General features: G+C 59.2%; 55 protein-coding genes and 1 pseudogene (1 of these 56 cut by a window edge). 30 read left to right on the top strand and 26 right to left on the bottom strand.

Annotated features, from left to right (window positions below; genetic code table 11):
• The 6 genes from KGB23_RS02830 to yaaA all read right to left on the bottom strand — a co-directional run.
• Window positions 1–1372, bottom strand: partial view of an alginate export family protein gene (locus KGB23_RS02830; RefSeq protein WP_223429797.1) — the 5' portion only. The gene continues 116 nt to the left of window position 1, outside the view; 1372 of the gene's 1488 nt are visible here — the first part of the coding sequence; its start codon is at window positions 1370–1372; the stop codon falls past the left edge of the window.
• Window positions 1369–2775, bottom strand: a complete 1407-nt coding sequence (gene algK, locus KGB23_RS02825) for an alginate biosynthesis TPR repeat lipoprotein AlgK (protein WP_095132971.1) — start codon at window positions 2773–2775, stop codon at window positions 1369–1371. Before algK ends, KGB23_RS02830 begins: the two co-directional genes overlap by 4 nt.
• 12 nt (window positions 2776–2787) lie before the next feature.
• Complete coding sequence (locus KGB23_RS02820) at window positions 2788–3957, bottom strand: alginate biosynthesis protein Alg44 (protein WP_223429796.1); 1170 nt, start codon at window positions 3955–3957, stop codon at window positions 2788–2790.
• A 35-nt stretch (window positions 3958–3992) separates the two neighbouring features.
• Window positions 3993–5474: a mannuronan synthase gene (gene alg8, locus KGB23_RS02815; protein ID WP_411741481.1), complete on the bottom strand. Its 1482-nt coding sequence runs from the start codon at window positions 5472–5474 to the stop codon at window positions 3993–3995.
• Between the two features lie 221 nt (window positions 5475–5695).
• The gene (locus tag KGB23_RS02810; RefSeq protein ID WP_223429795.1) at window positions 5696–7012 is read right to left on the bottom strand and encodes a nucleotide sugar dehydrogenase; all 1317 of its coding nucleotides are present in this window, start codon (window positions 7010–7012) and stop codon (window positions 5696–5698) included.
• A gap of 808 nt (window positions 7013–7820) precedes the next feature.
• Window positions 7821–8600 (bottom strand): peroxide stress protein YaaA, encoded by a 780-nt coding sequence (gene yaaA, locus KGB23_RS02805; RefSeq protein ID WP_223429794.1) that lies wholly within the window; start codon window positions 8598–8600, stop codon window positions 7821–7823.
• A gap of 203 nt (window positions 8601–8803) precedes the next feature.
• On the opposite strand from yaaA, the gene KGB23_RS02800 reads away from it, so the two are divergent.
• The 5 genes from KGB23_RS02800 (at window position 8804) to moaE (ending at window position 13060) form a co-directional block, all read left to right on the top strand.
• Window positions 8804–9928 (top strand): polysaccharide deacetylase family protein, encoded by a 1125-nt coding sequence (locus KGB23_RS02800; protein ID WP_223429793.1) that lies wholly within the window; start codon window positions 8804–8806, stop codon window positions 9926–9928.
• Window positions 9929–10264: 336 nt separating this feature from the next.
• Window positions 10265–11659: a PhoH family protein gene (locus KGB23_RS02795; protein WP_046045946.1), complete on the top strand. Its 1395-nt coding sequence runs from the start codon at window positions 10265–10267 to the stop codon at window positions 11657–11659.
• Between the two features lie 232 nt (window positions 11660–11891).
• Window positions 11892–12365, top strand: a complete 474-nt coding sequence (gene moaC, locus KGB23_RS02790) for a cyclic pyranopterin monophosphate synthase MoaC (RefSeq protein WP_033061025.1) — start codon at window positions 11892–11894, stop codon at window positions 12363–12365.
• Complete coding sequence (gene moaD / locus KGB23_RS02785) at window positions 12362–12604, top strand: molybdopterin converting factor subunit 1 (protein WP_033061027.1); 243 nt, start codon at window positions 12362–12364, stop codon at window positions 12602–12604. Before moaC ends, moaD begins: the two co-directional genes overlap by 4 nt.
• Window positions 12605–12607: 3 nt before the next feature.
• Window positions 12608–13060 (top strand): molybdopterin synthase catalytic subunit MoaE, encoded by a 453-nt coding sequence (moaE, locus tag KGB23_RS02780; protein ID WP_223429792.1) that lies wholly within the window; start codon window positions 12608–12610, stop codon window positions 13058–13060.
• Between the two features lie 142 nt (window positions 13061–13202).
• Here moaE and KGB23_RS02775 read toward each other — a convergent pair whose 3' ends face one another.
• Window positions 13203–13382 carry a hypothetical protein gene (locus tag KGB23_RS02775; RefSeq protein WP_223429791.1) on the bottom strand — a complete coding sequence of 60 codons (180 nt, stop codon included), beginning with the start codon at window positions 13380–13382 and terminating at the stop codon, window positions 13203–13205.
• On the opposite strand from KGB23_RS02775, the gene KGB23_RS02770 reads away from it, so the two are divergent.
• Together KGB23_RS02770 and KGB23_RS02765 are read left to right on the top strand one after the other, a co-directional pair.
• Window positions 13381–14157 carry an ABC transporter substrate-binding protein gene (locus KGB23_RS02770; protein WP_223429790.1) on the top strand — a complete coding sequence of 259 codons (777 nt, stop codon included), beginning with the start codon at window positions 13381–13383 and terminating at the stop codon, window positions 14155–14157. The genes KGB23_RS02775 and KGB23_RS02770 overlap by 2 nt on opposite strands.
• A gap of 234 nt (window positions 14158–14391) precedes the next feature.
• Entirely contained in the window at window positions 14392–14901 is a 510-nt protein-coding gene (locus tag KGB23_RS02765) for a disulfide bond formation protein B (protein ID WP_033061033.1), read from the top strand.
• A 458-nt stretch (window positions 14902–15359) separates the two neighbouring features.
• Here the strand turns inward: KGB23_RS02765 and KGB23_RS02760 are convergent, their stop codons facing one another.
• Window positions 15360–15689, bottom strand: a complete 330-nt coding sequence (locus tag KGB23_RS02760; protein WP_223429789.1) for a hypothetical protein — start codon at window positions 15687–15689, stop codon at window positions 15360–15362.
• Between the two features lie 27 nt (window positions 15690–15716).
• Here KGB23_RS02760 and cyoA point away from each other — a divergent pair, with 27 nt between their 5' ends.
• Genes cyoA through cyoE form a run of 5 tightly spaced genes read left to right on the top strand, consistent with a single transcriptional unit; the run spans window position 15717 to window position 20560 of the window.
• Window positions 15717–16661 (top strand): ubiquinol oxidase subunit II, encoded by a 945-nt coding sequence (cyoA, locus tag KGB23_RS02755; protein WP_150658921.1) that lies wholly within the window; start codon window positions 15717–15719, stop codon window positions 16659–16661.
• A 3-nt stretch (window positions 16662–16664) separates the two neighbouring features.
• Window positions 16665–18695 (top strand): cytochrome o ubiquinol oxidase subunit I, encoded by a 2031-nt coding sequence (cyoB, locus tag KGB23_RS02750; RefSeq protein ID WP_223429788.1) that lies wholly within the window; start codon window positions 16665–16667, stop codon window positions 18693–18695.
• 3 nt (window positions 18696–18698) lie between these two features.
• Window positions 18699–19325, top strand: a complete 627-nt coding sequence (locus KGB23_RS02745) for a cytochrome o ubiquinol oxidase subunit III (RefSeq protein ID WP_008147627.1) — start codon at window positions 18699–18701, stop codon at window positions 19323–19325.
• Window positions 19326–19661: a cytochrome o ubiquinol oxidase subunit IV gene (gene cyoD / locus KGB23_RS02740; protein WP_223429787.1), complete on the top strand. Its 336-nt coding sequence runs from the start codon at window positions 19326–19328 to the stop codon at window positions 19659–19661. It abuts the gene before it with no gap.
• A gap of 11 nt (window positions 19662–19672) precedes the next feature.
• Window positions 19673–20560 carry a heme o synthase gene (cyoE, locus tag KGB23_RS02735; protein ID WP_095132943.1) on the top strand — a complete coding sequence of 296 codons (888 nt, stop codon included), beginning with the start codon at window positions 19673–19675 and terminating at the stop codon, window positions 20558–20560.
• 261 nt (window positions 20561–20821) lie between these two features.
• Here the strand turns inward: cyoE and KGB23_RS02730 are convergent, their stop codons facing one another.
• A complete protein-coding gene (locus KGB23_RS02730; RefSeq protein ID WP_223429786.1) occupies window positions 20822–22240 on the bottom strand; it encodes a PLP-dependent aminotransferase family protein in 1419 nt (472 codons plus the stop codon).
• 148 nt (window positions 22241–22388) lie between these two features.
• Between KGB23_RS02730 and KGB23_RS02725 the strand changes: the two genes are divergently transcribed.
• The 10 genes from KGB23_RS02725 (at window position 22389) to KGB23_RS02680 (ending at window position 31671) form a co-directional block, all read left to right on the top strand.
• Complete coding sequence (locus tag KGB23_RS02725) at window positions 22389–23489, top strand: hypothetical protein (protein ID WP_223429785.1); 1101 nt, start codon at window positions 22389–22391, stop codon at window positions 23487–23489.
• Between the two features lie 43 nt (window positions 23490–23532).
• Window positions 23533–24813: a biotin carboxylase gene (locus KGB23_RS02720; protein WP_223429784.1), complete on the top strand. Its 1281-nt coding sequence runs from the start codon at window positions 23533–23535 to the stop codon at window positions 24811–24813.
• A 49-nt stretch (window positions 24814–24862) separates the two neighbouring features.
• Window positions 24863–25357 carry a RidA family protein gene (locus KGB23_RS02715; RefSeq protein ID WP_223429783.1) on the top strand — a complete coding sequence of 165 codons (495 nt, stop codon included), beginning with the start codon at window positions 24863–24865 and terminating at the stop codon, window positions 25355–25357.
• A gap of 83 nt (window positions 25358–25440) precedes the next feature.
• Window positions 25441–25908, top strand: a complete 468-nt coding sequence (locus KGB23_RS02710) for a cupin domain-containing protein (RefSeq protein ID WP_223429782.1) — start codon at window positions 25441–25443, stop codon at window positions 25906–25908.
• A gap of 227 nt (window positions 25909–26135) precedes the next feature.
• The gene (yfcF, locus tag KGB23_RS02705) at window positions 26136–26780 is read left to right on the top strand and encodes a glutathione transferase (RefSeq protein ID WP_223429781.1); all 645 of its coding nucleotides are present in this window, start codon (window positions 26136–26138) and stop codon (window positions 26778–26780) included.
• A 31-nt stretch (window positions 26781–26811) separates the two neighbouring features.
• Complete coding sequence (locus KGB23_RS02700) at window positions 26812–28152, top strand: KamA family radical SAM protein (protein ID WP_223429780.1); 1341 nt, start codon at window positions 26812–26814, stop codon at window positions 28150–28152.
• 24 nt (window positions 28153–28176) lie between these two features.
• Window positions 28177–29049, top strand: coding sequence for a branched-chain amino acid aminotransferase (locus KGB23_RS02695; RefSeq protein ID WP_223429779.1), 873 nt, complete (start codon window positions 28177–28179; stop codon window positions 29047–29049).
• Between the two features lie 21 nt (window positions 29050–29070).
• Window positions 29071–29829, top strand: a complete 759-nt coding sequence (locus KGB23_RS02690; RefSeq protein ID WP_223429778.1) for a TauD/TfdA family dioxygenase — start codon at window positions 29071–29073, stop codon at window positions 29827–29829.
• A 67-nt stretch (window positions 29830–29896) separates the two neighbouring features.
• A complete protein-coding gene (locus tag KGB23_RS02685) occupies window positions 29897–30856 on the top strand; it encodes a diiron oxygenase (protein ID WP_223429777.1) in 960 nt (319 codons plus the stop codon).
• 14 nt (window positions 30857–30870) lie between these two features.
• Window positions 30871–31671 (top strand): N-acyl homoserine lactonase family protein, encoded by an 801-nt coding sequence (locus KGB23_RS02680; protein WP_223429776.1) that lies wholly within the window; start codon window positions 30871–30873, stop codon window positions 31669–31671.
• A 173-nt stretch (window positions 31672–31844) separates the two neighbouring features.
• On the opposite strand, the gene KGB23_RS02675 is transcribed toward KGB23_RS02680, so the two are convergent.
• The 5 genes from KGB23_RS02675 to KGB23_RS02655 all read right to left on the bottom strand — a co-directional run bounded on the left by KGB23_RS02675 (window position 31845) and on the right by KGB23_RS02655 (window position 37228).
• Complete coding sequence (locus tag KGB23_RS02675; RefSeq protein ID WP_223429775.1) at window positions 31845–33275, bottom strand: PLP-dependent aminotransferase family protein; 1431 nt, start codon at window positions 33273–33275, stop codon at window positions 31845–31847.
• A 301-nt stretch (window positions 33276–33576) separates the two neighbouring features.
• Entirely contained in the window at window positions 33577–34281 is a 705-nt protein-coding gene (locus KGB23_RS02670) for a hypothetical protein (protein WP_223429774.1), read from the bottom strand.
• A gap of 137 nt (window positions 34282–34418) precedes the next feature.
• The gene (locus KGB23_RS02665) at window positions 34419–34934 is read right to left on the bottom strand and encodes a hypothetical protein (protein ID WP_223429773.1); all 516 of its coding nucleotides are present in this window, start codon (window positions 34932–34934) and stop codon (window positions 34419–34421) included.
• Between the two features lie 63 nt (window positions 34935–34997).
• Window positions 34998–36515 carry an ATP-binding protein gene (locus KGB23_RS02660; protein WP_223429772.1) on the bottom strand — a complete coding sequence of 506 codons (1518 nt, stop codon included), beginning with the start codon at window positions 36513–36515 and terminating at the stop codon, window positions 34998–35000.
• Window positions 36512–37228 (bottom strand): response regulator transcription factor, encoded by a 717-nt coding sequence (locus KGB23_RS02655; protein WP_008147661.1) that lies wholly within the window; start codon window positions 37226–37228, stop codon window positions 36512–36514. The genes KGB23_RS02660 and KGB23_RS02655 overlap by 4 nt, the downstream gene beginning before the upstream one ends.
• Before the next feature lie 151 nt (window positions 37229–37379).
• On the opposite strand from KGB23_RS02655, the gene msrB reads away from it, so the two are divergent.
• Genes msrB through msrA form a run of 3 tightly spaced genes read left to right on the top strand, consistent with a single transcriptional unit; the run spans window position 37380 to window position 40455 of the window.
• On the top strand, window positions 37380–37898 hold the full coding sequence (gene msrB, locus KGB23_RS02650) for a peptide-methionine (R)-S-oxide reductase MsrB (protein WP_223429771.1): 519 nt from the start codon (window positions 37380–37382) through the stop codon (window positions 37896–37898).
• Window positions 37899–37940: 42 nt separating this feature from the next.
• The gene (locus KGB23_RS02645) at window positions 37941–39716 is read left to right on the top strand and encodes a cytochrome c biogenesis protein DipZ (RefSeq protein ID WP_223429770.1); all 1776 of its coding nucleotides are present in this window, start codon (window positions 37941–37943) and stop codon (window positions 39714–39716) included.
• Window positions 39717–39747: 31 nt separating this feature from the next.
• Window positions 39748–40455, top strand: coding sequence for a peptide-methionine (S)-S-oxide reductase MsrA (msrA, locus tag KGB23_RS02640; protein ID WP_223429769.1), 708 nt, complete (start codon window positions 39748–39750; stop codon window positions 40453–40455).
• A 19-nt stretch (window positions 40456–40474) separates the two neighbouring features.
• Here msrA and KGB23_RS02635 read toward each other — a convergent pair whose 3' ends face one another.
• Complete coding sequence (locus KGB23_RS02635; protein ID WP_223429768.1) at window positions 40475–41488, bottom strand: sensor domain-containing diguanylate cyclase; 1014 nt, start codon at window positions 41486–41488, stop codon at window positions 40475–40477.
• Between the two features lie 75 nt (window positions 41489–41563).
• The gene (locus tag KGB23_RS02630; RefSeq protein ID WP_223429767.1) at window positions 41564–42469 is read right to left on the bottom strand and encodes a LysR family transcriptional regulator; all 906 of its coding nucleotides are present in this window, start codon (window positions 42467–42469) and stop codon (window positions 41564–41566) included.
• Window positions 42470–42570: 101 nt separating this feature from the next.
• On the opposite strand from KGB23_RS02630, the gene KGB23_RS02625 reads away from it, so the two are divergent.
• Window positions 42571–43746, top strand: coding sequence for an aspartate aminotransferase family protein (locus KGB23_RS02625; protein WP_223429766.1), 1176 nt, complete (start codon window positions 42571–42573; stop codon window positions 43744–43746).
• Between the two features lie 119 nt (window positions 43747–43865).
• Here the strand turns inward: KGB23_RS02625 and KGB23_RS02620 are convergent, their stop codons facing one another.
• From KGB23_RS02620 to KGB23_RS02595, 6 genes are all read right to left on the bottom strand, one after another.
• Window positions 43866–44063 carry a hypothetical protein gene (locus KGB23_RS02620; protein ID WP_223429765.1) on the bottom strand — a complete coding sequence of 66 codons (198 nt, stop codon included), beginning with the start codon at window positions 44061–44063 and terminating at the stop codon, window positions 43866–43868.
• Window positions 44064–44165: 102 nt separating this feature from the next.
• Entirely contained in the window at window positions 44166–44603 is a 438-nt protein-coding gene (locus tag KGB23_RS02615) for a bleomycin resistance protein (protein ID WP_223429764.1), read from the bottom strand.
• Between the two features lie 25 nt (window positions 44604–44628).
• Window positions 44629–45132: an adenylate kinase gene (locus KGB23_RS02610; RefSeq protein WP_223429763.1), complete on the bottom strand. Its 504-nt coding sequence runs from the start codon at window positions 45130–45132 to the stop codon at window positions 44629–44631.
• 67 nt (window positions 45133–45199) lie between these two features.
• Window positions 45200–47116, bottom strand: coding sequence for an alkaline phosphatase D family protein (locus KGB23_RS02605; RefSeq protein WP_223429762.1), 1917 nt, complete (start codon window positions 47114–47116; stop codon window positions 45200–45202).
• Window positions 47117–47200: 84 nt separating this feature from the next.
• A complete protein-coding gene (locus KGB23_RS02600; protein ID WP_223429761.1) occupies window positions 47201–47464 on the bottom strand; it encodes a hypothetical protein in 264 nt (87 codons plus the stop codon).
• Entirely contained in the window at window positions 47454–48245 is a 792-nt protein-coding gene (locus KGB23_RS02595; protein ID WP_223429760.1) for a VacJ family lipoprotein, read from the bottom strand. Before KGB23_RS02595 ends, KGB23_RS02600 begins: the two co-directional genes overlap by 11 nt.
• A gap of 166 nt (window positions 48246–48411) precedes the next feature.
• Between KGB23_RS02595 and KGB23_RS02590 the strand changes: the two genes are divergently transcribed.
• Window positions 48412–49122: a response regulator gene (locus KGB23_RS02590; protein WP_223429759.1), complete on the top strand. Its 711-nt coding sequence runs from the start codon at window positions 48412–48414 to the stop codon at window positions 49120–49122.
• Window positions 49119–50501 (top strand): ATP-binding protein, encoded by a 1383-nt coding sequence (locus KGB23_RS02585; protein ID WP_223429758.1) that lies wholly within the window; start codon window positions 49119–49121, stop codon window positions 50499–50501. Before KGB23_RS02590 ends, KGB23_RS02585 begins: the two co-directional genes overlap by 4 nt.
• A 160-nt stretch (window positions 50502–50661) precedes the next feature.
• On the opposite strand, the gene KGB23_RS02580 is transcribed toward KGB23_RS02585, so the two are convergent.
• Genes KGB23_RS02580 through KGB23_RS02565 form a run of 4 tightly spaced genes read right to left on the bottom strand, consistent with a single transcriptional unit; the run spans window position 50662 to window position 55788 of the window.
• Window positions 50662–50883: a formate dehydrogenase subunit delta gene (locus tag KGB23_RS02580; protein ID WP_046045986.1), complete on the bottom strand. Its 222-nt coding sequence runs from the start codon at window positions 50881–50883 to the stop codon at window positions 50662–50664.
• Window positions 50880–53762 carry a formate dehydrogenase subunit alpha gene (gene fdhF / locus KGB23_RS02575; RefSeq protein WP_223429757.1) on the bottom strand — a complete coding sequence of 961 codons (2883 nt, stop codon included), beginning with the start codon at window positions 53760–53762 and terminating at the stop codon, window positions 50880–50882. The genes KGB23_RS02580 and fdhF overlap by 4 nt, the downstream gene beginning before the upstream one ends.
• Window positions 53759–55315 carry a formate dehydrogenase beta subunit gene (locus KGB23_RS02570; RefSeq protein WP_223429756.1) on the bottom strand — a complete coding sequence of 519 codons (1557 nt, stop codon included), beginning with the start codon at window positions 55313–55315 and terminating at the stop codon, window positions 53759–53761. The genes fdhF and KGB23_RS02570 overlap by 4 nt, the downstream gene beginning before the upstream one ends.
• Entirely contained in the window at window positions 55312–55788 is a 477-nt protein-coding gene (locus KGB23_RS02565; protein WP_223429755.1) for a formate dehydrogenase subunit gamma, read from the bottom strand. The genes KGB23_RS02570 and KGB23_RS02565 overlap by 4 nt, the downstream gene beginning before the upstream one ends.
• A 434-nt stretch (window positions 55789–56222) precedes the next feature.
• Between KGB23_RS02565 and KGB23_RS02560 the strand changes: the two genes are divergently transcribed.
• Both KGB23_RS02560 and KGB23_RS30325 read left to right on the top strand, forming a co-directional pair.
• Window positions 56223–56582 carry a potassium channel family protein gene (locus KGB23_RS02560; protein ID WP_223429754.1) on the top strand — a complete coding sequence of 120 codons (360 nt, stop codon included), beginning with the start codon at window positions 56223–56225 and terminating at the stop codon, window positions 56580–56582.
• Window positions 56583–56613: 31 nt separating this feature from the next.
• A pseudogene (locus KGB23_RS30325) lies at window positions 56614–56706 on the top strand (PH domain-containing protein); the annotation flags it as partial.
• Window positions 56707–56869: the final 163 nt, after the last annotated feature.

The following is a 56869-nucleotide window of genomic DNA, read 5'->3' as shown; positions in this document are numbered from 1 at the left end:
CATCGATCGACTGGCTCAAGGACGCGGGCAGCAGGCCTTGCTTGAAGTACTTGGTGACGACCACGTCCATTTCCTGGCCGAGGTCTTTGCTGCCATCTTCCAGCGGCAGGGACGTGCTGGAAAGAATCGCGCCGGTCGCGTCGTCGGTGTTGTTCTCGACGGCGTTGATGCCATTGCTGCCGACCGGCTTGTTGCCGTCGACGCGCCAGAACTTGTGGTAAATCACGCTGGCGTCGTATTCGTCGTTGAGCATCCACGAACCGAACAGAGTGGCGGACTGCATGTTTTGCATTTCGCCACGGAAGGCTTCGCCGAAACGGTGAACCCGCGAGCGAGTACCGGTGTAGTTCGAGCGGTTGCTTTCCAGGCCGTTCTGTTCGTAATCGGCGCTGGCACGGGCATAGGCTGCACCGACTTGCCATTGCGGATCGAGGCGCAGACGTACGCCCAGGTCAGTGGCCCAGCCATCAACATCGCCACTGGTTTTGGCTTGTGCTGGAGCGGTGCCATCGGCGTTGAGCGGGTTGACCTTGTCGCGGTCGCCGCTCATACCTGTGACGCTTCCCCAGTAGTTGACGGTGTTGGTGTTGCGCCAGTTGTAGGCATCGCTGTCGGCGGTAAGGCCCATCCAGCTGATGTCGCCATTCTGTTTCTTGTCCAGGGAATCGGCGGGAACACCCGGCTGCGCGTAGTCGAGCTTGCCGTCATCGTGGGTGTGATGACCACGAATGCCGACCCAGTTGCCCGGCGTCCACTGGTACGCCGCGTCGGCGTAAGCGTGCAGGCGATCCTTGTCCTTGGGCGCGAGTTCTGTGAGGTCGGTGCGGTACTCGCTGAAGCGTTCGGCAACACCGGCGTTGGCGCGCAACAGGGTGGTGTCGAAGGTCCAGTTCAGGGCTTCGATGTTGGTGTCGCGCCATTGACCGTCGTCGTTGTGCAGGCGCTGGCGACCGAGCTTGAGCATCTCGCCGGGGTAGGGCGTAAGGCCGCTGTAACCGACCCAGAACTCACGCATCGCCAGGTAGTTTTTCTTGCTCTTGCGATCACCGTTGTCGGTGGTCTGGGTGCCGTCGCTGTCGGACTGTTGCAGGGTGTCCGTCTCGATGATGTCGGTGGACGTCACTGCCTGACCCATGGCATAGCCGCTCCACGCGCCGCTCTCGCCATAAATCCATGGACGCAAGTCGAGGCCGACGCCGTTGACGTCGCCGCCGCTCTGCGTACCCAGGTCGGTGTCGTCTTCGGACTGGGCGGTGACTTTCACGTCAAGGCCGTAGTTCTTGCTTTCAGTCAGGGCCGCCAGGGTCGGGCACGACCACAGCAGGGCGAATGACAGGCCAATACCGGCCTTAACGAATGGATTCAACTTCATAGGGATTCCTCGCCGTCTTCTTCTTCCAGGGCATGCAGTTCCAGCGTGTTCTGACTCAAGGCACCACGAACAGCCTGTTCTTGTTTCAACAGACGTTGGGCCTCGGCGAGCTGGGCAGGCGGCAGTTGGGCTTCGAGTGTTTGCGCAAGCTCGGTGGCTTGCGGGGTGTTCTGGGCCTTGGCCAATTGGCTGAAGACATAAGCGTTAAGCGGGTCGGGCCGGGTGCCCTTGCCTTGGGAGAACAGTTGGGCAATGGCGAAGTCGGCGCTGTTCTGGCCGTTACGCGCAGCCTTGAGCAGGTGGTCCAGCGCTTTCTGCGAATAGACCTTGCCCAGGTAACCGCGACGGTAGATCTGGCCGAGGTAGTAATCGGCGGCCACTTCTCTGTCGACGGCTTTCTTGAAATGTTCTTCGGCGACCTTCGCGTCAGCCGGGACCATTTTGCCTTCGTAGTAGAGCTTGCCCAGCAACAGTTCGGCGCGCGGCTGGTCGGCAGCGCGGCCGTTGTCCAGGTACTTCATCATCGTGTCGACGTCACCCAGTTCCGGGAAGTCGTAGAGCAGTTGCGCCAGGCTGACCCAGGAAGCGGGGTAGCCGGGTGCGATGCCTTCGAGCAGTGACTGAGCGGTTTTCTCGTCGGTCGTGCCCAGGGATGCATCGCCCAGTACGCGAGCCACGCTGTCCACCCGCTGCGCGGAAACCGCGCCGCGAGCCTGAGCGGCTTGCATTTGCTTGATCAGTTCGGCCTGTTTCTCTGGCTGGGCTTTTTTCTGATAGACCGTGGCCAGTTCGACGTAGCAGATGTCGGTGGTGTTCAACGCGGCCTTGCAGATCGTTTCCACTTCGTCCAGGTGCTGGTCGTAAGTGCCCTGGGTGCGATAAAGCAGCACTTGGGCCAGGCCCGCTTCCGGCTTGCCTTCGGCGCGCCATTGGCTGATCTGCTGTTGCGCGTTGACGTTCGGGAAACTGTGCGGGTATTGCAGGTACAGCATCGCCAGCGGGATCAGGGTGTTGCCTTCGCCTGCGGCGGTGGCTTTCTTCAACAGGCCTTCGGCTTCGTGCTGTTCGGCTTCGGTGGAGCCGGGTTTGGCCACCAGCAGACGACCCAGGCGAGCCTGAGCTCGCGGCGAGACGCTGGCCGCAGCGCGATAAGTCGCCTCGGCTTTCTTGATCTGCGCCGGGTCACGGCTGTCGACCTGGATATCGGCGAGGCCAACCTGTGCTTCGCTGTAGCCCAGGTCTGCCAGTTGCTGGTAATTCTGCGCCGCCAGCGTGGTATCACCGCGCTTGAGGGCTTCGTTGGCCAGACGCTGGTCGGGCAGGCCGGCGCATCCGGCCAGGGCAATTGCCATGGCCAGAGTCAGCGGGACTGGCAGGATTCTGAGTGGGCTAGTCACGGGCATGTCCTCTTGTTTTTAACGACCGGCGGCCATGGCTTTGTCGATCAGCCAGTTCAGGTTCGGACCACGGGTGGCGTTGACTTCAACCGGGCGACCGGCGAATTTGCTGTCCAGCGGCTCGTCAGGTTTGATCTGCACGCGGATGTCGGACGACAGGTCGGCGCTTTTCAGGCTGGTGCTGCTGATGATCGTGCCGGAGCGGGTTTTGTCTTCGCCGGCGATCTGGAAGCTGACCGAGCTGCCTGGCAGCACGTCGCCGAACTGGCGATAGGAGAAGCGCGCTTCAACGTTGGCTTCGCTGTTACGCGGCACCAGTTGGAAGATCACGTCGCCCTTGTTGGCGTACTGACCGTCGGCGACCATTTGCTGCGCTACGGTGCAATCGCATGGCGACGTCAGGGTGCCGGTCATTTGCTTGCCGAACAGTTCTTCAACCTTGGCCGGTTGTAATTGATTGTCGTCAAGATGGCCCTTGAGCACATCGAGCATGCTGGTGCTGAACGTCGCCAGCGGCGCGCCTTTGGCGGCAACGCCGTCGGCCTTGATCAGGCTCTGCACCGTGCCGTCGCGCGGCATGGTGATGCTCATGCCCGCCACGCTGACCAGACCGGCCTGGGCGTGGCTGACGAAGTACATGCCGTACACCGACTTGAAGATGAAGCCGAATGCCGTCAGGCCGACGAGGAAAATCGCGAGGCTGAAGGTCACTGCACGCAGGCGACCGAACGGGGTCATGCCGTGGCCGCCATCCTTGTTCTTGCGCGCCTTGGTGAAGTTGTCGCGTTGCAGGGTGGCCAACACTTCACCCATGGTGACGATGTCGCCGGCCAAGTGAGAAGTGATCAGGTGGCGCAGGGTGGAAATATCCTGGGATTCGAGGTTCTGGAACTGGCAACCGGTACGACCGGTTTCGCGGTCGTGGGAGCGCACCAGTAACTCGACGTCCATGGCCAGGCCGAGGTTATCGATGACGAACTGCAGGCGAGCCTTGTACACGTCGCCGACCTTCAGTGGCAGCTGACCGGCGTTGAAAGCCAGGCCGCCAGCGGAGAGGTCGATGACCCGAGCTTCTACCGGGGTCCGGTCAGGACCGTAGAAACGCAGCTTGGCCGGGATTTTTACCCGGGCGTGCTGGCGCTGGGCTTCTGATTCATGCACTACGTTGGCGTTGACGGCGGTATTCATATGGACGTTTTCCTAGTTAATTCAGGCGAGTTCGGTCAGACCATCATCAGCAGCACAGCAACAAAAATGCTGCCGGCGGAGAAGGTCATGGTCCGAGACGACCAAGTGTTGAACCAACCTTGAAAGCTGGCGAGATCACGGGTCAGGGAAGTGGGCTGGCGACTCCAGGACTGTCGGTCGAGGCGGAAGAACACGTAGATCTTCACCAGCGCGCCGACGATCTGGTTGTAATAGAGAATCGCCGGGTAGGCCGGGCCGATCGTGTGACCGGACAAAGACAGCAGCACGGTCAGGATCAGGCGGGTAATGCCGATCCACAGCAGGTAAACCAGGATGAACGCTGCGCCGTATTTGACGGTGGCGATGAGCGCGACGGTCAGGCCCAGCAGCGACGTCCACATCGACACACGCTGGTCGAACAGCACCACCGAAGTGAACAGGCCGAGACGTTTCATCCCCAGGCCCAAGGCGCGGGAGTTCTGCCGCAGGTTGTTGCCGTACCAGCGGAACATCAGTTTGCGACTGGCCTTGATGAAGCTTTTTTCCGGCGGGTGTTCCACGGTGTGAATGGCGGCGTCCGGCACATAAAACGTGTCGTAGCCCAGGCGCATCAAGCTGAACCAGCTCGACTTGTCATCACCGGTGAGGAACTTGAAGCGACCCAGGCGCCAGTGTTGCAGCGAGTCGCTTTCCACGTCGGCGATGAAGTCCGGGTTGGTCACCACAGTGGCGCGGAATACCGACATCCGCCCGGTCATGGTCAGCACGCGCTTGGACAGGGCCATCGAGCACATGTTGATGTGGCGCTGGGCGAAGCGCAGTTTGTGCCACTCGCTCATGATGTAGCCGCCGCGCACTTCGCAGAACTCGTTGGTGGTCAGGCCGCCGACATTGCCGAACAGCTGGAACCACGGCACGGTCTTGAGCACGACGCCTTCGGCGAGCACGGTGTCGCCATCGATCACTGCAACCACGGCGCGGTCGTCCGGCAGGTGGCGGGAGATGGCGCGGAAACCGTAAGCCAGGCCATCACGCTTGCCGGTGCCGGGAATGCGCACGAAGTCGAGCTTGACGCGAGCCGGTGGATTCATTTTGGCCCAAAGGCTTTTCACCAGCTTCTCATCGGACATTTCCACGATGGAGCAGACCATGGTGGTCGGCAGGCCGCAGTCGATCGCTTCGCGAATCACCGAGGCGTAGACCTGGGCGGTGGTCAGCGCGTCGATACGAAAACTGGTGACCATCAGAAATACATGGGACGGGTCTGCCGCTTTACCCAGCTTGCGCACTTTGCGCCGCAGGTGCGGGTAGACCACGTACAGAAACAGCATGCCGCGCAAAAAGTGCGTGGCACCCATCGAGTAGCGCCAGATACCGACGATCCCGATCAGGAAGATGAAGTCCTTCGACTCGGAGTCGAACGTGGACGCAGGCAACGCCATGGCGATGCCCATCAATAAACTTAGGTAAAACAGCCAACCGGCGACCTGAAGTAGGCCGTGCTTTAGCCTGTGCATAATCTGCATCCGTCTCTATCTCGGGCGAGCCTGTGGGGTGGCCCGATGGGGTTAAGGCAGGCTTACGAAAACTGGCGACATCCGTTCTGGATGACGCCAGAAATCCTGTAGGAGCTGGCGAAGCCTGCGATCTTTTGATCTTTCGCTTGAAACTCAAGTGGATCTGGAAAGATCGCAGCCTCGTTTCACTCGACAGCTCCTACGCAGCTCCTACGACCGCATTACCAGCAGATGCCTTCGGTGCGACCGCTAACGCTGGTGGCCTGGGACATGAAGCCGACCAGGTCGATCACTTGCTTGCCGTGTGGAGCGTTCTGCGCCAGGGCGCGGAATTTCTCGTCACGGTTGCCGAGGATGATCACGTCGGAGTTGTTGATCACTTCGTCGAAATTGGCGTTGAGCAAGGACGAGACGTGAGGGATCTTCGACTCGATGTAATCCTTGTTCGCACCGTGGACACGGGCGTATTCGACGTTGGTGTCGTAGATGCTCAGGTCGTAGCCCTTGCCGATCAGCATTTCTGCCAGATCCACCAGCGGGCTTTCGCGCAGGTCGTCAGTACCGGCCTTGAAGCTCAGACCCAGCAGGGCGACTTTGCGTTTGCCGTGGCTGGTGACGATGTCGAAGGCGTTCTGCACCTGGGACTCGTTACTGCGCATCAGCGAGTTGAGCAGCGGTGCTTGCACGTCCAGGGAACCGGCGCGGTAGGTCAGGGCGCGAACGTCCTTCGGCAGGCAGGAACCGCCGAACGCGAAGCCAGGGCGCATGTAGTACTGGGACAGGTTCAGCGTCTTGTCCTGGCAGACCACTTCCATCACTTCGCGGCCATCGACGCCGACAGCCTTGGCGATGTTGCCGATCTCGTTGGCGAAGGTCACCTTGGTGGCGTGCCACACGTTGCAGGTGTACTTGATCATCTCGGCCACTGCGATGTCCTTGCGGATGATCGGAGCGTCGAGTTCTTCGTACAGCGATTGCAGAACGTCGCCCGACGCCTTGTCGAACTCGCCGATAACGGTCATTGGCGGCAGGTCGTAGTCGGCGATCGCGGTGCTTTCACGCAGGAACTCAGGGTTCACTGCAACACCGAAGTCGACACCGGCTTTCTTGCCGGAGCAGTCTTCGAGGATCGGGATCACTACGTTTGCCACAGTGCCTGGCAGTACGGTGCTGCGAACCACGATGGTGTGACGGGTGGTCTTGTCACGCAGGACAAAACCGATCTCGCGGCACACGGCTTCGATGTAGTTCAGTTCCAGGTCGCCGTTCTTCTTGCTCGGCGTGCCGACGCAGATCATCGACAGGTCGGTGTCGCGAATCGCCTCGGCGAAGTTGGTCGTGCCGCGCAATTTGCCCGTCTCGATACCCTTCTGCAGAAGCTCGCCCAGACCCGGTTCAACGATCGGCGATTTGCCGGCGTTGATCATATCGATTTTGTCTTTGGCAACATCGACGCCAACGACGTCATGGCCCCGTGCAGACAGGCAACCGGCACATACTGCGCCGACGTAACCCAAACCAAATATGCTGATGCGCATCGCAATTACCTCTGTGTTTATCAAGCCATTACATGGCCGGAGTTAATGGTGTTCAGCGGTCGTAGTGCACTCGGAAGTGCGCCTTAAAGGCGTCACAATGCCGCGTGCAGGCATATAAGTTCCGAGTGTCTAAATAAGTGCACTCAAGATGTGCGCAACTAGGCTTTTATTGTTATGGCGTGCCCTGTTATGCAGCAGATCTTCTAATCAGAAGACATTCGTGCAAAGGTCTTGCGCGCTCAATGCCAGGCCAGAAGCCCGTAAATCAAGCGGTTGGGTGCTCAGGTGAGCACGTTTATAGGGGCGCAGCCTTGGCCTTGTAGGGGATATTTATGATGCTTAATCTCCTGTCCTTCATGTGTTGCCCAAATCAGGGATCAGTCAGCAGAAGTTAATGTGACAACTCTGCTACGTGAATCTCTTCTCTGCGTAAGTTATCTCGTACAAGCTCAGAGAGAATGGTTACCGGTGGTATGAGCGACGCATTTGGACATAGTTCCGGTCCGCCCATCGCGAATTCTGAAATTTCTTGAAATATTGAAAAAGATGGCACTGCTTTCATATTGATAGCAACGCCTGTCTCACCCTTGATACATAGGGGGATTGTCGGGTTAGATAGTTATTTGCCACTACCGATAAAAAAATTCAGTGCCACTACTGAAAAAAATCAGCAAAGTCGAGTGAAACTAAAGTTAGAAAATCGAGTGATTGATTTTTGACGTCAGTAAAGTGACGAGTGGGGCGGGGAATTGTTGGACGATTGGACGTGGCGCACGACCCCTTAATGAGGCGTGCGCCAACCGGGTGTTTACTCAGGTGCGTGATCGCGCAGGAACACCAGATTGTCCGGTTTAGACTGCTCGGCGCTGTAGCGATAACCTTGTACGTCGAACTGCTTGAGGGCTTGCGGGTCGTTGATGCGCTCTTCAATGACGAAGCGACTCATCATGCCGCGCGCCTTTTTCGCGTAGAAGCTGATGATCTTGTACTGGCCGTTCTTCAGATCCTTGAAGTCGGTATTGATGATGCGCGCGTTCAGGGCGCTGCGTTTGACCGCCGAGAAGTACTCGTTGGAGGCCAGGTTCAGCAGCACGTCATCGCCTTGATCGGCCAGGGCTTCGTTCAACCATTCGCTGATCCGTGTGCCCCAGAAGGCATACAAATCCTTGCCACGGGCATTCGCCAGTTTGGTGCCCATCTCCAGTCGATACGGCTGCATCAGGTCCAGCGGGCGCAGCAGGCCGTACAGGCCGGACAACATGCGCAAGTGCTGCTGGGCGTAATCGAAATCGGCTTCGCTGAAGGTTTGAGCATTCAACCCGGTGTAGACGTCACCCTTGAAGGCGAGCAGTGCCTGCTTGGCGTTTTCCGGAGTGAATGCGGGGGTCCAACTGCCGAAACGCGCGGCGTTGAGCCCGCCGATCTTGTCGGAGACGTGCATCAGCTCGCTGATTTGTGCAGGGGCCAGCTCGCGCAATTGCAGGATCAGCTCCTGGGAATGGTCGAGGTATTGTGGCTGAGTGAAGCGTTGGGTCGCCGGCGGTGTTTCGTAATCGAGGGTCTTGGCGGGGGAAATCACCATCAGCATGAAGTCGTCTCCTTTAATCGTGGGGGCGATTCTAGGGGGTTGTCCTGGTTGACTCCAGCTATGGGTGTCATAGGTGATCGGTGGTGTCATGGAACAAGATCGCAGCGCGTACATCTGTAGGAGCTGTCGAGCGAAGCGAGGCTGCGATCTTTTGATCTTCCCGCGATATAGTGCCGCGCGGGTTTTGTTATGGAGACATCCCATTGCGTATCGTTTTTCTATTCTCGGCCTTGCTGTTGAGCTTTGGCGCCATGGCGGCGCCGGGCGATGTGGCGACGCTTGATCGCAGCACCTGGCCTGAACAGCTCAACAGCCCGACCCTGTTCGATGTGGCGTCACGGGCCGAAATCCTCATGTTCGCTCGCGTCCTGTTGGCCAGCGAATCCCTGGATGAAGAGAGCCTGGCCCAGCGCCTGGGGTTGCGCACGGTCAATCTGGAATCGATCAACAACCTGCGCCAGCGCATGTGGCAGCGACTGCTGACCAACTACAACTACGCCCAACAGAGCTGCGATCAGGATGCCTCCTTCTGTTTCCTGGTCGAGGACATGGACACCCTGCGCCAGCAAGCCGCCAAGTTTCAGGTCAGCAATGAGAGCTACTACATAAAGTGGGCCGAGCCGAGCCGACTGTTCCACGCCCAGTACCTGGACGAGCAATTGCGCAAGGCAGCGCTGTTTCCGCAAACCAGCAGCGAAATCGATCGTTTTGGCGACTATGAGCGCAATGGCGATCAGATGCATGACCGGCTGTTTTTGCTGACGTTCGACAGTGCCGCCAATACCGCGCCGGATAACACCGCCTGGGCCACGGAATACCTGCGCAAGTCGAACATGAGTGGCACGTTCTTCGTCCTCGGCAAGGACATCCAGGCCCGTCTGGCCGATCGTTCGGTAGCCAGCCTGCAAGCGACGTACTCGAAGCAGTGCATTGGCGTGCAAGGCTGGGAATTTCGCTCACACAGCCATTGGCAGGACTGGCAGGACTCGGTACGACGCAGCGTCGAACTGGTCAAAAGCAAACTGCCCGAGAACTACGTGCCATTGTTTCGGCCGCCCGATGGCCAACGTCGGTCTGACGCTGAAGGATTTTTCAGATCCCAGGGCTTGCAGGTGGCGCTGTGGGATATCGATGCCCAGGACGGTGCGGGCAAGCTAAAAGCCAATCAGAGCGCGCAACGGGTGTTGAGCCTGATGTTGTTGTGGCGACACGGGGTGATCAACTTCAACGTGAAGCAGGATGCGCTGAAAACGGCGATGCCCTGGCTCATCACGCAAACGGCGCAAAGCGGAATCGGCTGGGAAGACTGTCAGGACGCGTTTCGCTGAAAACGACGAAAGGCCGTAAACATTGGGGGAGGGGTGGTTTTGGGCGAAAATTCGATGCAGGCGGACTTCCGACTTTAACGGGGTGATGGCAATCCGCCTAGTGCTATTGGTCACTCTGAAAAATAAACTTCAAAAAAACGTCAAAGTACTTTTTTCTGTCACAGGTTTTGGAGTATTACGAAGACAGACCGCCGAAACCTGCAGACAGGTGGCGTCTTCCAAGACCCCCATTTGTGTGCAGTTCACTTGAATCCTCGCAGGTGAATTCGGTGGCCACTTCGAGGCGCAGCACTGTAACGGTATTGCGTCGACTGGCTCCCACAAAGGTGACCGAGTATGGATGATCACGGACGTAGTTCTTCCTCCAACCAGCCAATCCTTTATGTACTCGATACCAACGTATTGATTCACGATCCAAACGCCCTGCTTAACTTCGAAGAACACCACGTCGCCATCCCGATGACCGTGCTTGAGGAACTCGACAAGCTCAAGAGCGGGCATCACAGCGTGGCTGCAGAATGCCGTCAGGCGATTCGCCTGATCGACAAGACTCTGGGCGATGCCAGTCCTGAAGACGTCGAGCTCGGCGTACCGATCCAGCGTGGCAAAAGTGGTCCCAAGGGTTTGCTGTCAATTCTGATGAGCAAACGTGCCGAACCGAACATCATTCTGCCCGAGCACCTGAACGACAACATCATCATCAACCAGTTGATCGACCTGCACGCACGCGAACCAAAGCTGCCCGTGGTGCTGGTCACCAAAGACATCAACATGCGCCTCAAGGCCCGGGCTTGCGGGATTGCGGCCGAGGACTACAGCACCGACCAACTGGTTGACGACGTGTCGCTGCTGCCCAACGGTTATCACAACATGACCGGCTCCTTCTGGGACCGTGTGAGGAATGTCGACACCCGTCAGGACCATGGCCGCACCTGGCACCAGGTTCAGCTGATCGACAACCTGCCGGCGGTGCACGTCAACGAGTTCATCATCGATGAACAGGGCTTTGTCGGCTGGATCAAGGAGATCGAGGAAGACAAACTGCTGATTCTCGACCTGCATCAGGAACCCCTGTTGCACCAGGAAGCCTGGGGCCTGAAACCGCGTGACATCTATCAAAGCCTGGCGCTGTACGCCTTGCTCGATCCGGATATCCACCTGGTCAACCTGACCGGGGCAGCAGGTTCCGGTAAAACCATCCTCGCACTGGCGGCGGCGATCGAGCAGACCATGGTCAGCAAACGCTATCGCCGGATCATCGCGACCCGTAGCGTGCAGGGCCTGGATCAGGAGATCGGTTTCCTGCCCGGCACCGAAGCGGAAAAGATGGAGCCTTGGCTGGGCGCCATCACCGACAACCTCGAAGCCTTGCACATGGATGACGAAAACACCCATGGCAGCGTCGATTACATCCTCAGCAAAGTGCCGTTGCAGTTCAAATCCCTCAACTACATTCGAGGCCGCAGCTTCCAGCAGAGTCTGATCCTGATCGATGAATGCCAGAACCTCACGCCGCACCAGATGAAAACCATCATCACCCGTGCCGGCGCCGGTTCCAAAGTGGTGTGCCTGGGTAACCTGGCACAGATCGACACCCCTTACCTGTCCGCGACCAGTTCCGGGCTGACGTACCTGACAGAGCGCTTCAAGGATTTCCCCAACGGTGTGCACATCACCCTGCAAGGGGTGCCACGTTCGATTCTGGCCGAATACGCCGAATCGCATTTGTAACCCTCACCAAAACCGGGCGGCCTCAGAACTGCCCGGTTTCTTATCCCAACAAATAACCCTGTGGGAGCGGGCTTGCTCGCGAAGACGGCGGCACATCCGACATCGATGCGACTGACACACCGCATTCGCGAGCAAGCCCGCTCCCACAGGGGATTGTGGTGATCGGATAATCAAACGTGCGGAATTTTGACCCACAGGTTTACAATCGGGGCTCCTGATCAGGAGTATCCCTGTGCTGACTCATCTCGATTCCCAAGGTCGCGCCAATATGGTCGACGTCACTGAAAAAGCCGTGACGTTCCGTGAAGCAACGGCCCAAGCCCTCGTGCGCATGCTGCCCGAAACCCTGCAGATGATCGTCAGCGGCGGTCACCCCAAGGGTGATGTGTTCGCCGTGGCGCGTATCGCCGGTATTCAGGCCGCGAAGAAAACCAGCGATCTGATCCCTCTGTGCCATCCGCTGCTGCTCACCGGCGTCAAGGTCGAGCTCAGTGCCGAAGGCGACGACACCGTGCGCATCGTCGCGCGTTGCAAGTTGTCCGGACAAACCGGCGTGGAGATGGAAGCCCTGACCGCCGCCAGCGTCGCCGCGCTGACTATCTACGACATGTGCAAAGCCGTGGATCGCGGCATGACCATTGAAAGCGTGCGGCTGCTGGAGAAACTCGGCGGCAAGAGCGGCCATTTTCAGGCGGACCAGCCATGAACGTCACCGTAAAGTTTTTTGCCCGTTACCGTGAAGCGCTCGGCGTTGATTCGGTGAAGGTTGAAGGCAGCTTCGCCACCGTCGACGATGTGCGTGCACTGTTGGCCCAGCGAGACGGTGCCGAAGTGTTGAGCGAGCAAAACTTGATGTGCGCTCGCAACGAAGACCTGTGCCAGCTCGATGAGCCGGTGAGCGATGGCGATGAAGTGGCCTTTTTTCCGACCGTGACCGGAGGCTGAGCCATGGCGATTCGCGTGCAATCCACGGCGTTCGATCCGGGTGCTGAAGTCAATGCCATGCATGCCGCCAATGTGGGCGTCGGTGCGGTGGTGAGTTTTGTCGGCTATGTTCGCGACTTCAATGACGGACTCGACGTCGCCGGGATGTTCCTTGAGCACTACCCGGGCATGACCGAAAAAGCCCTCGCCAAGATCGCCGCAGAGGCCGAGCAGCGCTGGCCTCTGCTCAAGCTTGAAGTGCTGCATCGCATCGGTGCCCTGGAGCCGGGGGAGCCGATCGTCTTCGTCGGTGCCGCCAGCGCCCACCGCCAGGCGGCGTTCGACGCCTGCGCCTTTGTCATGGACTACCTGAAAACCCGCGCACCGTTCTGGAAGAAAGAAAACACCCCTGACGGGTCGCGTTGGGTTGAAGGGCGCGACAGCGATCATGCGGCGGCGGATCGCTGGAAGCGGTAAACAGTCTGCTGTTACTCGGTTGACTGTTCTGGCGCCTTCGCGAGCAAGCCCGCTCCCACATTGGTTCTGAGTCGAACACAAAATTGGTGTTTGAAGGAGATCTAATGTGGGAGCGGGCTTGCTCGCGAAGAGGCCATCCGCATCACCCCATTTCCCACTGATTGACCCCCCGACCATCGGCGGCCACATCTTCAAGAACCCCGATTGACGACCAATACATAAAAGTCCAGTATGGAATTACAAGTACAAAAAAGGCCTTCCCCCGTTTCTGCTCTTTCTTCTGTCTTGCCAAACCAACAACAACCCGCGAGAGAACGAACATGAAGAAATTCCCCCTCATCACCGGTCTGGCCCTGAGCCTGTTGGCGTGCAGCAGCCTGTTCGCCGCCGATAAAACCCTGCGCATCGGTATCGAAGCGGCTTATCCGCCGTTTGCGTCCAAAACCGATAAAGGTGAGATTGTCGGGTTCGACTACGATATCGGCAATGCCCTGTGCGCGCAGATGAAGGTCAAGTGCGTTTGGGTCGAAGGTGAGTTCGACGGTCTGATTCCTTCGCTTAAAGTGAAGAAAATCGACATGGCGCTGTCGTCCATGACCATCAACGAAGACCGCAAGAAGTCGGTGGATTTCACCCACAAGTACTACTTCACCTCATCGCGTCTGGTGATGAAGGACGGCGCGGTCGTGGATGATCAGTACGCCAGCCTCAAGGGCAAGACGGTTGGCGTGCAGCGCGCAACCACCACCGACCGTTACGCCACTGAGGTTTTCGAGCCGAAGGGTATCAACGTCAAGCGTTACGGCAACAACGAAGAGATCTACATGGATCTGGCTGCCGGTCGCCTCGATGCCATTTTTGCCGATACCATCCCGCTGAATGACTTCCTGACGATGCCGCGTGGCAAGGGTTATGCCTTTGTCGGACCGGAGCTCAAGGATCCGAAATACGTGGGCGAGGGCGCCGGGATTGCGGTGCGCAAGGGCAACACCGAGTTGGTCTCCGAGCTGAACACCGCCATCGACGGTATTCGCGCCAACGGCGAATACCAGAAGATTTCAGAGAAGTACTTCAAGTCTGATATCTACGGCGATTGATCAACGGCATCGCCAGCAGGCTGGCTCCCACTTTGGAATGCATTCAACTGTGGGAGCCAGCCTGCTGGCGATGCGGTCGTGGGATCATGCAAATCTCTGGTAATAGCCCGAATTTAATCCCTTCTTAACCGGCTCGTCGTCTATTCCCCGATACCCAGCTGCGCGCGCCGGACTCTCAAAGGTCAGGGCCAGCGTGTAGACTTCTGGGCAATCGATATTCAGAAGGGAAACGCAATGAGCGAGGAAACGATGCGGTTAGGCCGTGAACGGCGCTATTTGGTGTTGCTGGGCATCATCTGCCTGGCGCTGATCGGTGGCGCGCTGTACATGCAAATTGTTCTGGGCGAGGCGCCATGCCCGCTGTGCATCCTGCAGCGTTATGCGTTGCTGCTGATCGCGCTCTTCGCGTTCATCGGCGCGGCCATGCGCACCCGTCGCAGCATCACGGTATTTGAAACCCTGGTGGTGATCTGCGCCTTGGCGGGCGTCGGCGTGGCCGGGCATCACGTCTATACCCAGTTCTATCCGGCGGTCAGTTGCGGCATCGACGTTCTGCAACCGATTGTCGACGGTTTGCCACTGGCGAAGATCTTCCCGCTGGGCTTCCAGGTCGACGGCTTCTGCTCCACGCCATACCCGCCGATCCTCGGTCTGTCGCTTGCACAGTGGGCGCTGCTGGCCTTTGTGCTGATCGTGGTGCTGGTGCCGCTGCTCACTTCGCGTAACCGCAAAGCCCTGCGCTGAAGTCATCCGCCGCAATCGCTGGCACACAAAAAAACGCCCCGGCCCTCGTTGAGGGAACCGGGGCGTTTTGCATTTCAGGGCGCAGGTTAAATGACCTTGATGCGCGACAAGTATGGGTGCGGCACGTGTGCGACATGTTGTCACAGCGTGAGTGTCGCAAGGCATTTCAGGGCGCCGAATTGGTACATGACTACGCAACAAAATTGGCCTGCTTTAGCGTCCGGCAACTTCAACCCCAAAAATCCGGAACAGGCAGTTTTAACAGGCCTTGGCGAATTGCCGAAACCCTTGGCACATGGGGGCTTTGGCTGGGTCGAAGGAGGGCGCAGAGCCTTCGATACTGTCTGAACTGCCTGAGGTAGACCTACAATTTTTGGTGTTTTTGTTGAGAATTAATTTCGATACCATGGCGCACTTTTGCAAATACCGTGAATGATTGTTGCTGGAATGGATAAAAATTATTTCGGGATGAGACATGGTTTATAAAACGTTACATATCTACAATCGCCCGCACTGAATTCCCGGCACTGCTCATCCCTGAGCAGGAATAGGGCGTCGAGAGGCCGGTTGGCTTCATGCGACTCCCAGGTGTCGGTGCCTCCAACTATCCGCACCAAATGGAATTGGTCTGTAACAAGGCCTTTGACCACGAATTCGAATAAGAACTCAACGCTGGCCCAGGATTTGTCGAACAGCGTCTGACGCGCGACGGGCAGCCACTTATTCAATCCAAGAAAAATGCCAACCCTTGGCAGGGTGAAGTGTTGGCGATCAAAACCCAACTGCATTGCGCAAGCTGCTTTAGAGGTCGTGAGATGAGTAAAAACAGGTACCCCAGACTACTAGGCTTATTGCCGCTGATCGGCACGTTGTTGCTGTCAGGCTGCAACATGACCTTGCTCGATCCCAAGGGCCAGGTTGGCCTGGACGAGCGAAACCTGATCATCACCGCAACGCTGCTGATGCTGTTGGTCGTGGTTCCGGTCATCGTCATGACCTTCCTGTTCGCCTGGAAATACCGCGCGTCCAACACCGACGCCGTCTACACGCCGAAATGGTCGCACTCCACCAAAATTGAAATCGCGGTGTGGGCTGTTCCAGTGCTGATCATCATTGCCCTGGGTTATGTCACCTACAAGTCGACCCACGCCTTGGATCCTTACAAGCCGCTGGAATCCGACGTCAAGCCGATCACCATTGAAGTGGTCGCGCTGGACTGGAAATGGATGTTCATCTATCCAGAGCAAGGCATCGCCACCGTCAACAAGATCGTGTTCCCGGCGCACACGCCGATCAACTTCAAGGTGACTTCGGACTCCGTGATGAACTCGTTCTTCATCCCGGCGCTGGGCGGCCAGATCTACGCGATGGCCGGCATGCAGACCAAACTGCACCTGATCGCCAACCAGAACGCTGAAATGGACGGTATCTCCGCCAACTACAGCGGCGCTGGTTTCACCGGCATGAAATTCAAAGCTATCGCCACCTCTCAGGAAGATTTCGACGCCTGGGTAAGCGAAGTCAAAAAGGCACCTAAACAGCTTGAAAAAGCTGAATACGAAGCCCTTTCCAAGCAAAGCCAGAACAACCCAGTCGAGCTCTACTCCTCGGTCACGCCGAACCTGTTCCAGATCATCGTCGACAAGTACGAAGGTATGAATCCGGGCAAGCCGATGCACCACGAGAAGAAAGAACACGAAATGGCCGCCATGGAAGGGATGGACATGAGTTCGCATTCAGCTGCCGGGGCAGAGGAGTAAACGATGTTTGGTAAATTAAGTTGGGAAGCGGTCCCGTTCCACGAACCGATCGTGATGATAACCATCGCCATGATCGCGCTCGGTGGTCTGGCGCTGTTCGCTGCAATCACCTATTTCAAGAAGTGGACCTACCTGTGGTCCGAGTGGCTGACCTCGGTCGACCACAAGAAAATCGGCGTGATGTACATCATCGTTGCCATGGTCATGCTGCTGCGCGGTTTTGCCGACGCCATCATGATGCGTACCCAGTTGGCCATGGCCACCGAGGGTTCGCCTGGCTACCTGCCGCCTGAACACTATGACCAGATCTTCACCGCTCACGGTGTGATCATGATCATCTTCATGGCGATGCCATTCTTCACCGGCCTGATGAACCTTGCAGTGCCGCTGCAGATCGGCGCGCGTGACGTTGCCTTCCCGTTCCTGAACTCCTTGAGCTTCTGGCTGCTGGTGTCTGGTGTGGTGCTGATCAACCTGTCCCTGGGCGTCGGCGAATTCGCCAAGACCGGTTGGGTTGCCTATCCGCCGCTGTCGGGCCTGCAATACAGCCCGGGCGTGGGGATGGATTACTACATCTGGGCGCTACAGCTATCCGGGTTGGGTACGACGCTGACGGGGGTCAACTTCCTGGCCACCGTGCTGAAAATGCGTACCCCGGGCATGAAGCTGATGGACATGCCGATCTTCACCTGGACCTGCACCTGGGCCAACGTTCTGATCGTGGCCTCGTTCCCGATCCTGACCGCTACCCTGGCACTGCTGACGCTTGACCGTTACATGGATTTCCACATTTTCACCAATGAACTTGGTGGCAATCCGATGATGTACGTCAACCTGTTCTGGGCCTGGGGTCACCCCGAGGTTTACATCCTGATTCTGCCGGCGTTCGGGATCTTCTCCGAAGTCATCTCGACCTTCACCGGCAAGCGTCTGTTCGGCCACCACTCGATGGTCTACGCATCGGGCGCGATCTCGATCCTGGGCTTCATGGTCTGGCTGCACCACTTCTTCACCATGGGTTCGGGTGCCAGCGTCAACGCCTTCTTCGGTCTGGCGACGATGCTGATTTCGATCCCGACGGGTGTGAAGCTATTCAACTGGCTGTTCACCATTTACCAAGGTCGTCTGCGTTTCACCAGCCAGGTTCTGTGGACCCTGGGCTTCATGGTGACCTTTGCTATCGGCGGCATGACCGGCGTACTGCTGGCCATCCCGGGTGCGGACTTCGTCCTGCACAACAGCCTGTTCGTGATCGCTCACTTCCACAACGTGATCATCGGCGGCGCGGTATTCGGCTACATCGCTGGCTTCGGCTTCTACTTCCCTAAAGCGTTCGGCTTCAAGCTGCACGAAGGTTGGGGCAAGGCAGCGTTCTGGTTCTGGATCTCGGGCTTCTTCGTCGCGTTCATGCCGCTCTATGCACTGGGCTTCATGGGCATGACCCGTCGTCTGAATGCCACCACCAACCCTGAGTGGGTGCCGTACCTGTACGTCGCCATGTTCGGTGCGGTGATGATCGCGGTCGGTATCGCCTGCCAGCTGATCCAGCTGTATGTCAGCGTGCGTGATCGCAACAAGCCGGAAAACATGTGCGAACACGGTGACCCGTGGAATGCCCACACGCTGGAATGGTCGACCTCGTCGCCACCACCGTTCTACAACTTTGCCGTGCTGCCAAAAGCGGACACCATCGATCCGTTCACTGAAGCCAAGGAAAACGGTACCGCGTACAAGGCTCCGGCCAAGTACGAACCGATCCACATGCCAAACAACACCGCGACCGGTGTGGTCATGGGTGCTCTGTTGACCGTGTTCGGTTTCGCGATGATCTGGCACATCTGGTGGTTGGCCATCGTTGGCCTGGTTGGCACCGTGGGCTACTTCGTGATCCATGCTGCCCGCGATGATCAGGGCTATATGGTGCCGGTCGACGTGATCGAGCGCATCGAAGCCGAGCAGCACAAGCGTCTGGTAGCGGCCGGGAAAGTTCCAGCCACCGCCACCCGTGTTGAAACCTCGTTGGAACAGGCTTAAACCATGTCGAACTTAGTGACCACTGCTGGACACGCCCATGGCACGGACCATGGGCACGACGACCATCACCACGACTCGGGCGAGATGACCGTATTCGGTTTCTGGCTCTACCTGATGACCGACTGCATTCTGTTTGCGTCGATCTTCGCAGCGTACGCGGTACTGGTTAACAACGTAGCGGGTGGCCCGTCGGGCCACGACATCTTCGAACTGCCATACGTACTGGGCGAAACCGCTCTGCTGCTGTTCAGTTCGATCACCTACGGCTTCGCCATGCTGGCGTTGTTCAAGGGCAAGAAGAACCAGGTCCTGGGCTGGCTGGGCATGACCTTCCTGTTCGGTGCCGGCTTCATCGGCATGGAGATCAACGAGTTCCACATGCTGATCTCCGAAGGCTTCGGTCCTAGCCGCAGTGGCTTCCTGTCCGGGTTCTTCACCCTGGTTGGCACCCACGGTCTGCACGTGACCAGCGGTCTGATCTGGATGGCGATCATGATGTATCAGGTGCAGAAAAACGGCCTGACGGCGACCAACAAGACCCGTCTGAGCTGCCTGAGCCTGTTCTGGCACTTCCTGGACGTGGTGTGGATCTGCGTATTCACCGTTGTTTATCTGATGGGGACTATGTAAATGGCTAACGCACACGCCCATGACAACCACGACGCCGGCCACGGCAGCGTCAAGTCCTACGCGATCGGCTTCATTCTGTCGGTAATCCTGACGGTCATTCCTTTCGGCCTGGTGATGTACCCATCGCTGCCGAAAGCCCTGACCCTGTGGATCGTACTGGCCTTCGCAGTGATCCAGGTGCTCGTGCACCTGGTGTACTTCCTCCACCTGGACCGCTCCGCTGCCCAGCGTAACAACGTGATCGCGTTTGTCTTCGCTGCACTGGTCATCGTCCTGTTGGTAGGCCTGTCGCTGTGGATCATGTTCAGCATCCACTCCAACATGATGGCGCACTGAGGAAAGTCCGGATGTCCTTTAAGCACTTTATCCAAATCACCAAACCGGGGATCATTTTCGGTAACGTGCTTTCTGTGGCGGGCGGATTTTTCCTGGCCTCGAAAGGGCATGTCGATCTGGCCATTTTCCTGGCCGCCATGATCGGCACGTCGCTGGTGGTGGCTTCCGGTTGCGTGTTCAATAACTGCATCGACCGCGACATCGACCTGAAGATGGAACGCACCAAAAACCGGGCGCTGGTCCAGGGCTTGATCTCCCTGAAACTGGCCCTGGCGTTTGCGACCGTCCTGGGTGTTTTCGGCGTTGCACTGTTGTACAAAGTGGCCAACCCGTTGGCCGCGTTGTTCGCGGTGATCGGCTTTGTCATCTACGTCGGTTTCTACAGCCTGTACCTCAAGCGCAAGTCGGTTCACGGCACGCTGGTGGGCAGTCTGTCGGGCGCCATGCCGCCGGTGATTGGCTACGTCGCTGTGACAAACAGCTTCGACATGGCCGCACTGACGTTGCTGGTGATGTTCAGCCTGTGGCAGATGCCGCATTCCTACGCCATCGCGATCTTCCGCTTCAACGATTACCTGGCCGCATCGATTCCGGTGTTGCCAGTGAAGCGCGGGATTCAAGTGGCGAAGAAGCACATCCTGCTCTACATCCTGGCGTTCCTCGTGGCGACCTTGATGCTGACCTTCAGCGGCTACGCCGGCATGAGCTACCTCGCCGTCGCCGCGGCCATGGGCATGTACTGGTTGTACATGGCCTGGACCGGTTACAAGGCAGTGGATGACACGGTCTGGGCACGCAAGCTGTTCGTGTTCTCGATCTTCACCATTACCGCGTTGAGCGTGATGATGTCGCTGGACTTTAAAGTGCCGAGTGAGCTGTTGCTGACGTACGCGCCTTAAGATTCAGAGGCTGCACAAAAAGCCCCGCCTTCGAGAGAAGCGCGGGGTTTTTTGTTGGGTTTCTTTTGGTAGACCACGTCGCCCCTATCGCGAGCAGGCTCGCTCCCACATTGGATCGGTGGCACCGCTAATTTTGAGTTCGACGCTGAACCCCTGTGGGAGCGAGCCTGCTCGCGAAGGCGGTGTGTCAGGCGCCATCAATGCTGGCTGATACGGCCTCTTCGCGAGCAAGCCCGCTCCCACAAGGTTAGTGGCAGTCAGTTATTGACTTGGTGTGTCGAGCAACCGGAAAAACCGTTCCCGCACCTGGCTGCTATCGCTATGCGCCACGTTGAAACGCAGGAAGTGGCTAGCGTCCGGCGCTTTGCTGAGCAGGGTGCCGGGCGCCAGTACAAGGTCGATTTCCAGGCCTTTCCTTGCCAGCGTTTCGGCATCCAGCCCTTCGGGCAATCGCGTCCAGATAAACAACCCTTCCCCCGGCAGCGAAGACACCGAGCAACCTGCCTCCTCCAGCCAACTCGTCACCCGACTGCTCGACTCGTAAAGCCGATCCACCGTGCGCCGGGTATGTTTGGCATAGCTGCCATCACTGAGCATTGTGCAGATAATCTGCTCCGCCAGTTCCGAGGTCATGCCCCCGGCGGCCATTTTGAGCGTCACCAGCCGCGCAGCCAGTTGCGGTGAAAGCACCGCGTAGCTGACGCGGCTGTTAGCCGTCAGGGTCTTGGAGAAACCGGACACGTAACTGACGTTGTCCAGTCCGCCCGCTGCCAGACGCGGAGTGCTTCGTTGCTGCAAGTCGCAATACAAGTCGTCTTCGACGATGTGGAAACCATAGCGGTGGCTCAACTCCAGCAAGCGATAAACCTGCGCCGGGGAGAACGAATGCCCGGTCGGGTTGTGCAGGGTGCTGTTGGTCATGTAGAGCACGGGACGATGGGCAATCAGCAGTTGCTCGAAGACCTCAAGGTCCATGCCGTCACTCCCGCGGGGGATGGTGATGACCTTGGCACCATGCAAGGCCAGATTGGTGTGCATGGTGAAGTAACACGGATCGTCGAGCAGCACCGTGTCGCCAGGTTTGACCAGCAGGCGCATCAGCATGTCGATGGCCTGCACGGTGTTGGCCGTGGTGATGATCTGGTCCACCGGCACTTCGATGCCCAAGGCCGACAGCTTGACCCGCAACGCCTCGCGCAGCGGCAGGTAACCGCTGGCGACGCCGTATTCACCCATGCGCAGGGAAGTTGCGCGCAGGGTGCCGCGCACGGCTTTCAGTAACTCGTCAGCCGGCAGCCACGAAGACGGCAGGAAACCGGCCCCAGGGCGCAGCGCGCCATTGTCCAGCAGCACCGCGCGGCGGACCACGCTGAGCGTGTCTTGAGGTTGCAGGTCCGGGCCGGCATCGGTCTTGATCGTGGTGCTGGAACGGTGCACGTAATGCCCCGAGCCCTGGCGTGAAACCACCAAACCCTTGGCCCGCAAGCGGTCCAGAGCATCCACCACCGTGGATTTGCCCACGTTCATCAACTCGGAGAGTTCGCGAATCGGCGGCAGCCGTGAGCCGTGAGGCAAGCCTCCGTGGCTGATTGCCTCCGATAACTGATCGACGATCTGCTGAACCAGCGGTACACCCTGCTGGAACTCGATGGCGGCGATCACTGCACGCTGAACCTGCATTTTACTGGTCTCTCCGGCAGTAAAGTTCGTTGAATTCTATACGAACTTGCTCTGATGAAAACAAGCGTCTCTCTCTACCATACCTTACAGACTTTCCTGATTGTCGGCGCTTGTGGCCTTGGCAGTCGCTTGGTTCCAGAGGTGTTGCATGAGTGTAGAAACAACGGTCGCCATCGCCAAACCGGTGATTAACATTCGCCTGTTCACAATCCGAATCATCACGGCCGTGTCGCTGTTTGCCGTGTTGGGCAAGGCCAACGTCTGGCTCGACACCGCCACCAACAGCATCCTCGCCCTCGGTTATCGGGCCTTGCTGTTGCTGTTGCCGTTGACCTTGTTGGTGCTGGGCCGGCGTTCGCTGAGCGTCACGTTGCTGTGCGCCGCCCTCGGATTGGTCTTGCTCGCGGTCACCAGCAACCAGGGCATGGTGATGTTCGCCGCCGCGTTGTTTGCCTACGGCATCGCCATCGCGGGTTACCTGATCAAGAGCGAAGCGGCCCAAACCAAAGAGGGCGCGGCCTACAACCGGGTGGCGATGAACATGGGCAGCCTGTTGGCGGGTCTGATCCTGCTCTCGCCACTCTTGACCCCAACCATGTTTTTCCTTGGCGCCGCCGCTTTCGTGCTGCTCTGCTTGCCCATCGCCATGGGCGCAACGTTCACCACTCAACCGGTCGTTGCCCACCCGGTGACCCAGGACGGCAGCGGCTGGCGCAACAAGCTGCCGTGGGTGATCGTCGGCATCATCATGGGGATCAAGCTGTTTGGCGTGTTCTCGATCCTGCCGCAAGCCATCCTGCTTGAAACCGGTGAACTACCCGCCTGGTATGGCCTGATGCTGATCCTCAACAGCGCGGTGGTGGTGTTCGCTCAGGTGCCGATGATGAAACTGATCGAGCGCACCGGGCGTTTCAAGGTGGTCGCGGTGATCGGGATCATCGTCGGCGGTTTTGCGGTGCTTTCGTCTCCCGCCGCTTTTCACGTCGAAACCCTCGTCGGCGCGCTGATCTGGGTGGCGCTGCTGTCCCTCGCCGAATGTGCGTTCAGCTACCTCGATTACTTCTCCGTCAAACAAAACAACATGTTCGTCAAGGAAGTGTCCCTCGGTGTCGGCGCCGGGCTGACGGTGCTGATCATGCGGGTCGTGCCGCCGCCGTACAACGCGCTGGTGCTGGCTGCCATTGGCGCGTGCGGGATCCTGGCCTGGTACTACCTCAACCGTAAATCCAATGCGTCGTTGCACGACTGACTCATCGCGGTTGCGCTATTCACTTTCACAGGTCGGAGGTTTCATGAATACGACATCATGCGTAGTCGTGGTTGGGTACAACGGCAATCGGGTTCACGACATTCAGAAACTGCGCGAGCTCTGCAAGACGCTCTATGACGCCCGGCTCATCCTGCTGGTCGATCAGATTCAGCCCGATGACGAGCAAGTGGCGGATCACGTCTGCAGCACTTCACTGGCGCCCGAAGCGGTAGCGGCCTCCCTTGAACTGGTGGTGGGCTGCCTGAACGCCGATCGATGGAAGCTGATCGGCGTTCTGCCTTTCTCCGACCGTGGCGTGTTGCTCGGCGCCGCGCTGGCTTCGCATTTCGGCCTGCCCGGCATCATCCCGGGCGAGGCGCGGGCGGGGCTGGACAAGCAGATCTTTCGCAAACTGGAAGCGGCTGCCAGCACTTCACCGCAGGATTACCGTCCGGTGTTTTCCGCACGCATCGAGAGCTTGCCCGAACTGCGCCAGAGGGTCATCGAACTGGGCGGCAAAGCCTTTATCAAACCGGCTTGTGAAGGGGCGAGCAGAGGTTGTCGGGTCATCCATCATCCGTCCGAATGCGACGAGGCCTGGCAGGCACTCAAGCCGTATCGCGAAGGCGGCATCGTCCTCGAAGAGCTAATCCAGAACGCCCGGGAATACAGCTGGGATTACGTGGCCGGCAGCACCTGGGTGACCGAAAAAACCACCACTGAAGGCGCCTATCGCGCGGAAATCCAGCAGGTGGTGCCCGCGCCGTTGGCGGCCGACGTGCAGGCTCGATTGTCGGCAGCGGGTCGGCACATGTCGGCGTTGGTCTCGCTGGATAACGGCGCTTACCACAACGAAGTTTTCCTGCGCGCCGACGGCCTGACCTCGGCCGTGGAAACCAACATGCGCCCCGGCGGCATGCATATCTGGGACCTGGCCCGTCTGGCGTTCGTGGATTTCGATCCGTGGGAAAGCTGGGTCAGATGGGCGGTGGAAGGCAAGACCGAACACCGCGATCCCGTCGCCCGGGGTTATTGCGGCATCCGTCTGCTCAGAGCGCCGGCTGACGGTCTTTTGCGCGCCACCCCAGACATCGAATCGCTGGCCCGGAAACTGAACATCGAACTGGTGGAAGCGGTGTATGCCAAGCGCGTCGGTGATTCGGTCACGGCATTGGTGAAAGACAACACCTCATTCATCGGCCACGTCGTGTTGTTCGGCAAGGACTACGGACAACTCAGCGACAACCTGTTGCGGCTGGCAGAAGCGATCGAGTCACGCGTCGAGGTCACCTGCCTGGCCCCGGCGACGAGGGCCTGTGGCTGAGCCGTGGGACCTGCGTTTTTTTGCATTATTGATTCAGAGGGTTTGGTAAATGATTGAGCAAAAGAGCTGTGATGAGCGTTTCATCGACCTGGCAAAAGAGCTCGGCTATGACATCTACGGCGAGAACACCGCGGGCGGGCATTATGCCCCGCTGGTTCGGCATCATGACGAGTTGTACATAAGTGGTCTGGTGCCGCGCATGAACGGCAAAATCCAGTACCCCGGCAGAGTCGGCCTGGAATTGAACATGGCGGATGCTCAAACGGCAGCCAGCATCAGCGCGATGCGCGGGCTGGCGCTGATCGTTGATGCCATTGGTTCGCTGGATAAAATAAAGTCGTTGATACGGATAACGGTTTATGTGAAATCCACGGCAGACTTTGTTGATCTCAGCGAAGTGGCCAACGGCGCGTCGGATGTATTCAGTCATGTGTTGGGAGACGCCGGTAAACATACTCGAACGACCGTGGGTGTTTATCAATTGCCGAAAAATGCCGCGATAGAAGTCGACATAATTGCAGCGCTGAAACCGTCAGCGTTATAAGTGTTAGTTGTTCGGCTTTACACCACTGAATGGTTGGCCTAAGGTTCGGTCATTAAAGTCGACAACATAAGTTGGAACTCGCGATGAATAACGTTCAAGGTGCGTTTTTTTCATATAAGGACTTTCGCCAGAGTTTGCATCAGCCGTCGGTCAGTGCACAGGTGTGGAAGAAGGGTGAACTGACAGACATGCGTCAGAGCCTCGAGGCCAGCGAAGTCGATATTGTCGCGCTGGCCCACGACAACAGCATCGAAGGTTGCAAGTTGACGCCAGGGATGGCGGTGTCCATGCAATGGTTGAAACCGGGTGCGGTGTTGAACGGGCATGCTCATTCGTGGTGGCATCTGTTTATCATTCAGTCCGGCCGCGGCGCGTTGACCTTGGGCGATGCCGATGAAGTGAGCGTCAGCATGGGCGATGTGCTGCTGGTGCCGGCATGGACCCGGCACGGCTTCGTCAACACCAGCGACGATGAGCCGCTGGCGATGCTGAACATGAGCAACATGCCGCAAATGGCATCGCTCTCCAATCTGGGCGATCGCCAGGCCTGATCACTGTCCAACCGTCATGTTCCCTTCGTTGCACACCAGGGAGTCAGCGTTCGCTGACTCCCTTTTTCTTTTCTGTGACTCCTGCAAAATCCTCCCGACGATCTGCGTTTTTGAACTTTCTGTATCGATGGAAACAGATAATTTCTGTATCTGTTCAGCGCTTGATCAACTAACTACGATCACTTCCAAGGCAACGGATTAATGTGGTTAATGCAAGGGAGCGTTCTATGGAAAGTACAAAGCTTAAACTATATGTCGGCGCAGATTTTGTCAGTGCTTTTGCGATGTCGGCTTTTGTGGCGCTCAAGGAAAAGCAACTTTCGTTTGAACTGGTCACGCTGGATTTAAAGGCGCGGGATAACTATCAAGCGAGTTATCGTGATCTGTCTCTCACCTGCAAGATCCCCACGCTCATTCACCAGGGTTTCGCATTGTCGGAATCTTCGGCCATTGCCGAATACCTGGAAGAAGTAGCGCCGGGGCATAACAGACTATTGCCGCTGGACATCAAGCAGCGCGCACGCGCCCGTCAACTCCAGGCCTGGTTGCGCAGTGATTTGTTGGTCATTCGCAAAGAACGTCCGGCGGATCTTATTTATTTCGGCAAAAAAGATACTCCGCTGTCCGACGATGCCCTGGCCGCTGTCGACCGGTTGTTTTTTGTCGCCGATCGATTGCTGGAGGGGGGCGCCGAGCATCTGTTCGGTGACTGGAGCATTGCCGACACCGACCTGGCAATCATGCTCAACCGACTGGTCGCCAATGGTGATCAGGTTCCCTCCCGACTTGCCGCGTATGTCCGCCGTCAGTGGGATCGCGACAGTGTTCGGGCATGGATGGACATAGAGCGCAAAGCGCCGGCCATCCAGTAAGAACTGCCAGACAATCACCAGGAGCGCTGCCATGCAGGGAATGTCGGAGCAGGAACGCTACAAGCCCTATAACTCACGCACCATTCGAGACACGCCGTACTGGCAGAAACTGACGCCAGCGTTGCAGGAAGCCATGACCGTCGTGGCCCGGGTCATGCCGTTTCGCACCAATGAATACGTACTGGGCACGTTGATCGACTGGAACAACATCCCGGACGATCCGATTTTCCGCATGACCTTTCCCCACAAGGACATGCTGCTGCCGGACGAGTACGCGTCGCTCAAGCAACTGATCGAACGGGATGACAGTGTCGCCATCAAGCGGCGGATCGAGGCGATCTGGTTGCGGATGAACCCGCATCCGGCCGGACAACTGACCCACAACGGCGCGACTCTCGACGGAAAAGTCCTGCCGGGCATTCAGCACAAGTACCGCGAAACCGTGCTGTTTTTCCCCGGTGCCGGTCAGACTTGTCACGCCTACTGCACGTTCTGTTTCCGCTGGGCGCAGTTCATCGGTGAAGAAGAACTCAAGTTCAATGCGCGCGAATCCCAGGAGTTGGTGAGTTACCTGCGGGTGCACACCGAAGTCACCGACGTGCTGATCACCGGGGGCGACCCGATGATCATGAACACCCGTTCGCTGGCGGGGTACATCGAGCCGTTGCTGGAGTTGCCTCACCTGAAAAGCATCCGCATCGGCACCAAATCCGTGGCGTATTGGCCGCAACGGTTTGTCAGCGACAAGGATGCGCCCGAACTGCTGGAGCTGTTTAAGCGGATCGTTGCGGCGGGGAAAAACCTCTCGATCATGGGTCACTACAACCACCCGGTGGAGATCCGTCAGGACATCGCCCGCCAAGCCATCGAACGCATTCGCTCCAGCGGCGCGACGTTGCGCATGCAGGCACCGGTGATTCGGCACATCAACGAGAACCCCGCTGATTGGGCGGCGCTCTGGACCGAAGGCGTGCGGCTCGGCGCAGTGCCTTATTACATGTTTGTCGAGCGCGATACCGGCCCCAGCCATTACTTCGCGATGCCGCTGGCCCGGGCATTCGAGATCTTTCAGGCGGCGTATCGCACGGTTTCCGGATTGGCGCGCACGGTTCGTGGTCCGTCCATGAGCACCTTCTACGGCAAGGTGTTGATCAACGGCATCGAAACCGTGGCCGGGGAAAAAGTCTTCGTGCTGCAGTTCCTCCAGGCTCGCGATCCGCAATGGGTGTTGCGCACGTTCTATGCGCGATTCGATCCGCAAGCGACCTGGTTCGATGAGTTGCGGCCGGCGTTCGGTGAGCGCTTGTTCTTCTTTCAGCCCGAGCCTGTGGCAGCGCCCGAATTGATACCGGTTCTGCTCGAAACGGCGTAGGACGATTCATCAGGAGATATGGAAATGAGCGGTATTTCGTTTGATCAGCGAGAAGGTTTCATCTGGCTCGACGGCGAGTTCGTCGAGTGGTCCCAGGCGCGGCTGCATGTGCTGACCCATGGTCTGCACTACGCGAGCACGGTGTATGAGGGAGAGCGTGTCTACAACGGCAAGATCTTCAAACTGCGCGAACACAGCGAGCGTTTGTATCGCTCGGCTCAGTTGATGGATTTCGTCATTCCCTATGAGCTTGCCGAACTGGAAGCGGCCAGCCATGAACTGCTGCAACGCAACAATGTGGTCGACGGTTATCTGCGGCCAGTGGCCTGGCGCGGCAGTGAAATGATTTCCACCTCGGCCCGCTTCAACAGCGTCCATATGGCGATCGCCTGCTGGCAATGGCCGAGCTATTTCGACCCGGCCGGGCACATGGCCGGCATTCGTTTGAAAACCGCCGAGTGGCGTCGTCCGCCACCAAGCTGCAGTCCGTTTGAAGCCAAGGCATCCGGGCATTATCAGATCGCCACGCTGAGCAAGCACGATGCTGAAAACAACGGTTACCACGACGCCTTGATGCTCGACTGGCGCGGCAACGTTGCCGAAGCCACCAGCGCCAACGTGTTCTTCGTCAAAGGTCGGACGTTGCACACCCCGGTGCCGGATTGTTTCCTCAACGGCATTACCCGTCAGACCGTCATCGAACTGGCCAAGGCGCTGGATTACCAGGTGGTCGAGCGAACCATTGTTCCTACGGAGCTTGGCGACTTCGACGAGTGTTTTCTCACCGGTACCGCTGCCGAAATCACACCCGTGCAGCGCATCGATGAACATCGCTATCGACCGGGCAACGCCTGCCGCGAATTCATTGCCGCCTACACCTCAACCGTCAACGCCTGATAAACAGCCAGGAATCTCACCATGTCAGATCAAGGGATTGTCGCGTCTAAACCTTACGTTTCACTGGGCCACCGCCATGAAGAATTGTCGGCGCGAGGCTGGACGGTGCTGACGCCGGACGAGTTCGCCGACGACGTGCTCGGCACGCTGCAGGAGTTCGGCCCGGTCATTCCGCAATTCAACGGGCAGACCGCGTTCGCCATCACCCGCAAGCCGGGGTACGAAGACTTGCCGTATTCCCAGAGCATGAACGGCATCGGCCCGCACACCGAAGCGCCGGTTTACGGGCCGCCGCCGCGCTACCTGGCGTTGCATTGTCATCAACAGGCCACGTGCGGTGGCGGGCATACAGGGCTGGTGGACGGTTATGAATTGCTGGCGTTCCTCGAGCGCACCGACCCTGAGTTGCGTGAATGGATCGACGACACGCCTGTGGAGTTCGTCGCCACCGCCAAACCCGGTGAAGCAGCGCAACGCCGGGTCAAGGAATACATCCTGACGCCTACAGAAGATGGGGATATTTTCCGCTTCAGCTACAACCAGTTTCACTACGGCGATGTGAATCCTTCCAAGGAAGCTCTGCAGCACTCGCAGGTCGCCAACAGCTCGTCGCCACTGGCCAGGTTTGCCGTCCTGGGCGAAGCGTATTTCGTTGAGCACAACACACCGGTGTTGATTCCCGACGGATGCCTGCTGATTTGGGACAACTGGCGAATGATCCACGCCCGCAGTCGATACACTGACCCGGCGCGAAACCTGACCCGCTACTGGCTGGCCTGATTCATCCGTCGCCCTTAATTCTATTGGCGTACCCGTCATCGGGTACGCGTCCTACAGGTATCGCGTCATGCAAACAGCAATCGAGATCGCCAAGGTCGATCATCAACTGGTCGTGCGGCTCAATCAGGCCTGGACCAAACGGGCCACGGTCTGCTCCCCGGACAAGGCCGAGGCCAGCGAAGCGTTCGATCCGGCGCGCCCGGATTACCCGGAGTGCATGGTGCCGTTTTTCCATCATCCGAAATTCCAGGCCTTGAGTGATGAACTCAAAAGCACCGTGGTGACCTGGGGCTGGATCGGCTACAACCTGCGCACGGTGACCGCCGAAGAACACGTGGTGAACCCGGCGCTGAGCGTCATTGCCAATCAATACCTGGGCAAGGACGACTGGCATTTTCGCGAGGCCATGCAACAGACGTTGATCGATGAGCACTACCACACGCTCATGCACCTGCGGGCGATTGAACGGACCAAGCTGGAGCGAGCGCTGGATCAGGATCTGGATTTGCCGCCGTCGGTCACCTATCTGCGGCTGATCGCCCTGCGCGAAGAACTGCTGGAGCAGTGGCAGCGCGACCTGGCAGCGATCACCTTTGCGGTGGTGGCCGAGATCAGCGTCAACGCCTATCTGGATTTGCTGGCCGACGATCAGAGCATTCAACCGCAAAATCGCCGCGTAGCCGAACTGCACAACCGCGACGAGTATGCCCACAGCAAGATTCTCGCCGAAGTGGCGAAAGTCATGTACGCGAACATGCAGCCGCCCCAACGGGTGTTTTTCGCTCGCACATTGTCGGTGGCGCTGAGTGCCTTTGTCGCCCAGGACTACTCGATGTGGGAGGCGATTCTGACGCAGCTCGGGGTCGAGGATGCCGCGCTGATCATCGCCGACACCCGGGAGAGCAACAAGAACGCCACGATCATGCGCGACTACAGTGGCCTGCATCGTCTGGCCCAGGATCTGGGCATCAGCGACGAGATCGATTTCGACTTCCGTCCGACTCTCAAAGCCACCGCAGCGGCCTGAACCAGGAGGTGCATATGTCCGTTCCTGTGTATGAAGTGTTCGCCATCCGTGTCGGCGCCAATGCCCAGCGCACCGCCCGGGAAAACTTTCTCTACGACGCCTGCTGTGGTGATCCGAATGCGTCGATGCCGTTGGATTACTACTTCTGGGTCATTCGTAACGAGCAGCAGGTGATCGTGGTCGACACTTGTTTTCAACCGGCCACGGCAGACCGGCGCAACCGTCAGATGTATCGCCTGCCGGAAGAATCCCTACGCCAACTGGATATTGATCCGGCGCAGGTCGACAACCTGATCCTCACTCATTTGCACTGGGATCACGCCGGCAACCTGGGGCTTTTCCCCAAGGCCACGGTGCATCTGCAAGAAGCGGAACTGCGCTTCTGCACCGGGCCGAAAATGGCCCATCGCACGGTGAACAAAACCTACGAGGTCGACGACGTGATGTCGGCGCTTCCACCGCTGTTCGAGGGCCGGATGCGTTTGCACACCGGCACGGTGGAGGTGGTTCCCGGTGTGACGTTGCACCCGGTGGGTGGGCATACACCGGGTAGCCAAGTCGTACGGGTGAACACCGCGCGCGGGTGGATTGTTCTGGCCTCGGATGCTGCGCACTTGTGGGCCAACATCCGTCAGCGCAGTCCGTTTCCGATTCTGGATGATCTGGCGCAGACGCTTGAGGCGTTCAGTTTGATCGACAGCCTGGCCGACGGTGAAGAGCATGTCATTCCTGGGCATGATCCGCTGATTGCCGAGCGTTTTCCCCATTGGAATGACGATCCGCACATCATTTGCCTGCACCAAAACCCTTTCTGAACCCAACACTGAACCCTTGTAGCAGCTGCCGAGCCTGCGAGGCTGCGTTCGGCTGCGAAGCAGTCGTAAAACCATCCATCGCGGTGTTTCAGGTGGACCGAAGTGGCAGGATTGACGACTGCTCCGCAGCCGAACGCAGCCTCGCAGGCTCGACAGCTGCTACAAGGGGGTGTTTAACCCTGGTTCTTGAGGAGTTGGCCGAGGGTCGCCAGCGCTTCATCTATCCGCGGTGAATAAGGCGCGCCGCAGCCAATGCGCACAAAGTGATTGAAACGCTTAGCGTTGGAAAAGATATCCCCAGGCGAAATCTGGATGCCGGCCTTCAATGCCTCGTGGAAAAACGCCATGGACGAATGCTGGCGCGGCAGTTCCACCCATAACAACGTACCGCCCCGAGGGGAGGTCACGCAGGTGCCGGCGGGAAAGTAGCGAATGATCGCTGCGCTCATTTGCTGGCGTTGGTGAGTCAGGATTTTCCTCAAACGGCGCAGGTAACGTTCGTAGGACGGTGTCTTCATGAACGCACTGACCGCCAATTGCGACAATGCCTCACATCCCCGGGACTGAGTGTGTTTGAGCATTTCCACGCGGTCGTGCCATTTTCCCGCGCTGATCCAGCCCAGGCGTATGCCCGGTGCCAGGGTTTTGTTCAGGGATGCGCAATAGATCACGTTGTCGGTGCGGTCCCAGTGTTTGAGCGTGGACAGCGGCTGCTCGGTATCCATCAGATCGCCATAGGTGTCGTCTTCGATCAGCACCGTGGCGTGTTCGGCACACAGTTGCACCAGCCGCGCCTTGTTGGCGTCGGGCATGATGCTGCCCAGCGGATTTTGCAGGTTGGGAATGACGATCAGCGCCTGAATCCGTTCGGGGCCTTTTAGCAATTGTTCTAGGGCGAACAGATTGATTCCGGCGTGCGAAGTCGCCGGGACCTCCAGCACCCGCAGGTTCAGGCTCTCGAGAATTTGCAGCAAGCCGTAAAAGGTCGGTGATTCCACAGCCACGGTGTCACCCGGTTGGGTGACCGCGCGCAAGGCCAGGTTGATCGCTTCGGTCGCGCCGTTGGTGATCACAATCTTCTCCGCTGGCAGGTTGGCCTTCGCGGTCAGCGCCCGTCGGGCAAGAATACTGCGCAATGTGCCGTTGCCGCAGGTGGAACCCGCCGTGCCGAGCAAGTGCGGATCGTGACGCAGCGCCTTGATCATATGGTCTTGCAGGATCTTCAGCGGATAGAGTTCCGGCGCGCAGAAGGCACTGGCGAAATTGACCTTGATCGTCGCGCGCTGACTGGCCTTGAGGACCGATGACACCTGCTCGTGAATGCCGACGTAGACGCCGGTGTCCAGCGGCGGGGGAGGCGCGATCGGGACGGTTTTGCGCAACGTATCGGGCTGGCGAATGTAGTTGCCGGAGCGCGGCCGGGCTTCCAGCACGCCACAGTCCTCGAGTTCACGGCAAACCTGCACTGCGGTCGACAGGCTGACGGCGTGTTTTTCCATCATCAGCCGAATGGAGGGGAATCGTTCACCGGTTTTCAAGGTGCCGCTGCGGATTGCGTCGAGGTAGTGGTTGGCCAACTGACGGTAAAGGGGGGTTGTGTTCATGATGACCTCAGCAATCGCACCACTGAAGTCTTGGGCTGGAAAGTGAGTTGACGCTCCCTGCAGGCGGACCCGTGGTGCTGAAGGGTTAAGGAAAAGTGTTTTTCTGGCGCCGAATCACCGTGGCATGAGTGCCTTTGGGCATTGATTGCCGAACGGGGTGGCACTTTGCAACTGTCTCGGTATGGGCGACGACGACAGGAAGGGAAATTGTGGGTTTTATAAAATCGCGGGCAATAAAAAGCCCCGCTCTAGGGCGGGGCTCTTGGGTCAGTGGCGCCCGAAGCGCTGCTGATGGATCGTATTACTGCGCGGCGATGCTGTAGCCATCGAACGCGGTTTGCTGCTGAAGCGCGGTGATGATGTTCTTGCGGTTAACCGCTTGTTCGGCCCCGGCATTGTCCAGGAACGTCTCGCTTTCCAGTTCGGCTTCTTCGCCTTCGCCGGCAAAGGTAAAGCCCAGGAACTCCAGTGCTTCACGGTCAACGTTCAGTCGCGAACGCGGAGTACGCAGCGGCAACGTCACGCTGATACCGTCTTTGCTGATGGTGAACACTTCGACATCTTTCTTGGCGCGAGCCGTTTTGCTTTTGCTACTGCTTGGGTTGCTGATGGCCTGGTGGGTCTGGTTCAGCACCTTCAGTGCGAGGCCATAGACCAATTCCTGAAATGCCGGATCGTCCTTGAAGCTGGAGAGAATCCGGCTGATCGGGAATTTGCTGCTCAAGTCTTCCAGGGCTGCAATGTCGGCAGCCTCGGCGTCCTTGAGTTGCTTGAGTTCGCCCATCAATTCGTAGGCTTTATCGTCGTCGAAGCTGTCGTGAGCCTGGCGAATCGCGGCGCGCAGCTCGCGGATCTGGTCGCTTTCCCGGGTGGACTGGAAAGCGTCCAGGACCATCTCGCTGATGGTCTTGGCCTGGGGCACGTGCTGTGAAAGATTGATGGAGTTTTCGTATTCCGCTTTGGACGACAAGGTGACTACGGATTCAGCGGTATTGGAATCGGACATTGAAATTTCACTACTTCTTTTAACTTGGGTTGAGGCGAGAAAGCTCTGGGCCTTTTCAGGCCGCCTAATCTATTGGACCGAGGCGGCGTTGTCACGGATGAACAGGCGGCTGGTCATCATTTTTGGCACGGCGGCTTTTAACCGGCGGCTATCTGGGGGCGTTTTGCCTGAAGTGTCAGCAGCAGCCGATAAAACGTCAACGCCCGACCGCTGATCAGTCCACAGACAAAACCGGACGCCGATGCCTTGAGCAGCAACATCTCAAGGGTCGCGGCCAGCTCCGGGTGAACGTCATCCTGGTAGCCGAAGTAATAGTTCACCGCAAAAAACAGCAGGTAGAGCACCAGGGTTTTTAACGTGCCCGGCACGATCAGGCCGGTTTGTGGATCATCCAGCTCAATGCCCTTGCGTGGGAAAATCAGCAGCGCTGCGAGGCTGCCCAGGATGACGGCGGCCAACCAGCAACTGACCGATAGCTGCGGATTCAGCGTCAGATTCAGCGAATACAGTGACCAGCCCAGCAGTATCGGCGCTGTGACGAGCAATGAAGTTTTGCTTTCACGGGTCGGGGACAGGGCTTTGACGCCGTAGTAGCACAGCAGCAGAAATATCGCGTAAACCCACAATGGGGTGTTTTGCAGGGTGTTGAGCATCGCGTAGCGTCCTTGCCGAAATGGGTGACAGATATTAGCCGTTGCTGTGGCCCAGGCAGTCGACTATTTCCCCAGCGAATTCAGATTCATCGACCGCACCGCCAACTGCTCGGCCGTTTGCTGATCCACCGCCAACGAAAAGCGGAAGGTCGCGCCACGTCCGGGAACGTCAATCAGCTGGATCTCGCGGCCATGCAATTGCAGGATCCTGTGCACGATCCGCAACCCCAGTCCGCCATCACGTCGTGCCCCGCCAATGTTGAACGGGCGCAGGAACAGACCCTCGCGCAATTCGGCAGCAATGCCGGGGCCGGTGTCGCTGACGGTAACTTCGGTAAAAGGCCCTTGAGGGCGCAGGCTGAGCTCGATTTCTCCCCCTTGCGGGGTGTGGCGCAGGGCGTTGTCGAACAGGTTGGTGAGCACCCGCTCGATCAATCCAAGGTCGGCGCAGGCCGCCGAAACATTGGGTGCGAAGGTGGCCTTGAGTTCGACCTGGCGCGCCTCGGCCGTCAGTTCGAACTTCTGGAAAATGTCCTGCACCAGATCGGTCAGCGAGAACCGCTCCAGCACCGGTTGCACGAAACCATGTTCCAGGCGCACCAGTTCCAGCAGCGATTGCGCCAGACCACCGACCTTGCGGCTTTGATCCAGCGCGATGCCCAGGTAACGGCGGCGGTCGGCGGGTGACAGCGTGGCGTCCTTCAACGACAAGGTTTCCAGGTAACCGTGCAGCGAGGCGAGAGGCGTGCGCAGGTCGTGGGAGATGTTGGCCACCAGTTCGCGGCGTTCCTGATCCTGGCGGGTCAACGAACGCCATTGCTCGCCGAGGCGCGCCTGCATCTGCCGGAAGGTGGCGTCGAGAATGGCAATTTCATCGTGGCTGGCGGCTTTTTCCACCGGGATGGATGCAGGCGGCGTTACCGGAGCACCATCAATGTCGAACTGGCTGACAGTTTCGGTCAAACGGCGCAAAGGTCGGGTGATGAGGGCGAATGCGGTGAGACCGGCAATCAGGCACAGCAACGCCACCAGCCCAATGGACAACAGTGCGGTATTCAGGGCGGCGCTGGTGGCGCCGCGTTCAGCGAAGCGGTCGTGCTCTTCGCTCAGCAGCACCACATAGAGATAACCCACCGGTTTGCCATTGACCTGCAATGGCGCGGCGCTGAACACTTTGCGGCCATCGACGCTGCGCGGATCGTCGCCGAGAACCGGCAGGGCATCGCCCTTGAGCAGGCGCTGGATCGGCGCCAGATCGACCCGCTCCCGGCGTATCCGACCCTCGGGCGCAGCACTGCCGACAATCCGGCCCTCGGGGTCGAGCAGATAGACCTCGACACTGGGATTGACCAGCATCAGTTGGCTGAACAGGTCGCGCACGGCGTCGGGCATCAGGCCTTTGGTGTCCATCAGCACGGTGTCATGGGCGATGTGCTGGGCCAGATCCCGCGATAACCCTTGCACCACTTCCAGCTCATGCATTTTGTTGGACTGCACCTGCATCCAGGCCGACGTGCCGCAGCACACCAGCAGCAACACGGCGAACACCAGAGACAGGCGCTGAGTCAGGGTCAGTCTCACGGCTGCTCCTCCCTGGCCGCGAATTTGTAGCCTCGTCCCCACACCGTGAGGATGCGCGCCGGTTGTGCTGGATCCGCTTCGATCTTTGCCCGCAGGCGGTTGATGTGAGTGTTGACCGTGTGCTCGTAGCCTTCGTGGCTGTAGCCCCACACGGCGTTGAGCAGGTCCATGCGCGAGAACACTTTGCCGGGCTGACGGGCGAAGAAATACAACAGGTCGAACTCCCGTGGCGTTAGGTCGAGGCGGCGACCGTCAAGGGACACATCGCGCGTGATCGGGTCGATGGCGAGGCCGTCCGTGATCAGGCTGCCGGCGTCCATCTTCAGGTTGCGGGCCATGGCGTCGACCCGTCGCAACAGCGCTTTGACCCGGGCCACCAGTTCGAGCATCGAAAAGGGTTTGGCCAGGTAATCGTCGGCGCCAAGTTCGAGCCCGAGAATCCGGTGCACTTCGCTGGAGCGCGCACTGGTAATGATGATCGGTGTGTAGCGGGCCATGGCGCGGGCGCGGCGGCAGATTTCCAGGCCGTCGACGCCGGGCAGCATCAGGTCGAGGATCAGTGCGTCCCAGCTTCCTTGCTGCAGCAGGCGCATGCCTTCATCGCCGTCGGCGCAGTGCACCACCTCGAACTGCTCATCGCGTAGATGCAGGCAGATAAGGTCGGCGATATGCAGGTCGTCCTCGACCACGAGGACGCGTTTGGTCTGTTCCATCAAGCTCAATCCTTCGGCGCAATGAGCGCATTGTGCGGGTTTTCCGGGGCCTGAGTTATCACGAATTGTTTAACTTCTCGTGAGGATTTGGCGATCAACCCAAGCCTAGGCTGTGTTCCATGACAGGCACCTGGAATTTTCGGAGACGACCATGTTTTCACGGCGACAGTTTCTCTTAGCAAGCGGCGGGCTAGGCGCTGCAGCCCTGGTCATCGGTGTATTGCCAAAATTTGCCGCCAGTTCTGCACTGGCCAGTGATGCCGGCGCGGCGGAGGTGTTCGAGGTGACTCACAACGACAGCGAATGGCGCGCCATGCTCAGCGCCGAGCAGTACGAAATATTGCGCGAAGAGGGCACTGAACGTGCCTACAGCAGCCCACTGAACAACGAGCACCGTGACGGTACCTTTGCCTGTGCCGGCTGCGATCTGCCGCTGTTTTCTTCCGCGACCAAATTCGACAGCCGCACCGGTTGGCCGAGCTTCTGGGCACCGCTGGACAAAGCTGTGGCCACTCGTCAGGACCGTTCCTTCGGAGTGCTGCGTGAAGAAGTCCACTGCCGGCGTTGTGGCGGTCATTTGGGCCACGTCTTTGACGATGGGCCAAAACCCACCGGTCTGCGTTACTGCATGAACGGCCTGGCGATGACTTTTGTGCCGAAGACGGCTTGATCCGCGGGTACTCCCGTTCACTCATTTTTGCAGGTCGACGTTATGTGGCTTCTGGTCCTCGCTTATCTCGGTGGTGTGCTGACGATTGTCAGCCCGTGCATCCTGCCGGTACTGCCCTTTGTCTTCGCTCGCACCGGGCAGCCGTTCATGAAGAGCGGGTTGCCGCTATTGGCGGGCATGGCGCTGACTTTCGCGCTCGTCGCCTCACTGGCAGCGGTGGGCGGCGGTTGGGTGGTGCAAGTCAATCAGTACGGTCGCTGGCTCGCGTTGCTGTTCGTTGCACTGTTCGGGCTGACGCTGTTGCTGCCGCGATTGGCCGAGCGTCTGACGCGGCCACTGGTGGCGGTTGGCAGCCGGTTGTCGGAAGCCGCGGGCGTCGATGCCCGGCCGCGTCCCGGCGCTTCGTTCCTGATCGGCGTCGCCACGGGCCTGCTCTGGGCACCGTGTGCGGGGCCGATTCTGGGTCTGTTGCTGACCGGAGCAGCGTTGCAAGGGGCAAGCATCGCAACCACCTTGTTGTTGCTGGCCTACGCCGCGGGTGCCGCAACTTCCCTCGCGGTGGCGCTGCTGCTGGGCGGTAAAGTCTTTGCGGCGATGAAACGTTCCATCGGCGCTGGCGAGTGGCTGCGTCGAGGTCTGGGGGCTGCGATGCTGGCCGGTGTCGCGGCGATCGCCCTGGGGCTCGACACCGGGATTCTGGCGCGGGTTTCGACGGCGTCCACCGGCGGTATCGAGCAGGCGTTGGTGGGACGGCTGGCCGGCCAATCACCGAACGTTAGCGGGGCGATGATGGCGCAGGTTCCGGCCTCGGGAAGTGCAATGAAAGCGGCTGACAAAACGCCGGGCGCACTGCCAATTGAAGGCAACCTTCCAGCGCTGGATGGCGCAGTGCAATGGCTCAACTCGCCACCCCTCACAGCGCAGGCCTTGAAAGGCAAAGTCGTGCTGGTGGATTTCTGGACTTACTCCTGCATCAACTGCCTGCGCTCGCTGCCATATGTGAAAGCTTGGGCCGAGAAGTACCGCGATCAGGGATTGGTGGTGATTGGCGTCCATGCACCCGAGTTCGCTTTCGAACGAGACGTAGGCAATGTCACCAAAGCCATGAAGGACCTGGGCATCAACTACCCGGTGGCCATCGATAATGACTTCAAGGTCTGGCGAGCTTTCAACAACCAATACTGGCCGGCCCACTATTTTGCCGACGCTCAGGGTCGTATTCGTTATCACCACTTTGGTGAGGGCGAGTACGCCGAATCGGAACGGGTGATCCAGCAACTGCTGCGCGAAGCAGGCGCCGCGAAGGTCGCGGACGGTCTGATCAATGCCAGTGCCGAAGGTGTTCAACTGGCCCCGGACATGAATGAAGTGCAATCGTCGGAAACCTATGTCGGCTACCAACGTGCCGAGCATTTCGTGCCTGAAACCAGTCTGGTGCCGGACAAGGTGTCGGTCTATAGCGCTCCATCGCAATTAGCACTCAACGACTGGAGCCTGGACGGTCAATGGAATGTCGGCTCGGAGCGAGCGACTTCAAGCGCGCCGGCCAGTCGCATTGTCTACCGCTTCCATGCCCGCGATCTGCATCTGGTGTTGGGGCCTGGTGCTGACGGTAAACCGGCGCGTTTCAAAGTGTTAATTGACGGAAAAGCCCCCGGCGATGCCCACGGTACCGACGTGGCGCCCGACGGCAGCGGCAGCGTGACTGAACAACGTTTGTACCAATTGGTGCGCCAAACCGGCGGTGTGACGGATCGGACCTTCAGCATCGAGTTTCTCGATCCCGGAGTGTCGGCGTATGCGTTTACGTTCGGTTGATCGTCATTCCATTCATTCAGGAAACAGCCTCATGAAAACCCTATTCACCTGGCGCCGCACCCTGTTGGGCCTGGCCGCTGCCGGCGTCATCGGCCAATGCCTGGCGTTCTCTTTCGGTGCGGCAGAAGACGCGGTCATCATTCCTCCACCCACCCTCGACGAAACCACCCAGGCCAACAGCGAAAGGGCGGTCTTTGCCGGCGGTTGCTTCTGGGGCGTACAAGGCGTGTTCCAGCATGTCAAAGGGGTGAAGAAAGCGGTCTCCGGTTACGCCGGCGGTGCAGCCAATACTGCTCAGTACGAGCGGGTCAGCAGTGGCGATACCGGTCATGCGGAATCCGTCGAAGTCACCTTCGACCCCCGTCAGGTCAGCTACGGCACCTTGCTGCAAATCTACTTCTCGGTGGCTCATAACCCTACCGAACTCAACCGTCAGGGACCTGACAGCGGCACTCAATATCGCTCGGCGCTTTTCCCGGAAAACAGCGATCAGCAACGTATCGCCCAGGCCTACATCGCCCAGCTGGACGCTGCCCGTTCGTTCAACAAACCCATTGTCACCAAGCTGGAGACCTACAACGGTTTCTACCCGGCCGAGGAGGAACATCAGGACTTTCTGACCGAGCACCCGACCTATCCGTACATTGTGATCAACGATCTACCGAAGGTTGCGCAGCTGAAACAGCTGTATCCGGATCGGTATCAGGAGAAACCGGTATTGGTGAAGGCGGGGATGTGAGAAGTGAAGGGCATAACCCTTACCCCGAAATCACATTCTTGCCCGCGATCTTCGACCGATACAGCGCCTGATCGGCCCTGGCCAGCAACCCGGTCTGTTGTTCTTCGTCAAAGCGCTGAACCACGCCAAAACTCATGGTCACTTGAAAGTCCCCCACTGGCAGCAGGCTTGCGAGGCCATGGCGGATACGTTCGGCGAGGGCCCGGGCGTCGGCGAGTGGTGTATTGGGGAGGATCAGGATGAACTCGTCGCCACCCCAACGCGCGAGCAGATCGCCCTCGCGTACGCAGTGCTTCACGCTATCGATCACCTGCACCAATGTCGCATCGCCCAGCGCGTGGCCATAGTGATCGTTGATGTTCTTGAAGTCGTCGATGTCCATCGCAATCAGCGACAGCGGTTGTCGAAAGCGCTGGGCACGTTCGCATTCCTGGGGCAGGGCTTTTTCCAGAAGATAACGATTGGCGATTGAGGTCAGTGTGTCGGTTTCCGCCAGTTTGCGGTTTTCTTCGAGTTGGATTTGCAGTTGCTGATTGACGCGAGACAACTCTCGGGTGCGTTCTTCAACGATCGCTTCAAGGGATTGGTTGCGCCGTTCAAGCGCTTCGTACAGGCGTTTCTTGTCTTCGATGCTGCGGTGCGCGCCGACCATCCGCGCCACCGAGCCGTCGGCATTGCGTGCCAGTACGTAGCCACGGTCTTCGATCCAGGTATAGCTGCCATCCTGCATGCGGCAGCGATACTCGGCCTGATAGCCGGGGGCGCGCTGATTCAGGTAGTCATCGAACAGTGCCATGACCTGCTGGTAATCGTCGGGATGGATCACGTTTTCCCAGGTCAATACGTTGTTATTCAGGGAATGAGGCGGGTAGCCGAGCATCTCGTACCACCCGGGGTTGCGATAGACGAACCCGGTGTTGGCGTTCCAGTCCCAGATGCCGTCGCTGACCAGTTCCAGAATGGTGTGCAGCATGTCTTCGTTCAAATCCGACAGATTGAACTTCAATGGTTCGATATTCGACGCCTCACCCATCTCCGCACTCCCTGCCGCCCTGATATCTAAGTGACACGCCTGTCGAGGAGATTAGTCGATGGCGTATTGAGCCGGCTAGTGCTTGCCCCACATCTGCATGGCGAAGTCGACGAAGCGGCGCAATTTCGGTAAACGGTAACGGTCCTGCGGGTAAACCAGGTTCATCGGCCGGCTAGGCAATTGGTAATCCTGCAGCAACGCCACCAGTTTTCCGTCCGCAAGATCCTGTTCGACCAAGGCATCGGGCACCATCACGATGCCCATGCCCGCACGCGCGGCCTGGTGCAGGCCCGCCGAACTGTTGATCTGCATCGGGCCACTGACCGGCACGACGATTTCACCTTCGGGGCCGGTCAGGCGCCATTGCTTTCCTACCGAATGCCAGTCATCGCCGGCTGGGTAAGCGAAGGACAAACAGTCGTGATGTTGCAGGTCTTCGGGTTTTTCCGGCGTACCCCGGCGATTCAGGTACGCCTTCGATGCGCATACGGTCATCGTGTAGTCGATGAGCGGCCGGGCGATCAGGTTGGACGGGTCGGTCGTGCCAAGGCGAATCGCCACATCGAAGCCGTTGTCGAGCAAATCCATTCGCTGGTTGGTCAGGACCACGTCCAGCTTGACCTGTGGGCACAGCAGGGCGAATTCGCCGAGCGCCGGCGCGAGCCGCTCGGTACCGAACGTCAGCGGTGCGGTGATGCGTAAGGTCCCACTCGGTTCGTCGAGGGTCTGTTCGGCCAACCGTTCGGAATCGGCCACCAGCCCCAGCACTTCGAGGCAACGCTGGTAATAAGCGGTTCCGAATTCCGTCAACCGCTGGCGTCGCGTTGTTCGGTTAAGCAGTCGTACGCCCAGGCGTTGCTCCAGCGCCCGCAGGTGATTGCCGACCATAGTGGTGGACATTTCGCACTGCAAAGCGGCAGCGGTCATGCTGCCGGTTTCCACCACTTTGACGTAAACGGTCATTGCCTGGAACAAATCCATTATCAAGCCCAGCTTTAAAATGATTGAAGTGTTGCAGCGTTTATCCAGCTCAGGTGGCTAACCATACTGCAAAACACCGACCATTGATGGAGCTTGATGTCATGACCGCCGCCTGCCTGATGACCACTTACCAACCTTTGGCCTTGAGTTTCAGCAAGGGCTTGGGCACACGCCTGTGGGATCAGGCCGGTCGTGAATACCTGGACGCGGTGGCGGGCGTGGCAGTGACCAATGTCGGTCACTCCCATCCGAAAATAGTCTCGGCCATCAGTGAACAGGCCGGGCTGCTGTTGCACACGTCCAATCTTTACAGCATCGACTGGCAACAGCGGCTGGCGCAGAAACTGACGCAACTGGCGGGCATGGAGCGAGCGTTCTTCAACAACTCCGGTGCCGAAGCCAACGAGACGGCACTGAAACTCGCTCGGTTGTATGGCTGGCAAAAAGGTATCGAACAACCGCTGGTGGTGGTCATGGAGAACGCCTTTCACGGCCGTACCCTGGGCACCTTGTCCGCCAGTGATGGCCCGGCCGTGCGCCTGGGCTTCAACGAGTTGCCGGGGGACTTTGTCAAAGTGCCATTCGGTGACCTCAAGGCGCTGGACAAGGTGCAGCAAGCCCACGGCCCGCGCATCGTGGCGATCCTGATGGAACCGATTCAGGGTGAAAGCGGTGTCCAAATGGCCCCGCCCGGTTACCTGAAAGCCATTCGCGAACTCTGCACTCGGCGCGCGTGGCTGCTGATGCTCGACGAAATCCAGACCGGCATCGGCCGTACCGGCCAGTGGTTTGCCTTTCAGCACGAAGGCATCGTTCCGGACGTCATGACCCTGGCCAAGGGCCTGGGCAACGGCATTCCCATCGGCGCTTGCCTGGCCCGGGGCAAAGCCGCCGACCTCTTCACCCCCGGCAGTCACGGCAGCACCTTCGGCGGCAATCCACTGGCCTGCCGGGTCGGTTGCACCGTGCTGGAGATCATCGAAGAACAAGGGCTACTGGAAAACGCCAAACTTCAGGGCGAGCGTTTGCTGGCAAGGTTGCGCATTGAATTGGCGGACGACCCGAACGTATTGGCGATCCGCGGCCAGGGTTTAATGATCGGCATCGAACTGAAACAGCCGATTCGCGACCTGACCCTGATCGCAGCGCGGGATCACGGCTTGCTGATCAACGTGACACGGGGCAAAACCATTCGTTTGCTACCGCCGCTGACGATTGATGAGCGGGAAGTGGAGATGATTGTCAGAGGGGTTTGCCGGGCACTGAAAGTGGCCTGACATCCCTAGGACTCACGCAAGCCTCTCGTAGGAGCTGCCGAAGGCTGCGATCTTTTGATCTTCAGCGATTTTAGTTCCGGCCAAAATCAAGATCAAAAGATCGCAGCCTTCGGCAGCTCCTACATGATCGGCGTTTCCGTCGGTGCAATTGGCTTGCCTATACTGGTTGTTCCTGTCCTCAAAGTAGCGATCGACTTGAGCAAACGTTTCGCATTGGCTTTCGAACTCAAAAGGTAAGCGGTTTCATCACTTGCTTTGAAGTTGGCAGCACAGCCTTTTCCAAATTGATTGCTATCTGATTGTTGGGTGGTTTGCATCGTGTTTTCCGCATTTGACAGACGCTCAGTATCCATCGACTTACCAAAAGACGTTTCTGTGATCGATGTAATCCCGATCCGAATAACAAGCCATCTCTTGGCTCAGTGGCTTACGGACGCAAACGGCCGCTCCCCCAAACTCTCCACCAAACGAACCAGATAACCGTCCGGATCCTGCACCAGAAATTCGCGTTGGCCGACTTCCACCGCCTCCGCTCGATACCAGACATCGGCGCAGGGACGAAACAGCGGCCATTCAACGTCGGCCAGGCGCTGGAGTATCGGCTCGACGACATCGACCGTGATTTGAAAGTTTATGCCGCGACCAAACGGCACTTGCAGTGCGCCGGTCATCCACTGGCCTTCGGCCGGGTCGTATTGCTCCAACATGATCTGAACGCCGTTTTGATCGAGGTAGGCAAAGCCGACTTCGGGGCGTTCATAGGCGATATGAAAACCGATCAGGGAGGTCCAGAAGTGAAGGCTTTTCTTGATGTCCGTGACCATCAGTTCGGGGACTAATTTGCTCCGTGCAAACATACGTATCCTTGGTAAACAGTGTGAGTTAGTTGGCTTGTAACACGGTGTTCGCGAATGTTGTGATTTCGGTTCGATCCCTGAGTTTGAGTTTCGAACCGCTAAACCCTTCGAACAGATGCTGATGCGCGGAAAATCCACTGGACTCTTCGCGCGTACGATAGCCGCCGGCCCAGTCGAGCAATGCAATCAACAACTCGTCATTCTTGTCCCGTTGCGACTCTCGCTGACGAATATTGGCAACACATTCCTCATCTTCAACACACAGCCAGATCAGTGTTGTCGCCCGGGGCAAGAGTTCGCTGATGATCCAGCCGTAAACGCCTTCGATCACCCAGCGCTCTTCACTGGCCATCACCCGTGCCATGCCCAGCGCCTCGGCACGGGGGCGGGCGATGCTGTGTTCGTCGGACAACCAGTGAATCGAATCGAGATTGACCCACGGCACTTGCAGGTGCTCGGCCAGTCGTTCGGCCAGCCAGCTTTTGCCAGAACCGGAGTTGCCGATGATCAGGGTTCGGGTGAGGTTCATGAGCGACACCGATCATATAAGGGAGCCGTAATCCGATCGTTCCCAGGCGCGTGGGAACGATCAGCCTTCAGTCGTCATTTTCAGGCGCAACCATCCGCGTCTTCGGCGAACCGTTTGAGTTGTGCTGATAGATCTCCTGCGGCTGTCCTTTTTCATTAAAGAACACTTGCCCGATCCCCGCCGAATTCCACAGCCGTTCACCCGCTTCAGCATGTTCCGGGACATGCGGAACAATGCGCATGCGTCGACGTTTGGTCAGCCAGTTGAGCGGCGAGCGGGGCGAGTAGAGCCAGCGGTTGAGGCGGTCGAACCACTCGAGCAGCGCGGGCGGGAACTCGTTTTTGATGCCGCTGCTGGTGATCTGCCAGATTCGCGGGCCGGCCTTGCGGTGTCGGATCAGTACTTCGTAGACGAAGGAATAATGCACATCGCCCGACAGCACCACGTAATTACCGGGTGTGCGCGAGTGTCGGAAAATGTTCAGGATCACCTGGGCTGCGCCGCGATGGGCCATCCAGTTTTCGGCGTCCACCAGCAGGGGATAACCGCACCAGCTGAAGACCCGCTGCACGGTTTCGATCAGTTTGACGCCGAAGATCGGTGCCGGCGAAACGATGATGGCCGAAGGGTGATCGAGCAGTTCCTGCTGCAGTTCGCTGAGGGCTTCCCAGTCCAGCAGACCTGACGGTTGCTTGAGGTTCATCTCGCTGCGCCAGCGTCGGGTGCGGGTGTCGAGCACGACGATGGCCGGGCGGGTGGGCAGTACGTAATGCCAGTTCTGAAATCTCAGAAGTTCGTCAATCAACTCGTCCTGAATGTCACTGTCGAGGTAGCGGTCATGCCCGGTCGCGCTCAATCCACCGGTCTTCTTCAGCACAGCGCCGAACGCATCCGGGTTGTTGCCCCAGCCCTGGCACAGCATATAAGCAATCAGTGCGTTGCCGATGATGCGCCTGGAGAACGGATGGCCGTAGGCCGTTTCCTCCCATTGCGCGGAAAGATTCCAGTCATCGGTAATATCGTGATCGTCGAAAATCATCAGGCACGGCAGGTGAGCGAGTGCTCGGGCGACGCCTCCAAGCCCGGCCTTGAAGCCATCGATGCGCGTCTGCTCAAGCGCATAACGCTCGCGTCTTGCAGGCGTCAGTGCCGGCGGTTGCGGGGCGATCAATGACCAGGGTGTCGGCGACCAGACCAGCAGGTACATGGCCATGACTTCGGCGAACGTCACCAGATGGTTGTCGGCACTGCTGCTGGTGAAAATCGGCTTACGCGCCCCACCGAAAAATCGCTCGCGCAGGGTTTCGTTGCTCTCCAGCGCCGGTAATAAATCCGCACGATGGTAGTAGCTGGCGGGGTGCTCGTAGAGCTTGGCGCTGTCGCTGACCACCGCGCCTTCGAGGTGCTCTTCAAACAACCCCAGTCGCTTGATCAAGGCATGGATGGCTCGCAGCATCGGCCCTGCGACATCGTCGGCATACACCTGATCGCCACTCATCATCAACAGCGCCGGGCGTTTGTGTGCGTCCGGCTCGGCCTCCAGCAAACGATCGACGCACAGCAAACCGTCCGGGGCCGGATGGTGAGGTTTGCGGCAGGAGCCGTGCAACAGATGATCGGCCCGTTTACGCAGGACGAAGTTTGGGCAACGGGCGTCTCCGTACAGCAAGTGCGGGGCCCAATCGGCGATGCCGGCGCCAGCGTCGTCAATCAGCAGGTCGTATTCGATTAACGTGTCGCAGGGCAGGGCGGCGTCCAGCGATACGTCGATCAAATGAACAAAGGCCTGGGTGCCCACCGCAATGATCGTGCACTGACTTGCGTCGAGGTGGATAGCGTCGCGATCTTGCAAACGCAACCTCAGCGACAACGCCCGCGACCCCACCAGCCACATCACCAGCCGCGAGGGCTCCAGACGCCGCAACAGCGGCCCGACCAGGACGGGTGGCAGGGATTGATGATCGTCAGGCAGCGGCAAAGACATGGATATCCGGGTTTTTGGAACAGAGAAGCGCGCGATGATAACGCAGCTGAGGTCAATGAAATGCAAGTGACTCGAATCCGGCAGTCAAGGCAACAGCTCGCTGTCCGCCTTCATTACATCCGTCTCGCCATTGGCCACGAGCCAGCGAAACAGCTCTGTCACGGATACCGTGTGGCTACGCTCGATCCATCGCACCAGCGCCGGGCCATAGTGTTCGGTGTAGCGGCTGAGCACCAGATGACGACAGTCCGCTGACAGGCGCAGGGTAATTTCCCGACAGTGCAGAGTGGCCGGGTCGTGCTGGATGACCCGTTGCTGCAGAATCAGGCTATTGCCTTCAGAAACCATCGGCCGGTGCTCCTGTGCATTGATGTTTGGTTGTCTGCGCCGAGCCTTGTTTGCCATCGGCCACGTAGGCGGCACGATGCTCGGCGACCACGTTGCGTAACGCGCTGTAGTAGTCCGGCAGTTTTTGCAGGCTGTCGGTCAGCGGTAAGGCTTCTGCGCGGTCATCGACGATGCCGCCGACTGTGCTGATGGTGGACAGCGTGTCCACGGTTTCGCTGTTGCTGCCAAACGGATCGACCACAAAACCGAGCACGCGGCCGGCGGCGTCGCGGCTGTTGGAAGTGCCGAGCAACGGCAACTCGACGATCGGACCGTTGCCGATGCCCCACACGCCGAACGTCTGGCCGAAATCTGCGTCGTGACGCGGGATACCGACCATGCCGGAGACGTCGATCAAACCCACCACGCCCACTGTGGTGTTCAGCACGAAACGCCCCAGTGTATTGGCCGAGCGCATCGGGTTGCCTTGCAGCAGGTCATTGATAAAGACCTTGGGCTCACCGAAGTTCGCCACAAAGTTATGCACACCGGTCTGGAAAAAGTCCGGCGAGTAGCGATAGCCGCGAGCGACCGGCGCCATGGCGTAGTCATCGACCACCCGATTGAACGCGAAAACCCCACGATTGAACGGTTCCGCCGGGTCGTACACCGAATAGGCGATGTCGGCGCAACTCACATCGGTGGTGGAGGGCGGCTGACTGCTGCAACCCGCCAACCCGGCAGCCAGCACGGCAATCGAGGTGTTGCGGGCCAGCCTGGGAGCACATTTGAAAGGCAACATGGACGCGATTCTCGGGAGGAGTTCGCCGAGATGCTGAGCCCCAAGCCTTGCGCGAAGATGTCTGGTTTATTGCGGCGCTGACGCTTTATTGCAGGATTGAAATATATGACGCGCTGCCATGAATGGTTTTAGATGGCGGTTCCATTCGCCCCTTAAGTGACCTTCGGTGAACAGCCTTTTAATTGTGGACGACGACCTTGAGGTCCTCGATCTACTGAAAAAATTCTTCGTGCAGCACGGCTACAGCGTCGAGGTCGCCACCGACGGCCCGTCGCTGTGGGCGGCCATCGAGCACCAGCCGCCAGACCTGATCATTCTTGACGTGATGTTGCCCGGGGACAGCGGGCTGATCCTGTGCCAGCAACTGCGGATCCGACACTCCATTCCGGTGATCATGCTCACGGCCATGGGCGAACTCAGCGACCGGGTGGTCGGCCTCGAACTGGGCGCCGATGATTACCTGACCAAACCCTTCGACGCCCGTGAACTGCTGGCCAGAGTGCGCGCCGTGCTGCGTCGCGTGGACGAGCGCCGTCCGGTATCGCAGGAACGGCCTCGTCCGCTGATCGACTTCGCCGACTGGCACCTGGACGTCACCCGTCGTGAGCTTCGCTCGCCGGACAACGTGATGATCCCGCTGTCGGCCGGCGAATTCGACCTGCTGCTGGTCTTCGTCGAACACCCGCAGCGTATTCTCACCCGCGAGCAATTGCTGGACCTGGCACGCGGGCATTGTCATGAGGCGTTCGATCGCAGCATCGACGTTCAGGTCAGCCGCCTGCGGCGCAAACTCGAGTCCGACACCAAGCGCCCGGCGATGATCCGCACCGTGCGCAATGGCGGTTACCTGTTCACGCCCAGCGTGACGCGGCGATGAGCTGGCTGAAGCGGATTCGCCGGGATACGGTGGCGCGCTGGATCGCGTTGACGATCATTTTGGCCATGCTCATTTCATTGGCACTCAACGGGCTGTTTATCCAACTGGCCGGCGTGTGGGCGCGTCCGCCGCTGACCGAAACCGGCCTGCTGGAAAAAGCCGCTGCCATCAGCCGCGTTATCGAGGCCGCTCCGGCGCCCCTGCGCAACCCATTGGCGCAAGCCGCCAGCGAGAACGGCTTCACCGTCAGTTGGCACCCTGATCGGCACGATCTCAATCTACCGACCGTGGAAGATCCGAAGTCCGACATCGGCTCGACCATCCTGCAGCCAATGCTCAGATCCCCAGACCGGCGCATCGAAGCCTATGAACCGGCCGACTGGACGGAGCACACGGCGGATGCGCATTACGCGCTGCTGATCGAGCTATCGGATTCGACATGGCTGATGTTCACCGCGCCCTCGCGCAGTTGGGGCCTCGACGAAACGCCACGCTACCTGATCGTGATCCTGCTGGTGCTGATCTCCACCGCCCTGGTCGCGCTGATCGCCACCCGGCGCCTCGCCACACCTTTGCAGCACTTTGCCGAAGGTGCCCGACGCTTCGGCGTGGACTTCCGCGCACCGCCCATCGAGCCGCTGGGGCCACAGGAAATTCGCCAGGCAATCCTCGCCTTCAACGCCATGCAAGCTCAGTTGCAGCACTTCATCCGCGACCGCACACAAATGCTCGCCGCCATCTCCCACGACCTGCGCACGCCCCTGACGCGGATGCGTTTGCGTGGGGAGTTCATCGAAGACAGCGAGCAACAGCAGCGGTTGTTTCGTGATGTGGATGAAATGCAGGCGATGATCAACTCGGCGTTGGAGTTCTTCCGCGATGATGCGCGGCTTGAGCCGGCGACCCAGTTTGATCTGGCGGAACTGCTGCAAACGCTGCTGGACGATTACCGGGATCAGCGGATTGAAATTGCGTTCAGTGGGCCGCTGCGGTGGGTGTATTTCGGGCGCCCGTTGGGGCTTAAGCGGGTGATGACCAATCTGCTGGAAAACGCGATCAAGTACGGTAGTGAACCGGCGATTGAACTGATCCCCGGAGCCGGGGAGGTGCGGATCAAAGTACTGGATCGTGGGCCGGGTATTCCGGATGCCAGCCTTGAACAGGTTTTTGCACCGTTCTTCAGACTGGAAGTCTCTCGGAACAGAAGCACTGGGGGTGTTGGTTTGGGGTTATCGGCGGCGCGGGCGATTGTGCTGGAACACGGAGGCAAGCTGACACTGCGTAATCGGTCGACGGGCGGATTGGAGGCGTTGGTGGTGCTGCCGGTGCATCCAACGCCCAGACAGTTAAGCAATTTCTGCAATGACGCAATCTTGTAGCAGCTGGCGGAGCCTGCGTTCGGCTGCGTAGCAGTCGTGAAATCAGGGGATGCAGTGTTTCAGGAAGACCGCAAACTCAGGTTTCACGACTGCTGCGCAGCCGAACGCAGGCTCCGCCAGCTGCTACCGACTACGTGACGGCTTAGCGGATCGTTTGAGCTTAAGCCTCCCAGCCAGCCCCACTGACCGCGGCCTGCGCCAGTGGGTGCAAGTCTGCGCCCTGATGTTCTGTCTGCCAGGCCAGCAATTCCTTGCGCATGCCGGGCGTCCAGTACATCTGCAGATGATTACGCACGCCGAGCACGGCCTGTTGCTGGTCCGGTTCGCTGGCGAAGTACTGGGCGATCTGGTTGACCATTTTGATCAGATTTTCAGTGCTCATCGGCGTACCTCGGCTTTAGTGCCACGCGCCTGGCGGCGTTCGTCGAGCAGGCGGTGCTGGTTGTCGCTGAACTCCTGATAGCGTTTTTGCCACTCGGAAGGGTGGTAGACGCGGCTGACTTCCACGGCCGTGACCTTGTACTCCGGACAGTTGGTAGCCCAGTCGGAGTTGTCGGTGGTGATCACGTTGGCCCCCGATTCAGGGAAGTGGAAAGTGGTGTACACCACGCCCGGGGCGACCCGTTCGGTGACCCGCGCACGCAGTACGGTCTGGCCGGCGCGGCTGCCGATGCCGACCCAGTCACCTTCGTTGATGCCACGACTCTCAGCGTCGGTCGGGTGGATTTCCAGGCGGTCTTCGTCGTGCCAGGCAACGTTCTCGGTACGCCGTGTCTGAGCGCCGACGTTGTACTGGCTGAGGATGCGCCCGGTGGTCAGCAGCAGCGGATAGCGATTGTTGACCTTTTCCTCGGTGGGCACGTAGCCGGTGAGCATGAAACGCCCCTTGCCGCGCACGAACTCCTCGATGTGCATGGTCGGCGTGCCGTCCGGTGCCGCGGCGTTGCACGGCCATTGCAGGCTGCCGTGGCGATCAAGTTCGGTGTAGCTGACGTTGGTGAAGGTCGGCGTCAGGCTGGCGATTTCATCCATGATTTCTGACGGATGTTTGTAGTTCATTGGATAGCCCAGCGCGTTGGCCAGGGCCACGGTGCCTTCCCAGTCAGCCTTGCCGCCCAGAGGGTCCATGACCTTGCGCACCCGGGAGATGCGCCGCTCGGCGTTGGTGAAGGTGCCGTCTTTTTCCAGGAACGAGCAGCCCGGCAGGAACACGTGGGCGAACTTGGCGGTTTCGTTGAGGAAAATGTCCTGCACCACGATGCATTCCATGGCGGACAGGGCTGCGGTGACGTGTTGGGTATTCGGGTCGCTCTGGGCGATGTCCTCGCCCTGGCAATACAGGCCCTTGAAACTGCCGCTGAGGGCGGCTTCGAACATGTTGGGAATGCGCAGGCCCGGATCGGGTTGCAGGGTGACATTCCAGGCCTGTTCGAACTGCGTCCGTACCACCTCGTTGGAGATGTGTCGGTAACCGGGCAGCTCGTGGGGGAAGGAACCCATGTCGCAGGAGCCCTGAACGTTGTTCTGCCCACGCAGCGGGTTCACGCCCACGCCTTCGCGGCCGATGTTGCCAGTGGCCATGGCCAGGTTGGCGATGCCCATGACCGCGGTGCTGCCCTGGCTGTGCTCGGTGACGCCCAGGCCGTAATAGATCGCCGCGTTGCCACCGGTTGCATACAGGCGGGCGGCGGCGCGGATGTCGGCAGGGTCTACGCCGCAGATAGCGCCAAGGACTTCCGGTGAGTTTTCCGCGCGGCTGACGAACTCGCTCCAGTGGGCGAAATCCGTTCCCTCGCAACGAGCGTCGATAAAGGCCTGGTTGAGCAGGCCTTCGGTGACGATGACGTGGGCCAGGGCGTTGAGCATGGCGACGTTGGTGCCCGGACGCAGGGCCAGGTGCAGTTCGGCGCGGGCATGCACCGAGTCCACCAGATCAATGCGTCGTGGGTCGATGACGATCAGCCGTGCGCCTTCGCGCAGGCGGCGTTTGAGCTGGGAGGCGAACACCGGGTGGGCGTCGCTGGGGTTGGCGCCCATCACCAGGATCACATCGGCCTGCATCACCGAGTCGAAACTCTGGGTGCCGGCGGATTCGCCCAGGGTTTGTTTCAGGCCATAGCCAGTCGGCGAGTGGCAGACCCGCGCACAGGTGTCGACGTTGTTGTTGCCGAACGCGGCGCGCACCAGTTTTTGCACCAGGTAGGTTTCTTCGTTGGTGCAGCGGCTGGAGGTGATGCCACCAATGGAATCGCGGCCGTATTTTTGCTGCAGCCGGCGGAATTCGCTGGCGGCGTAGGTCACCGCTTCATCCCAGCTGACTTCCTGCCAAGGGTCGTTGATGTGTTTGCGGATCATCGGTTTGGTGATGCGATCCGGGTGGGTGGCGTAGCCCCAGGCAAAGCGTCCTTTTACGCAAGAGTGGCCGTGGTTGGCCTGGCCATTCTTGTCCGGAACCATGCGCACCAGCTGGTCGCCTTTCATCTCGGCGCGGAACGAGCAGCCCACGCCGCAATAGGCACAGGTGGTGATCACGCTGCGTTCGGGCTGACCCAGTTCGACCACGCTTTTTTCCATCAGGGTCGCGGTAGGGCAGGCTTGCACACAGGCGCCGCAGGACACGCATTCCGAGTCGAGGAAGTTGTCGCCACCGGCGGCCTCGACCCGGGATTCGAAACCGCGTCCGGTAATAGTCAGGGCGAAGGTGCCCTGGGTTTCTTCGCAGGCGCGCACGCAGCGGTTGCAGACGATGCACTTGCTTGGGTCGTAGTCGAAGTAGGGGTTGGAAGTGTCCTTCACATCGGCCAGATGGTTGTCGCCTTCATAGCCGTAACGCACTTCCCGCAGACCGACCTGACCGGCAACGGTTTGCAGCTCGCAGTTGCCGTTGGCCGAGCAGGTCAGGCAATCCAGCGGGTGATCGGAGATGTACAGCTCCATGACGTTGCGGCGCAGGGTCGCGAGTTTCGGCGTCTGGGTGTGCACGCTCATGCCTTCGATGACCGGCGTGGTGCAGGACGCCGGGTAGCCGCGCATGCCGTCGATTTCAACCAGGCACATGCGGCAAGAGCCGAAGGCTTCCAGGCTGTCGGTGGCACACAGTTTGGGAATGGTTGTGCCCAACAGCGCGGCGGCGCGCATCACCGAAGTGCCTTCGGGCACGCTGATGCTGCGGCCGTCGATGTTCAGGGTGACCTGCACCTGGCTGTCGCGGGCCGGAGTGCCTAGATCAATATCGGTGTTCGGGTCGAAGAGAGTGATCATTGGTCGGCCTCCGAAGATTGCAGACCGAAGTCGGCGGGGAAGTACTTGAGGGCGCTGGCTACAGGAAAGGAGACCATGCCGCCCAACGCGCACAGCGAACCGTATTGTAGGGTGTCGCACAGGTCCTTGAGGATGATCACCTGTTCGTCACGACCGCTCTGGTCAGGCGCAGCCAGCAGGCGGTCGATCACCTCCACGCCCCGGGTCGAGCCGATGCGGCAGGGGGTGCATTTTCCACAGGATTCCTCGGCGCAGAACTGCATGGCGAAGCGCGCCATGTGGGCCATGTCCAGGCTGTCGTCAGCCACCACCACACCACCGTGACCGAGCATCGCGCCGATGGCGGCGAAGGCTTCGTAATCCAGCGGCGTGTCGAATTGACTTGGCGGCACCCAGGCGCCGAGCGGGCCGCCGACCTGCGCGGCTTTCAGCGGTCGGCCACTCGCGGTACCACCGCCGTAGTCTTCCACCAGTTCCCGCAGGGTCAGGCCAAAGGCCCGTTCCACCAGGCCGCCGCGACGAATATTGCCCGCCAACTGGAACGGCATCGTGCCCAGCGAGCGGCCCATGCCGTAATCGCGATAAAACTGCGCGCCCTTGGCCAGAATCAACGGAACCGAGGCCAGGGTCAGCACGTTGTGCACCAGGGTCGGCAGGCCGAACAGGCCCTGCAACGCGGGGATCGGCGGCTTGGCGCGGACGATCCCGCGTTTGCCTTCGAGAGAGTCCAGCAGCGCGGTTTCTTCACCGCAGATGTAAGCGCCGGCACCGACTCGCACTTCCATATCGAAGGCCTGGCCGCTGCCACCGACATTGGCGCCGAGGTAACCGGCGGAGCGAGCGATGTCCAGCGCCGCGCGCAGGGTGGCTACGGCTTGTGGATATTCCGAGCGCACGTAGATGTAGCCGTAGCTGGCGCCGACGGTGATGCCGGCAATGGCCATGCCTTCGATCAGCAGGAAGGGGTCGCCTTCCATCAACATGCGGTCGGCAAAGGTGCCGGAGTCGCCTTCGTCGGCGTTGCACACAATGTATTTCTGCGCTGCCTGGGTGGCGCGCACCGTGCGCCATTTGATCCCAGCGGGGAAAGCTGCGCCGCCACGGCCACGCAGGCCTGAATCGAACACCTCAGTCGCGGTCTGTTCGCCACCGATGGTGACGGCTCTTTTCAAACCCTCGAAACCGCCATGATCCCGGTAATCGTCGAGGTACAGCGGCCGGGTGATACCGGCACGGGCAAACAGTAGGCGTTGTTGCGTCTTCAGATAGGGCAACTCTTCCACCAGGCCCAAGGCCAGTGGATGAGAAGACGGCTCGCCTTGGAGCGCATCGAGCACGGACGGCACATCGGCAGCAGTCAGCGGGCCGAAGCCGATACGGCCTTGCGGGCTGTCCACTTCCAGCAACGGCTCCAGCCAGTACAGGCCGCGCGAGCTGGTGCGTTGCAGGTCCAGATTGCTTTCCTGCGACTGATTGGCAAGGGCCAAGGCCACCTCATCGGCGCCCACGGCACGGGCCAGCGAATCAACGGGCAGATAAAGGCGCGGCATCATGCGTCCTCCCGGCAAGCGTCGAGCAAGGCATCCAGACGCTCGGCACTGAGCCGCGCATGCACCTGGCCATCCAGTTCCAGAGCGGGCGAGCAGGCGCAAGCGCCGAGGCAATACACCGGGCGCAGACTGATGTTGCCGTCGGCACTGCTGCCGTGGTCGTCCAGTTGCAGGCGTTCGCGCAACTGCGCGGCGAGCTGCTCGGCACCGCGGCTCTTGCAGGACTCGGCCCGGCACAGACGCAGGATATGCCGGGCCGGAGGCGCGGTGCGGAAGTCATGGTAAAAGCTGATCACCCCGCGAACCTCGGCCTGACTCAGGTTTAGCGCGTGGGCAATCTCGGGGATGGCGGCATCGGGGATATAACCGATGCCCTCCTGAATATCATGAAGAATGGGCAACAGTGCACCGGGGGAGCGTTTGTGGCGCTCCAGCAGGCTGTTGACCATAGGTAGGTGCAACATCTCATCAGGCATTCAGCATTCCTCACGGTCACGGACAAACCAGATGGTTGTCGGTCGTCCGAAAGTGTCGGCTGCGGCACTCACACCACGTCACGGTATCGTGGCAATTTCAGGCCGTTGGCCAGGGCACCCTGTGCGGGCATCTTGTTGTGCCCGGCGCGGTCTTTGCCGCACCTCTATAAGGGCATTAAGGCAGCTTGCCACGCTGCTTTTGATTCATCTGCACCAAAGCGACGTGTTCGGTTCTTTCTACGACTTTCTATTGAGTCTAGAAGAGTGCGGCCCGAGGCGTCGTCCCTGAATGGTCGATGGCGTCGAAGTCACCTATCGAGGTGTCCGGAATTAGTTGACCACTCCACAGTTGATCACCAGTTTCCAGCGCTTGTGCCAAGCTGATGGAGTGTTAATACGCCTGCCGCTCAGGCAAACCTCAGGAAACCCATGACATGAACCCCACTCATGCATCGCACGTCCGTCGAGAATTCTACAAAGCAGTCTGCTTCTACTTTCGCGTTGTCTGGCCGATCTTTTCCATACTGCTTTTTTCTATCGTGCTATTCGGCCTCATCATCAGCTACCTGGAGGGTTGGGATCCTTTTGACGGCATCTATTTCGGCTTCGTGACCGGTTTGACCATTGGTTATGGAGAACTCGTGCCGAAACTTGGCGTCTCGCGGGTTCTGGCGATTTTGCTGGGGTTCAACGGGGTGCTGATGACAGCGATATTTGCGGCGATCAGTGTTCGGGCGATTGAGGTTGCAGTGCGGGCGGCGGGGCAGGACGAACCGGGTAAGCCGACGGCGTGAAGTCATGCTTGGTTGCTACTGGAAGGGGGCGCAAATCATCGACTCCTGCAAATCCATGCGCGACGGCGTGGTGTTTACCAGCAACCGCATCATCGCGGTCAACGTGCAGGGCATCACCGAGAGTCTCGGTCCAGCTATCAGGCGTTCCCGCTTTTTAGGTCGCCCACCTTTATTCATTGAATGTCTTTCAGATAGTCCTTAAGCGCAATGAGCGGCGCATCAAGCTGCTCCATCGTCCGCGCATTGCCAAACTCAACAGACAAACGATGCAGCTCCCGCCCCAACGG

This window comes from Pseudomonas sp. GL-B-26, assembly GCF_019947405.1.
Taxonomy (GTDB): Bacteria; Pseudomonadota; Gammaproteobacteria; order Pseudomonadales; family Pseudomonadaceae; genus Aquipseudomonas.
This window is presented reverse-complemented; position numbering and strand designations above follow the sequence as displayed.

Coding starts and splice junctions, on each gene's coding strand:
- KGB23_RS02595 (WP_223429760.1), bottom strand. CDS start 48,245: ATGTTGCCTTTCAAATGTGCTCCCAGGCTGGCCCGCAACACCTCGATT.
- fdhF (WP_223429757.1), bottom strand. CDS start 53,762: ATGATCACTCTCTTCGACCCGAACACCGATATTGATCTAGGCACTCCG.
- yfcF (WP_223429781.1), top strand. CDS start 26,136: ATGGAAAGTACAAAGCTTAAACTATATGTCGGCGCAGATTTTGTCAGT.
- cyoB (WP_223429788.1), top strand. CDS start 16,665: ATGTTTGGTAAATTAAGTTGGGAAGCGGTCCCGTTCCACGAACCGATC.
- cyoD (WP_223429787.1), top strand. CDS start 19,326: ATGGCTAACGCACACGCCCATGACAACCACGACGCCGGCCACGGCAGC.
- KGB23_RS02580 (WP_046045986.1), bottom strand. CDS start 50,883: ATGAGCACTGAAAATCTGATCAAAATGGTCAACCAGATCGCCCAGTAC.
- KGB23_RS02620 (WP_223429765.1), bottom strand. CDS start 44,063: ATGCAAACCACCCAACAATCAGATAGCAATCAATTTGGAAAAGGCTGT.
- KGB23_RS02795 (WP_046045946.1), top strand. CDS start 10,265: ATGGATGATCACGGACGTAGTTCTTCCTCCAACCAGCCAATCCTTTAT.
- yaaA (WP_223429794.1), bottom strand. CDS start 8,600: ATGCTGATGGTGATTTCCCCCGCCAAGACCCTCGATTACGAAACACCG.
- KGB23_RS02690 (WP_223429778.1), top strand. CDS start 29,071: ATGTCAGATCAAGGGATTGTCGCGTCTAAACCTTACGTTTCACTGGGC.
- KGB23_RS02820 (WP_223429796.1), bottom strand. CDS start 3,957: ATGAATACCGCCGTCAACGCCAACGTAGTGCATGAATCAGAAGCCCAG.
- KGB23_RS02710 (WP_223429782.1), top strand. CDS start 25,441: ATGAATAACGTTCAAGGTGCGTTTTTTTCATATAAGGACTTTCGCCAG.
- KGB23_RS02600 (WP_223429761.1), bottom strand. CDS start 47,464: ATGGTTTCTGAAGGCAATAGCCTGATTCTGCAGCAACGGGTCATCCAG.
- msrB (WP_223429771.1), top strand. CDS start 37,380: ATGTTTTCACGGCGACAGTTTCTCTTAGCAAGCGGCGGGCTAGGCGCT.
- KGB23_RS02645 (WP_223429770.1), top strand. CDS start 37,941: ATGTGGCTTCTGGTCCTCGCTTATCTCGGTGGTGTGCTGACGATTGTC.
- KGB23_RS02625 (WP_223429766.1), top strand. CDS start 42,571: ATGACCGCCGCCTGCCTGATGACCACTTACCAACCTTTGGCCTTGAGT.
- KGB23_RS02560 (WP_223429754.1), top strand. CDS start 56,223: ATGAACCCCACTCATGCATCGCACGTCCGTCGAGAATTCTACAAAGCA.
- KGB23_RS02610 (WP_223429763.1), bottom strand. CDS start 45,132: ATGAACCTCACCCGAACCCTGATCATCGGCAACTCCGGTTCTGGCAAA.
- moaE (WP_223429792.1), top strand. CDS start 12,608: ATGGCGATTCGCGTGCAATCCACGGCGTTCGATCCGGGTGCTGAAGTC.
- alg8 (WP_411741481.1), bottom strand. CDS start 5,474: ATGCACAGGCTAAAGCACGGCCTACTTCAGGTCGCCGGTTGGCTGTTT.
- KGB23_RS02680 (WP_223429776.1), top strand. CDS start 30,871: ATGTCCGTTCCTGTGTATGAAGTGTTCGCCATCCGTGTCGGCGCCAAT.
- KGB23_RS02765 (WP_033061033.1), top strand. CDS start 14,392: ATGAGCGAGGAAACGATGCGGTTAGGCCGTGAACGGCGCTATTTGGTG.
- cyoE (WP_095132943.1), top strand. CDS start 19,673: ATGTCCTTTAAGCACTTTATCCAAATCACCAAACCGGGGATCATTTTC.
- KGB23_RS02700 (WP_223429780.1), top strand. CDS start 26,812: ATGCAGGGAATGTCGGAGCAGGAACGCTACAAGCCCTATAACTCACGC.
- KGB23_RS02585 (WP_223429758.1), top strand. CDS start 49,119: ATGAGCTGGCTGAAGCGGATTCGCCGGGATACGGTGGCGCGCTGGATC.
- msrA (WP_223429769.1), top strand. CDS start 39,748: ATGAAAACCCTATTCACCTGGCGCCGCACCCTGTTGGGCCTGGCCGCT.
- KGB23_RS02745 (WP_008147627.1), top strand. CDS start 18,699: ATGTCGAACTTAGTGACCACTGCTGGACACGCCCATGGCACGGACCAT.
- KGB23_RS02635 (WP_223429768.1), bottom strand. CDS start 41,488: ATGGGTGAGGCGTCGAATATCGAACCATTGAAGTTCAATCTGTCGGAT.
- KGB23_RS02715 (WP_223429783.1), top strand. CDS start 24,863: ATGATTGAGCAAAAGAGCTGTGATGAGCGTTTCATCGACCTGGCAAAA.
- KGB23_RS02605 (WP_223429762.1), bottom strand. CDS start 47,116: ATGTCTTTGCCGCTGCCTGACGATCATCAATCCCTGCCACCCGTCCTG.
- KGB23_RS02810 (WP_223429795.1), bottom strand. CDS start 7,012: ATGCGCATCAGCATATTTGGTTTGGGTTACGTCGGCGCAGTATGTGCC.
- KGB23_RS02670 (WP_223429774.1), bottom strand. CDS start 34,281: ATGTCCGATTCCAATACCGCTGAATCCGTAGTCACCTTGTCGTCCAAA.
- KGB23_RS02675 (WP_223429775.1), bottom strand. CDS start 33,275: ATGAACACAACCCCCCTTTACCGTCAGTTGGCCAACCACTACCTCGAC.
- KGB23_RS02565 (WP_223429755.1), bottom strand. CDS start 55,788: ATGCCTGATGAGATGTTGCACCTACCTATGGTCAACAGCCTGCTGGAG.
- KGB23_RS02615 (WP_223429764.1), bottom strand. CDS start 44,603: ATGTTTGCACGGAGCAAATTAGTCCCCGAACTGATGGTCACGGACATC.
- KGB23_RS02655 (WP_008147661.1), bottom strand. CDS start 37,228: ATGGAACAGACCAAACGCGTCCTCGTGGTCGAGGACGACCTGCATATC.
- KGB23_RS02570 (WP_223429756.1), bottom strand. CDS start 55,315: ATGATGCCGCGCCTTTATCTGCCCGTTGATTCGCTGGCCCGTGCCGTG.
- KGB23_RS02685 (WP_223429777.1), top strand. CDS start 29,897: ATGCAAACAGCAATCGAGATCGCCAAGGTCGATCATCAACTGGTCGTG.
- KGB23_RS02695 (WP_223429779.1), top strand. CDS start 28,177: ATGAGCGGTATTTCGTTTGATCAGCGAGAAGGTTTCATCTGGCTCGAC.
- moaD (WP_033061027.1), top strand. CDS start 12,362: ATGAACGTCACCGTAAAGTTTTTTGCCCGTTACCGTGAAGCGCTCGGC.
- cyoA (WP_150658921.1), top strand. CDS start 15,717: ATGAGTAAAAACAGGTACCCCAGACTACTAGGCTTATTGCCGCTGATC.
- algK (WP_095132971.1), bottom strand. CDS start 2,775: ATGCCCGTGACTAGCCCACTCAGAATCCTGCCAGTCCCGCTGACTCTG.
- KGB23_RS02725 (WP_223429785.1), top strand. CDS start 22,389: ATGAGTGTAGAAACAACGGTCGCCATCGCCAAACCGGTGATTAACATT.
- KGB23_RS02720 (WP_223429784.1), top strand. CDS start 23,533: ATGAATACGACATCATGCGTAGTCGTGGTTGGGTACAACGGCAATCGG.
- KGB23_RS02665 (WP_223429773.1), bottom strand. CDS start 34,934: ATGCTCAACACCCTGCAAAACACCCCATTGTGGGTTTACGCGATATTT.
- KGB23_RS02730 (WP_223429786.1), bottom strand. CDS start 22,240: ATGCAGGTTCAGCGTGCAGTGATCGCCGCCATCGAGTTCCAGCAGGGT.
- KGB23_RS02770 (WP_223429790.1), top strand. CDS start 13,381: ATGAAGAAATTCCCCCTCATCACCGGTCTGGCCCTGAGCCTGTTGGCG.
- KGB23_RS02630 (WP_223429767.1), bottom strand. CDS start 42,469: ATGGATTTGTTCCAGGCAATGACCGTTTACGTCAAAGTGGTGGAAACC.
- KGB23_RS02775 (WP_223429791.1), bottom strand. CDS start 13,382: ATGTTCGTTCTCTCGCGGGTTGTTGTTGGTTTGGCAAGACAGAAGAAA.
- KGB23_RS02760 (WP_223429789.1), bottom strand. CDS start 15,689: ATGCAGTTGGGTTTTGATCGCCAACACTTCACCCTGCCAAGGGTTGGC.